Annotated in this window: 56 protein-coding genes (1 of these 56 running past the window's edge); 26 read left to right on the top strand and 30 right to left on the bottom strand. The window is 64.9% G+C overall.

The annotated features are described in order from the left end of the window. Positions 1–91: the start of a murein transglycosylase A gene (gene mltA / locus A7X65_RS13215; protein WP_063685377.1), read on the bottom strand. It extends 1,439 nt beyond the left edge of the window; the window shows 91 of its 1,530 coding nt (coding positions 1–91); its start codon is at positions 89–91; its stop codon lies beyond the left edge, outside the window. Then, on the bottom strand, positions 69–776 hold the full coding sequence (locus A7X65_RS13210) for a Tim44/TimA family putative adaptor protein (protein WP_063685375.1): 708 nt from the start codon (positions 774–776) through the stop codon (positions 69–71). Before A7X65_RS13210 ends, mltA begins: the two co-directional genes overlap by 23 nt. Positions 777–1,178: 402 nt before the next feature. On the opposite strand from A7X65_RS13210, the gene secB reads away from it, so the two are divergent. Continuing rightward, on the top strand, positions 1,179–1,667 hold the full coding sequence (secB, locus tag A7X65_RS13205) for a protein-export chaperone SecB (RefSeq protein WP_063685373.1): 489 nt from the start codon (positions 1,179–1,181) through the stop codon (positions 1,665–1,667). 23 nt (positions 1,668–1,690) lie between these two features. On the opposite strand, the gene dnaQ is transcribed toward secB, so the two are convergent. From dnaQ to A7X65_RS13185, 4 genes are read right to left on the bottom strand one after another with little or no spacing between them, the layout of a single operon-like run. Beyond that, entirely contained in the window at positions 1,691–2,407 is a 717-nt protein-coding gene (gene dnaQ / locus A7X65_RS13200; protein WP_063685371.1) for a DNA polymerase III subunit epsilon, read from the bottom strand. Positions 2,408–2,447: 40 nt separating this feature from the next. Next, positions 2,448–3,047: a dephospho-CoA kinase gene (coaE, locus tag A7X65_RS13195; protein WP_063685369.1), complete on the bottom strand. Its 600-nt coding sequence runs from the start codon at positions 3,045–3,047 to the stop codon at positions 2,448–2,450. A gap of 23 nt (positions 3,048–3,070) precedes the next feature. After that, complete coding sequence (locus A7X65_RS13190; RefSeq protein ID WP_063685367.1) at positions 3,071–3,679, bottom strand: Maf family nucleotide pyrophosphatase; 609 nt, start codon at positions 3,677–3,679, stop codon at positions 3,071–3,073. A gap of 8 nt (positions 3,680–3,687) precedes the next feature. After that, complete coding sequence (locus A7X65_RS13185) at positions 3,688–4,527, bottom strand: pyruvate, water dikinase regulatory protein (protein ID WP_063685365.1); 840 nt, start codon at positions 4,525–4,527, stop codon at positions 3,688–3,690. Positions 4,528–4,984: 457 nt separating this feature from the next. Between A7X65_RS13185 and hemJ the strand changes: the two genes are divergently transcribed. From hemJ to A7X65_RS13150, 7 genes are all read left to right on the top strand, one after another. Further along, positions 4,985–5,419: a protoporphyrinogen oxidase HemJ gene (hemJ, locus tag A7X65_RS13180; protein ID WP_063685363.1), complete on the top strand. Its 435-nt coding sequence runs from the start codon at positions 4,985–4,987 to the stop codon at positions 5,417–5,419. Between the two features lie 250 nt (positions 5,420–5,669). After that, entirely contained in the window at positions 5,670–6,935 is a 1,266-nt protein-coding gene (gene rho / locus A7X65_RS13175) for a transcription termination factor Rho (protein ID WP_011083462.1), read from the top strand. A gap of 317 nt (positions 6,936–7,252) precedes the next feature. Further along, positions 7,253–8,608, top strand: coding sequence for a tRNA uridine-5-carboxymethylaminomethyl(34) synthesis GTPase MnmE (mnmE, locus tag A7X65_RS13170; RefSeq protein WP_063685361.1), 1,356 nt, complete (start codon positions 7,253–7,255; stop codon positions 8,606–8,608). A gap of 577 nt (positions 8,609–9,185) precedes the next feature. Further along, positions 9,186–11,066 carry a tRNA uridine-5-carboxymethylaminomethyl(34) synthesis enzyme MnmG gene (gene mnmG, locus A7X65_RS13165; RefSeq protein ID WP_063685359.1) on the top strand — a complete coding sequence of 627 codons (1,881 nt, stop codon included), beginning with the start codon at positions 9,186–9,188 and terminating at the stop codon, positions 11,064–11,066. Between the two features lie 9 nt (positions 11,067–11,075). Next, the gene (rsmG, locus tag A7X65_RS13160) at positions 11,076–11,849 is read left to right on the top strand and encodes a 16S rRNA (guanine(527)-N(7))-methyltransferase RsmG (RefSeq protein ID WP_063685357.1); all 774 of its coding nucleotides are present in this window, start codon (positions 11,076–11,078) and stop codon (positions 11,847–11,849) included. A 29-nt stretch (positions 11,850–11,878) separates the two neighbouring features. Continuing rightward, positions 11,879–12,745, top strand: coding sequence for a ParA family protein (locus tag A7X65_RS13155; protein ID WP_063685355.1), 867 nt, complete (start codon positions 11,879–11,881; stop codon positions 12,743–12,745). A gap of 149 nt (positions 12,746–12,894) precedes the next feature. Beyond that, positions 12,895–13,782 (top strand): ParB/RepB/Spo0J family partition protein, encoded by an 888-nt coding sequence (locus tag A7X65_RS13150; protein ID WP_063685353.1) that lies wholly within the window; start codon positions 12,895–12,897, stop codon positions 13,780–13,782. A 309-nt stretch (positions 13,783–14,091) separates the two neighbouring features. Here the strand turns inward: A7X65_RS13150 and holA are convergent, their stop codons facing one another. The 3 genes from holA to leuS all read right to left on the bottom strand — a co-directional run bounded on the left by holA (position 14,092) and on the right by leuS (position 18,391). Continuing rightward, entirely contained in the window at positions 14,092–15,120 is a 1,029-nt protein-coding gene (gene holA, locus A7X65_RS13145; protein WP_063685351.1) for a DNA polymerase III subunit delta, read from the bottom strand. A 108-nt stretch (positions 15,121–15,228) separates the two neighbouring features. After that, complete coding sequence (gene lptE, locus A7X65_RS13140) at positions 15,229–15,780, bottom strand: LPS assembly lipoprotein LptE (protein ID WP_063685349.1); 552 nt, start codon at positions 15,778–15,780, stop codon at positions 15,229–15,231. Further along, positions 15,767–18,391 carry a leucine--tRNA ligase gene (gene leuS, locus A7X65_RS13135; protein ID WP_063685347.1) on the bottom strand — a complete coding sequence of 875 codons (2,625 nt, stop codon included), beginning with the start codon at positions 18,389–18,391 and terminating at the stop codon, positions 15,767–15,769. The genes lptE and leuS overlap by 14 nt, the downstream gene beginning before the upstream one ends. Before the next feature lie 266 nt (positions 18,392–18,657). Between leuS and A7X65_RS13130 the strand changes: the two genes are divergently transcribed. Then, the gene (locus tag A7X65_RS13130; protein WP_063687655.1) at positions 18,658–19,635 is read left to right on the top strand and encodes a GGDEF domain-containing protein; all 978 of its coding nucleotides are present in this window, start codon (positions 18,658–18,660) and stop codon (positions 19,633–19,635) included. Here A7X65_RS13130 and A7X65_RS13125 read toward each other — a convergent pair. Next, positions 19,632–21,335, bottom strand: coding sequence for a diguanylate cyclase domain-containing protein (locus tag A7X65_RS13125; RefSeq protein WP_063685345.1), 1,704 nt, complete (start codon positions 21,333–21,335; stop codon positions 19,632–19,634). The genes A7X65_RS13130 and A7X65_RS13125 overlap by 4 nt on opposite strands. A 109-nt stretch (positions 21,336–21,444) precedes the next feature. Here A7X65_RS13125 and A7X65_RS13120 point away from each other — a divergent pair, with 109 nt between their 5' ends. Further along, a complete protein-coding gene (locus A7X65_RS13120; protein WP_063685343.1) occupies positions 21,445–22,134 on the top strand; it encodes a YggS family pyridoxal phosphate-dependent enzyme in 690 nt (229 codons plus the stop codon). Between the two features lie 48 nt (positions 22,135–22,182). Here A7X65_RS13120 and A7X65_RS13115 read toward each other — a convergent pair whose 3' ends face one another. Then, positions 22,183–22,965, bottom strand: coding sequence for a 2-keto-4-pentenoate hydratase (locus tag A7X65_RS13115; RefSeq protein WP_063685341.1), 783 nt, complete (start codon positions 22,963–22,965; stop codon positions 22,183–22,185). A gap of 6 nt (positions 22,966–22,971) precedes the next feature. Then, positions 22,972–23,541, bottom strand: a complete 570-nt coding sequence (locus A7X65_RS13110) for a L,D-transpeptidase family protein (protein WP_063685339.1) — start codon at positions 23,539–23,541, stop codon at positions 22,972–22,974. A 202-nt stretch (positions 23,542–23,743) separates the two neighbouring features. Between A7X65_RS13110 and A7X65_RS13105 the strand changes: the two genes are divergently transcribed. Together A7X65_RS13105 and A7X65_RS13100 are read left to right on the top strand one after the other, a co-directional pair. Next, complete coding sequence (locus A7X65_RS13105; protein WP_008142830.1) at positions 23,744–24,430, top strand: response regulator transcription factor; 687 nt, start codon at positions 23,744–23,746, stop codon at positions 24,428–24,430. A gap of 58 nt (positions 24,431–24,488) precedes the next feature. After that, entirely contained in the window at positions 24,489–24,932 is a 444-nt protein-coding gene (locus A7X65_RS13100; RefSeq protein ID WP_063685338.1) for a cyclic nucleotide-binding domain-containing protein, read from the top strand. A 53-nt stretch (positions 24,933–24,985) separates the two neighbouring features. On the opposite strand, the gene xth is transcribed toward A7X65_RS13100, so the two are convergent. From xth to A7X65_RS13040, 12 genes are all read right to left on the bottom strand, one after another. Beyond that, positions 24,986–25,801, bottom strand: a complete 816-nt coding sequence (xth, locus tag A7X65_RS13095; RefSeq protein WP_063685336.1) for an exodeoxyribonuclease III — start codon at positions 25,799–25,801, stop codon at positions 24,986–24,988. 130 nt (positions 25,802–25,931) lie between these two features. Then, positions 25,932–26,654 (bottom strand): outer membrane lipoprotein carrier protein LolA, encoded by a 723-nt coding sequence (locus A7X65_RS13090; protein WP_063687653.1) that lies wholly within the window; start codon positions 26,652–26,654, stop codon positions 25,932–25,934. A gap of 181 nt (positions 26,655–26,835) precedes the next feature. Beyond that, entirely contained in the window at positions 26,836–29,319 is a 2,484-nt protein-coding gene (locus tag A7X65_RS13085; RefSeq protein ID WP_063685334.1) for a DNA translocase FtsK, read from the bottom strand. A 9-nt stretch (positions 29,320–29,328) separates the two neighbouring features. Then, positions 29,329–30,543, bottom strand: coding sequence for an aminotransferase class I/II-fold pyridoxal phosphate-dependent enzyme (locus tag A7X65_RS13080; RefSeq protein WP_063685332.1), 1,215 nt, complete (start codon positions 30,541–30,543; stop codon positions 29,329–29,331). 341 nt (positions 30,544–30,884) lie between these two features. Beyond that, positions 30,885–31,289, bottom strand: coding sequence for a GFA family protein (locus A7X65_RS13075; RefSeq protein ID WP_063687651.1), 405 nt, complete (start codon positions 31,287–31,289; stop codon positions 30,885–30,887). 204 nt (positions 31,290–31,493) lie between these two features. Continuing rightward, a complete protein-coding gene (locus A7X65_RS13070; RefSeq protein ID WP_063685330.1) occupies positions 31,494–32,942 on the bottom strand; it encodes an ammonium transporter in 1,449 nt (482 codons plus the stop codon). Positions 32,943–32,979: 37 nt separating this feature from the next. Beyond that, the gene (locus tag A7X65_RS13065; RefSeq protein ID WP_008142813.1) at positions 32,980–33,318 is read right to left on the bottom strand and encodes a P-II family nitrogen regulator; all 339 of its coding nucleotides are present in this window, start codon (positions 33,316–33,318) and stop codon (positions 32,980–32,982) included. Between the two features lie 448 nt (positions 33,319–33,766). Then, the gene (locus A7X65_RS13060; protein ID WP_063685328.1) at positions 33,767–34,369 is read right to left on the bottom strand and encodes an ATP-dependent Clp protease proteolytic subunit; all 603 of its coding nucleotides are present in this window, start codon (positions 34,367–34,369) and stop codon (positions 33,767–33,769) included. 41 nt (positions 34,370–34,410) lie between these two features. Continuing rightward, on the bottom strand, positions 34,411–34,761 hold the full coding sequence (locus A7X65_RS13055; RefSeq protein ID WP_063685326.1) for an SRPBCC family protein: 351 nt from the start codon (positions 34,759–34,761) through the stop codon (positions 34,411–34,413). Between the two features lie 12 nt (positions 34,762–34,773). Next, entirely contained in the window at positions 34,774–35,088 is a 315-nt protein-coding gene (locus A7X65_RS13050; protein WP_063685324.1) for an ArsR/SmtB family transcription factor, read from the bottom strand. A gap of 38 nt (positions 35,089–35,126) precedes the next feature. Next, positions 35,127–36,428, bottom strand: a complete 1,302-nt coding sequence (locus tag A7X65_RS13045) for an ammonium transporter (protein WP_063685322.1) — start codon at positions 36,426–36,428, stop codon at positions 35,127–35,129. A gap of 135 nt (positions 36,429–36,563) precedes the next feature. Beyond that, complete coding sequence (locus tag A7X65_RS13040) at positions 36,564–36,902, bottom strand: P-II family nitrogen regulator (RefSeq protein WP_008142802.1); 339 nt, start codon at positions 36,900–36,902, stop codon at positions 36,564–36,566. A 261-nt stretch (positions 36,903–37,163) separates the two neighbouring features. Here A7X65_RS13040 and A7X65_RS13035 point away from each other — a divergent pair, with 261 nt between their 5' ends. Next, complete coding sequence (locus A7X65_RS13035; RefSeq protein ID WP_063685319.1) at positions 37,164–38,057, top strand: DUF4339 domain-containing protein; 894 nt, start codon at positions 37,164–37,166, stop codon at positions 38,055–38,057. Positions 38,058–38,085: 28 nt separating this feature from the next. Then, positions 38,086–38,946, top strand: a complete 861-nt coding sequence (locus A7X65_RS13030) for a DUF4339 domain-containing protein (RefSeq protein ID WP_063685317.1) — start codon at positions 38,086–38,088, stop codon at positions 38,944–38,946. A gap of 23 nt (positions 38,947–38,969) precedes the next feature. On the opposite strand, the gene A7X65_RS13025 is transcribed toward A7X65_RS13030, so the two are convergent. Beyond that, on the bottom strand, positions 38,970–39,746 hold the full coding sequence (locus A7X65_RS13025) for an IclR family transcriptional regulator (protein WP_063685315.1): 777 nt from the start codon (positions 39,744–39,746) through the stop codon (positions 38,970–38,972). A 175-nt stretch (positions 39,747–39,921) separates the two neighbouring features. Between A7X65_RS13025 and A7X65_RS13020 the strand changes: the two genes are divergently transcribed. From A7X65_RS13020 to A7X65_RS13005, 4 genes are read left to right on the top strand one after another with little or no spacing between them, the layout of a single operon-like run. Beyond that, the gene (locus A7X65_RS13020; RefSeq protein ID WP_063685313.1) at positions 39,922–41,484 is read left to right on the top strand and encodes an acetate--CoA ligase; all 1,563 of its coding nucleotides are present in this window, start codon (positions 39,922–39,924) and stop codon (positions 41,482–41,484) included. 15 nt (positions 41,485–41,499) lie between these two features. Continuing rightward, positions 41,500–42,639: an FAS1-like dehydratase domain-containing protein gene (locus A7X65_RS13015; RefSeq protein ID WP_063685311.1), complete on the top strand. Its 1,140-nt coding sequence runs from the start codon at positions 41,500–41,502 to the stop codon at positions 42,637–42,639. A 24-nt stretch (positions 42,640–42,663) separates the two neighbouring features. Further along, the gene (locus A7X65_RS13010; RefSeq protein ID WP_063687649.1) at positions 42,664–43,917 is read left to right on the top strand and encodes a CaiB/BaiF CoA transferase family protein; all 1,254 of its coding nucleotides are present in this window, start codon (positions 42,664–42,666) and stop codon (positions 43,915–43,917) included. A gap of 15 nt (positions 43,918–43,932) precedes the next feature. After that, the gene (locus A7X65_RS13005) at positions 43,933–44,895 is read left to right on the top strand and encodes a Bug family tripartite tricarboxylate transporter substrate binding protein (protein WP_063685309.1); all 963 of its coding nucleotides are present in this window, start codon (positions 43,933–43,935) and stop codon (positions 44,893–44,895) included. A gap of 63 nt (positions 44,896–44,958) precedes the next feature. Here the strand turns inward: A7X65_RS13005 and tesB are convergent, their stop codons facing one another. After that, positions 44,959–45,822, bottom strand: a complete 864-nt coding sequence (gene tesB / locus A7X65_RS13000) for an acyl-CoA thioesterase II (protein ID WP_063685307.1) — start codon at positions 45,820–45,822, stop codon at positions 44,959–44,961. A gap of 138 nt (positions 45,823–45,960) precedes the next feature. Here tesB and A7X65_RS12995 point away from each other — a divergent pair, with 138 nt between their 5' ends. Then, on the top strand, positions 45,961–47,181 hold the full coding sequence (locus A7X65_RS12995; RefSeq protein WP_063685305.1) for a ubiquinone biosynthesis hydroxylase: 1,221 nt from the start codon (positions 45,961–45,963) through the stop codon (positions 47,179–47,181). A gap of 182 nt (positions 47,182–47,363) precedes the next feature. Here the strand turns inward: A7X65_RS12995 and A7X65_RS12990 are convergent, their stop codons facing one another. Beyond that, a complete protein-coding gene (locus tag A7X65_RS12990) occupies positions 47,364–47,561 on the bottom strand; it encodes a Trm112 family protein (protein WP_063685303.1) in 198 nt (65 codons plus the stop codon). A gap of 61 nt (positions 47,562–47,622) precedes the next feature. Continuing rightward, positions 47,623–48,153: a TetR/AcrR family transcriptional regulator gene (locus A7X65_RS12985; protein ID WP_063685301.1), complete on the bottom strand. Its 531-nt coding sequence runs from the start codon at positions 48,151–48,153 to the stop codon at positions 47,623–47,625. Between the two features lie 91 nt (positions 48,154–48,244). Between A7X65_RS12985 and A7X65_RS12980 the strand changes: the two genes are divergently transcribed. From A7X65_RS12980 to A7X65_RS12950, 7 genes are all read left to right on the top strand, one after another. Next, positions 48,245–48,595: a hypothetical protein gene (locus A7X65_RS12980; protein WP_063685299.1), complete on the top strand. Its 351-nt coding sequence runs from the start codon at positions 48,245–48,247 to the stop codon at positions 48,593–48,595. A 41-nt stretch (positions 48,596–48,636) separates the two neighbouring features. Then, a complete protein-coding gene (locus A7X65_RS12975) occupies positions 48,637–49,440 on the top strand; it encodes a crotonase/enoyl-CoA hydratase family protein (protein WP_063685297.1) in 804 nt (267 codons plus the stop codon). Beyond that, positions 49,437–49,880 (top strand): PaaI family thioesterase, encoded by a 444-nt coding sequence (locus tag A7X65_RS12970; protein WP_063685295.1) that lies wholly within the window; start codon positions 49,437–49,439, stop codon positions 49,878–49,880. Before A7X65_RS12975 ends, A7X65_RS12970 begins: the two co-directional genes overlap by 4 nt. 3 nt (positions 49,881–49,883) lie before the next feature. Next, on the top strand, positions 49,884–50,684 hold the full coding sequence (locus A7X65_RS12965; protein ID WP_063685293.1) for an SDR family oxidoreductase: 801 nt from the start codon (positions 49,884–49,886) through the stop codon (positions 50,682–50,684). A 228-nt stretch (positions 50,685–50,912) separates the two neighbouring features. Continuing rightward, positions 50,913–51,191, top strand: coding sequence for a PepSY domain-containing protein (locus A7X65_RS12960; protein ID WP_063687647.1), 279 nt, complete (start codon positions 50,913–50,915; stop codon positions 51,189–51,191). A 25-nt stretch (positions 51,192–51,216) separates the two neighbouring features. Then, positions 51,217–51,810 carry a cytochrome b/b6 domain-containing protein gene (locus A7X65_RS12955; RefSeq protein WP_063685291.1) on the top strand — a complete coding sequence of 198 codons (594 nt, stop codon included), beginning with the start codon at positions 51,217–51,219 and terminating at the stop codon, positions 51,808–51,810. Positions 51,811–51,989: 179 nt separating this feature from the next. Then, on the top strand, positions 51,990–54,491 hold the full coding sequence (locus tag A7X65_RS12950) for an EAL domain-containing protein (protein WP_063685289.1): 2,502 nt from the start codon (positions 51,990–51,992) through the stop codon (positions 54,489–54,491). Positions 54,492–54,503: 12 nt separating this feature from the next. Here the strand turns inward: A7X65_RS12950 and A7X65_RS12945 are convergent, their stop codons facing one another. Both A7X65_RS12945 and trxA read right to left on the bottom strand, forming a co-directional pair. Continuing rightward, on the bottom strand, positions 54,504–55,181 hold the full coding sequence (locus A7X65_RS12945) for an LON peptidase substrate-binding domain-containing protein (protein WP_063685287.1): 678 nt from the start codon (positions 55,179–55,181) through the stop codon (positions 54,504–54,506). 105 nt (positions 55,182–55,286) lie between these two features. Next, positions 55,287–56,210, bottom strand: a complete 924-nt coding sequence (trxA, locus tag A7X65_RS12940) for a thioredoxin (protein WP_063685285.1) — start codon at positions 56,208–56,210, stop codon at positions 55,287–55,289.

Raw genomic sequence — 56,210 nt, 5'->3', positions numbered from 1 at the left:
CGAGCGAAAACGATGACAGCGCGACGAGGCCCGCACAGAGCGCCGTCGCGCCGTTCTTCAGGAGTATCTTAATTCGCGCTTCCGGTGCCAACCAGCTTCCAGTTCGGATCGCGAGAGGTGGTGTCGCGGGCGAAAGTCCAGATATCGGTGATGTCGGCGACCGTGTCGGCGCTGCCGTCGACGATGTTGCCGGCCTTGTCGCGGGTGGCCGAGATCATCTGCGAAACGAAGCGGATCGTGAGCTGAGCCGTGCGGTCGCGCATCTCGGCGCCGACGAGCTCAGCCTTGTCGATCGAGACGAAACGCGTCTCGGTCTTCTGCTCGTTCTTCTCGCGCTCCTTGATCGCGGCGTCGAAGCTTTCATAGACCTCCGACGACAACAGGTCGCGCAGCGCGCGACGGTCGCCGTTGGCGAAGGCCAGCACGATCATCTCGTAGGCGCCGCGAGCGCCGGAGATGAAATGGCGGGGGTCGAAGGTGGAATCCTTTTCGACGATGGCATCGAGACCCTGCGCCAGCGCCGTGCCCGGCTCGGTCAGGCCCTTCCAGCGATCGGACGGCGGGGTCGGCTCGGCCGTCGGCGCCAGCGGAGCCTGATCGATCACCTTGCCCGGCATGGTCACGACGTTGTTGTCCTGGGCACCCCCCAGCGCATTGCGCGCGGCGGTGCGGTCGAACGGCGGCCGCTCGTTGCCGGTGCGCTGCCCCAGCACGCTGCGCAGCCTCAGAAAGATGAAGACCGCCAACGCCAGGAAGATGATGGTGTAGATGTCCACGTCGTATTCGCTTTCTGGTCTTCTCTAGAAGGGTCGTCGCCGGGAAAATCGTTCCGGCCAGTAGACCGTTCCATACGGGAACGGCAAGTCTACATCACCATTTTGGGTGCCGCGCGTCTGGTCCGTGGGATGTAGGCACGAAATCTTGCCCGGCCAATGGCGCCTTTTGGCACAGCGCCGAGTGTAGCGCGTTTTATGCTTAAGGGGAAACCCGATCCTGCCCGGAAATCGCGCATCTTCAATCGTTTACCGCGCGATTTGGCCGGAGGCCGGGGTGAACGTCACAGTTGTGGGCCCGGCCCGGATACCCGATCCGGGACCGTTCGTCCTTGTGGAATGAGGCAGCCCTATGTTAGCCAACCGCCGCGAAATTCAGCCCCAATCGGGTAAGGAGACACTTCGATGACCAACGGTAACGGCACCCCTCCCGAGGCGGCTCAGGCTCCCCAGCTCAACGTGCTGGCGCAGTATACCAAGGACCTCTCGTTCGAGAATCCGAACGCCCCGAGCTCGCTGCAGCAGCAGGGCCAGCCGCCCCAGATCAACATCCAGATCAATGTCGGCGCCAATAACCTCAGTGAGCAGGAATTCGAGGTGACGCTGTCGGTCGAGGGCAAGGCCGAGACCGCCGGTAAGGTGATGTTCTCGTTCGAGCTTGCCTATGCCGGCGTGTTCCGCATCGTCAACGTGCCGAAGGAGAACCTGCACCCGCTGGTCATGATCGAGTGCCCGCGCCTGCTGTTCCCGTTCGCCCGCGAGATCATCGCCACGGCCGTGCGTGACGGCGGGTTCCCGCCGCTGATGCTGGACCCGGTCGATTTCGTCGGTCTCTATCGCCAGAACATGGAGCGGCAAATGGCCGCTCAGGGTGGCCAGACCGGCCAGGCCTGATCTTCAAGCCCGACTTTACGGGCTTAACCAGCCGGAGGGGCGACTGGAGGCGGGAGATACTCGTTCCAGATCGCCTTTTCGCCCATCGTCGCGATGAAGGCCCGATGGGCCTCCCGCTCGGCATCTGATACCCGCGGCGCGAGTGGCACCGAACGCTGCCGCCGCGGCGCATCGCCGGCGGCATTGACGCGAATCTCTTCGCTGTCCGAAGCCAGCAGCAATTGCGACTGCCGCGCGCCCACCAGATCGACATAGACTTCCGCAAGCAGCTCGGCGTCGAGCAGCGCGCCGTGCTTGGTGCGGTGTGAATTGTCGATCGAATAGCGCGAGCAGAGATCGTCGAGCCGGTTCGACACGCCGGGATGCTTGCGGCGGGCCAGCAGCAGCGTATCGACCAGCCGCTCGCGCGGGATCGCCGCGCGCTTGATCTTGTCGAGCTCGGCATTGATGAAGCTGATGTCGAACGAGGCGTTGTGGATCACCAGCGGCGCATCGCCGATGAACCCCAGGAACGCGTCGACAACCTCGTGGAACAGCGGCTTGGTCGACAGGAACTCGGCCGACAGCCCGTGCACGGCGAAGGCTTCCGCCGGCATGTCCCGCTCGGGGTTGATATAGACGTGATAGGTCTGTCCCGTCGGCATGCGGTTGAAGATCTCGACGCAGCCGATTTCGACCAGACGATCGCCGCGGAGCGGATCGAGGCCGGTGGTTTCGGTGTCGAGAACGATTTCGCGCATGATCCCGGGGAGAAATGAGAGTCTCGTGTGAGACGGCGAATCAGGCTCGCCGCTGCGGCATCTTAACGACCTCGGCCAGGATGTCCTTGATTTGGGCGCGCACCGGCTCAAGTCCGTGTGAGGTATCCACCACGAAATCGGCCCGCTTGCGCTTCTCGGCATCGGGCGTCTGCTTGGCGATGATGGCATCGAGCTTGGCCTCGTCCATCGTGCCGCGCACCAGTACGCGCTCGCGCTGAAGTTCCGGCGAGGTCGAGACGACAACGACCGCATCGACCCGCTTCTCACCGCCGGTCTCGAACAGCAGCGGAATATCCAGGACCACGACCGGCGCCTTGGCGGCTTCCGCATCGGCAAAAAATTTCTGCCGGGAGGCACCGAGCATCGGATGCACGATCTGCTCGAGCTGCTTGATCGCGGCGGGATCGTGCACCACGCGCGCCGACAGCTTGGGACGATCGACCTTGCCGTTCTCGGTGGTACCGGGGAAGGCCGCCTCAATCGCCGGCGCCGCTTCGCCCTCGTAGAGCTGATGGACGGCGGCGTCGGCGTCGTAGACGGGCACGCCGGCCTCCGCGAACAATTTCGCGGTGGTGGATTTGCCCATTCCGATCGAGCCGGTCAGTCCGAGGATCCGCATCAAGCCACAGCCTTCTCTCGCATCTACACCGCAATTAGCTGTTCGCTGCGCAGGAACGCAAGCAGCGGCAGCAGCGGCAGGCCGAGAATGGTGAAATGGTCGCCCTCGATGCGCTCGAACAGATGGATGCCGAAGCCCTCGAGCTGATAGGCGCCGACGCTTTTGGTCACGGCGTCGCCGGCGGCGTCGAGATAGGCCGACAGCTCGGCCTCGCTCATCCGCCGCATGGTCATGCGCGCCACCGACACATCCTCGAAGACGATCTTGCCGTCCTTCGCCACGGCGACCGCGGAATTCAGCTCGTGGCTGTTGCCGGCGAGATCGCGCAGTTGCGCCAGCGCCTGCGCACGGCCGGACGGCTTGTTGAAGAGACGGGTCCCGAGCGCCAGCGTCTGGTCGGCGCCGATCACATAACTTCCAGGATGAAGGGCCGAGACTGCCTTGGCCTTTTCGCGCGCCAGCAGCAGGCCGATCTCGCGCGGGTCCGACAGTTTTGACGCGGCCTGAATGCCGCGCTCGTCGATATCGGCGGTGACGGCTTCGAATTCCAGTCCCGCATTGGCGAGCAGCATTTTGCGCGCGCTGCTCTGCGAGGCCAGGATCAGCGGAGTTTTGCCGCGCCACAAACCCATCGCAGCTTCTAGTCCAACGGCCGGTTGCGCTGACGGTCGCTATAGAGCTTCATGATCGCCGCTGCGGTTTCCTCGATCGAGCGCCGCGTGACGTCGAGCAGCGGCCAGTCGTGCTTGGCGCTGAGCTTGCGCGCGAACGCGACCTCCTCGGTCACCGATTGCTTGTCGGTATAGGTGTCGCTGCCGGATTCGGCGCCCATCGAGAGCAGGCGGTTCTGGCGGATCTGGATCAGGCGTTCCGGCGTCGCATGCAGGCTCACCACCAGCGGCCGCGTCAGCGTCTCCAGCTGCGCCGGCACGGGAATGCCGGGCACCAGCGGCACGTTGGCGGTGCGGATGCCGCGATTGGCGAGATAGATCGACGTCGGCGTCTTCGAGGTGCGGGACACCCCGACCAGGACCACGTCGGCCTCGTCGAGACCTTCGACATGCTGACCGTCGTCATGGATCATCGTGTAGTTCAAGGCGTCGATGCGCTTGAAATATTCCGCGTTGAGCACGTGCTGGGCGCCGACGCGGCCGGTGGTCGCTGCGCCCAGATAGGCTTCGAACAGCTGCATCACCGGCCCGATGATCGACAGGCTCGGAACATTGATCTGCTTGCACTTGTCCTCGAGCCTGGCGACCAGATCCTTCTCGAGCAGCGTGAACAGCACGATTCCGGGCGCTTCCTCGATCTCGTCGAGCACGCGGTCGAGCTGCTTCTGGCTCCGCACCAGCGGATAGACATGCTCGACCGGCGTCACGTTGGCGTATTGCGCGGCAACGGCCCGCGCGACGGTGATCAGCGTCTCACCGGTGGAGTCGGAGACCAGGTGCAGATGGAAATAATTGTTCGAGGTCGGCACAAAAACTCTTGGGATGAGGGCGGGGCAGTTTGTGGATTTCTGTGGAGCTTAACCCCTCGGAAAGGGATGTGCGACACCAGGGACGGGACAAGTGCCAATTTTCTTCACACCGCTGCCCCTCAGAACAAGTCCGGCGCCTCTCCGGGCGGGAAGCGGGATTGTCCGGATAACCCCTTTGACAAGCTGAAGACAGGCGCACGCAAGCCGTTGAGTCCAGACGACATATCGGAACGGACCGGACCGGCTCGGGACATGTTGACGGATGTGAACAAGCGCGCGCGAACTCGCGGACGGAATTGCGTGAGTCCAATCCACGGTCACTCAGACTCAAACCTTAAGAATCTAAGATTCTAGATTTGAGGAAGGCGCTACGGACGGATATGTGTGCAGTGTGAGACCTTAACGAGTTCTTACTATCCCCAGTTCCTTTCGCTGGGCAGCAAGCCGGGCCGCGAAAATGTTCGAAGACGTCTACCTCTGGATCAAGGCGCTGCATGTGATCGCCGTCATCTCCTGGATGGCCGGCATGCTCTATCTGCCCAGGCTGTTCGTCTATCACTGCGAAGCCGAGATCGGCTCGAAGCAGTCCGAGACGTTCAAGGTGATGGAGCGCCGGCTGCTCAAGGCGATCATCAATCCGGCGATGATCGTGACCTGGCTCGCCGGGCTGTTTCTCGCCTGGTCAGGCCATTGGTTCACGTTTGGCTGGCTGCACGTAAAACTGGCACTGGTCCTGGCGCTGTCTGCGGTCCACGGCTTTTTTTCCCGCTGGCTGAAGGATTTCGCCGCCGACCGGCGTCCGCGGAGCCAGAAATTCTATCGGATTATCAACGAGGTGCCGACCGTCCTGATGATTCTCATCGTCATCATGGTGATCGTGAAGCCGTTCTAGGCAGGCCGCGCGACGATTAGCTCAGCGCTTCGGCTTGCGGAGGGGGAAGCGATTTTCTATATTATCGATATCCCACCCAACGCAGGCGGATGTGGTTGTGTCTGAGCTTCTTTGAAGGCCGGACACCGCATCAGGTTTGAAGCCCCCACCGGCACTTAACCTTGCCAGACCTGCGGACCTTATCTTCTCACGTCCGCATTTCAGAGCCTCCTCACACCCCCCTCTCTCGGTACCCCACAGGACCACCCCAATGCGGGAAATTAAACTCCAGGACCTCAAGTCGAAAACCCCGGCCGAGCTCGTCTCGTTCGCGGAAGAGAATGGGGTCGAGAATGCCAGCACCATGCGCAAGCAAGAGCTGCTGTTCGCCATCCTCAAGCAGCTGTCGCTGGCCGAGACCGACATCGTCGGCGAAGGCGTCGTCGAGGTGCTCTCCGACGGCTTCGGCTTCCTCCGCTCGCCCGATGCGAATTACCTGCCCGGTCCGGACGACATCTACGTTTCGCCTTCGCAGATCCGCCGTTTCGGCCTGCGCACCGGCGACACCATCGAAGGCCACATCCGCAGCCCGAAAGAGGGCGAGCGCTATTTCGCGCTGCTGAAGGTCAACACGCTCAATTTCGAGGACCCGGAAAAGGCCAAGCACAAGGTCAATTTCGACAACCTCACGCCGCTGTTTCCGAACCAGCGTTTCCGCATGGAAATCGACGATCCGACGCGGAAAGACCTGTCTGCACGCGTGATCGATATCGTCGCGCCGATCGGCAAGGGCCAGCGCGCGCTGATCGTCGCGCCGCCGCGCACCGGTAAGACGGTGCTGATGCAGAACATCGCGCACTCGATCACCCACAATCATCCCGAATGCTACCTGATCGTTCTGCTGATCGACGAGCGTCCGGAAGAAGTCACGGACATGCAGCGCTCGGTGAAGGGCGAGGTCGTGTCCTCGACCTTCGACGAGCCGGCGGTGCGCCACGTCCAGGTCGCCGAGATGGTGATCGAGAAGGCCAAGCGCCTGGTCGAGCACGGCCGCGACGTCGTGATCCTGCTCGATTCGATCACCCGCCTCGGCCGCGCCTACAACACCGTGGTGCCGTCATCCGGTAAGGTGCTGACCGGCGGTGTCGACGCCAACGCGCTGCAGCGCCCGAAGCGCTTCTTCGGTGCCGCCCGCAACATCGAGGAGGGCGGCTCGCTGACCATCATCGCGACCGCGCTGGTCGATACCGGCAGCCGCATGGACGAAGTCATTTTCGAAGAGTTCAAGGGCACCGGTAACTCGGAACTCATCCTGGATCGCAAGGTCTCGGACAAGCGCACCTTCCCGGCGATCGACATCTCGCGCTCCGGTACCCGCAAGGAGGAGCTCATCACCGATCCGCAGGTGCTCAAGAAGATGTACGTCCTCCGTCGCATCCTCAATCCGATGGGCACGATGGACGCGATCGACTTCCTGCTCGACAAGCTGCGTTCGACCAAGAGCAATTCGGAGTTCTTCGACTCCATGAATACCTGAGTGCAGTGCAATATGAATTTAAGGGGCGCCGTCGGGCGCCCTTTTTGTTTGTGCGGCTTTGCTGCGGGGAATGTGCAGCATGGAGAGCATCCTGTACGTAAGCTCAATCCCCCTCGGAAGATGTTGATATATTTATGTAATACTTGACTTTAGCTGACGTTTGTTATGGGGCAGGAGCGGGTTTTGCAGCAATATGCTGCGTGATTTATTGCATCGCAATATAGATTTTGCTGCGCCCGGAACCGCAGCAAAACGGGCGCCTGAGGCCATTCGGAAAGCCGCATTTGCGTTTTCCCTGCCAGCCGGACAAATAGGCCATGCATCCGCGAGACCAGACCATCTTTGCGCTGTCGTCCGGCCGAGCGCCGAGTGCGATCGCCGTCGTACGCGTTTCGGGTTCGCAAGCGGGCCTGGTGCTGACGACCCTCGCGGGAAAGCTGCCGGCGCCGAGGCAGGCGAGCCGCCGGCTGCTGCATGACGGCGCGGGTCAGCCGATCGACGATGCCGTCGTGCTCTGGTTTCCGGGGCCGGGCAGCGCGACCGGCGAGGACGTCGCCGAATTTCACGTCCATGGCGGCCGCGCGGTGCTGGCGGCACTCTTCGCGGCTATTTCGCTAATTCCGAATATACGCGCGGCCGAGCCCGGCGAGTTCACGCGGCGCAGCTTCGAGAACGGCAAGCTCGATCTCACCGAAGCCGAGGGCCTCGACGATCTCATCCACGCCGACACCGACCGCCAGCGCCGCCAGGCGCTGCGCCAGTTGCAGGGCCTGCTCGGCGACCGCGCCCGCGACTGGCGCGAACGCATCATCGAAGCGTCGGCGCTGATCGAGGCCGGCATCGATTTTTCCGATGAAGGCGACGTGCCCGCCGAATTGCGGGCGCCGGCGATCAAGGCGATCAGAGCGCTGCACGACGAAATCACAAAAGTCCTTGCGGCACAGGGACATTCTGAACGCCTGCGCGACGGCCTCGTGGTCGCGATCGCCGGCAAGCCGAACGTCGGCAAATCGACGCTGATGAACCAGCTCGCGCGCCGCGAGGTCGCGATCGTCTCGCCGCATGCCGGCACCACGCGCGACGTGATCGAGGTGCAGCTCGACCTCGACGGCTATCCCGTCACCGTCATCGACACCGCCGGCATTCGCGAGACCGACGATCCGGTCGAGCAGGAGGGTGTGCGTCGGGCCAGGGCGCGCGCCGAAGATGCGGACCTGGTCCTGTGGCTGGTCGAGGGCGGCCGGTCGGTCGATCCGGAGGCAATCCGGTCGCTTCGGAAAACCGGAGGCGGCGATCGGTCGGACGGGTCGATCTGGATCGTCCGGAACAAGATCGATCTCGGCGGGGCCGGGCCGGGTGAGCCTCGCGGCGAGTTTGGAATCTCGGCGAGCCAGGGTGACGGGATCCCGGAGCTGGTCGAAGCGCTCGTGACATTCGCGGCCGATTTTTTTGGAGCGAGCGAGGGCGGGGTGATCACCCGGGTCCGTCAACGGGATCTGTTGGTCCGGGCGTCCGACAGCTTGCGCCGGAGTCTGGACCTTGTAGAAGAGGGCGAAGAGCTCGCCGCCGAAGAGCTGCGTGCCGCGGCCTACGCCCTGGGCCGACTGCTCGGCCGGGTGGACGTCGAGGACGTCCTTGGGGCCATCTTTCAGAAATTCTGCATCGGAAAGTAGGGCTAGTTCTTCAATATAGAACTAGCGCTTGTTCCATTTCTTGTGTTTCACGTTAAACATCCGGCGGTTACCCATGTCGTGCCCGGACGAAGCGAAGCGTGATCCAGGGTCGCTCGCGCCGGACCTATAGGGTCCCCGGATTAAGCTTCGCTCCATCCGGGCTACATTCTTGTTTCACGTGAAACACTACTGCCCGATCGATCCTGGCCTTCGAGGTTCCACCGCTGCCCGGCCCAGGGCGGCAACCGGGTAAGCACTGACGGGCTCGGGCGCTTAATCCCGTCATTGCGAGGAGCCCTTGCGACGAAGCAATCCAGACTGCCTCACGGGGGGATTCTGGATTGCTTCGCTACGCTCGCAATGACGGTCGCGGCGGGCCTTCTCGCTTCTGCTGATAGCTCTTCCGCCGGCGGAGTCTGTTTCACGTGAAACAGCAGCCCGTTCAACACTCGGTCTACTGTGCATGGGGTTGTTTTCGCAAAACTGCCCCCGGCCTCCTCCATTCCGTTTCACGTGAAACACCCGCCTCCCCAGTTTCCACTTCCGGCTTTCCCGCCTCTGGGATAGAAGTCCGCGCATGCGAACAGAGCGAGAGAGTTTCGACGTCATCGTGATTGGCGGCGGCCACGCCGGCTGTGAAGCCGCGGCTGCGTCTGCCCGGATGGGCGCGGCGACGGCTCTGGTGACGCACCGTTTCTCGACCGTCGGCGCGATGTCCTGCAATCCCGCGATCGGTGGTCTCGGCAAGGGTCATCTGGTCCGCGAAGTGGACGCTCTCGATGGTCTGATGGGCCGGGTCGGCGATGCCGGCGGCATCCAGTTCCGCGTCCTCAATCGTCGCAAAGGTCCCGCTGTCCGTGGTCCCCGAGCCCAGGCGGACCGGAAGCTCTATGCGGCCGCGATGCAGGCCGCGATCCGGGAGACCGAGGGTCTTTCGGTCATCGAGGGTGAGGCCGACGAACTGATCGTGACCGATGGCCGGGCGACCGGACTGCGCCTGGCCGATGGCCGGGAGCTCCGTGCAGGGGCTGTTGTCGTCACCACCGGCACCTTTCTCCGTGGTCTGATCCATCTCGGTGAGAAGAATTGGCCGGCCGGGCGGGTCGGCGAGGCGCCCGCGATGGGTCTGTCGGCCTCCTTCGAGCGTGCGGGCTTCACCCTGGGACGGCTCAAGACCGGCACTCCACCGCGTCTGGACGGCACCACGATCGACTGGTCCGCGGTTGAAATGCAGCCCGGAGACGAGCCGCCGGAGCCGTTCTCTGTGATGACCGAGCGGATCACGATCCCGCAGATCCAGTGCGGGATCACCCGGACCACGTCCGCGACCCATGAGGTGATCCGGGCCAACGTCCATCGCTCTCCGATGTACTCCGGCCAGATCAAGAGCTCTGGTCCCCGCTATTGCCCCTCGATTGAGGACAAGATCGTCCGCTTTGGCGACCGCGACGGCCACCAGATCTTTCTGGAGCCGGAAGGGCTCGACGACAGCACGGTCTATCCCAACGGCATCTCGACCTCGCTGCCCGAGGAGGTCCAGCTCGCGATCCTCGCCAGCATTCCCGGCCTCGAGCAGGTGAAGATGGTCCGTCCGGGCTATGCCATCGAATACGACCACATCGATCCCCGGGAGCTCGATCCGACCCTGCAGACCAAGCGTCTGCGCGGTCTCTTCCTGGCTGGGCAGATCAACGGCACCACCGGATATGAGGAAGCCGCCGGGCAGGGCATCGTGGCCGGCTTGAACGCCGCGCTTTCCGCCAGCGGTGCCGCGTTGACGGTGTTCGACCGTGCGGACGGCTATCTCGGCGTGATGATCGACGACCTCGTCACCCGCGGGATCAGCGAGCCCTATCGGATGTTCACCTCGCGCGCCGAATACCGGCTGACGCTGCGGGCGGACAATGCCGATCAGCGCCTGACCGAGAAGGGCATCGCTCTGGGCTGCGTCGGAAGTGCCCGGACCCGGCACCACCGTATCAAGATGGACGCCTTGAACGCGGCTCGTACGCTCTCGAAGTCGCTGACCATCACGCCGAACGAAGCGATCAAGCACGGGCTGTCGCTGAACCGGGACGGCCAGCGCCGGTCGGCGTTCGAACTGATGGCTTATCCTGAGATCGGCTGGAGCCAGGTTCGTGCGATCTGGCCGGAGCTGTCCGCCATCGATCCCGTCATCGCCACCCACCTCGAGATCGACGCCAAGTACGATGTCTATCTGGAGCGCCAGAGTGCCGACGTCGAAGCCTTCCGTCGCGACGAGGGCATGGTGCTCTCAGAGGTCGATTACAGCCTGGTCCCCGGTCTCTCCAACGAGGTCCGCGCCAAGCTTGAGAAGGCGAGGCCGTTCACCGTCGGCCAGGCCGGCCGGATCGACGGCATGACGCCGGCGGCGCTCGGCATCCTCGCGGCCTATCTCCGCCGTGAGGCACGGAAGACTTCCAAAGCAATCGCATAGGCGTTTCACGTGAAACAGCGCGGACCGGGCGGGGACAGACCGCTATCCCGAAAAGCCGGAGCAGGTGAGGGAGCCGCTCGCCGATCCGATCCGGCCCCGGCCAAACCGAAGATCGACAAGGCCAGCGCCAACGATCAGTCGCTCGATGCAGTCATCGCCGCCGACAAGATCGCGGCGCTCAAGCTCGCTCCCGTTTCACGTGAAACCGAAGCCCGGCTCGATCGCTACATCGCGCTGCTGCGGGAGTGGCAGGCCAAGACCAATCTTGTCGCGCCCTCGACCCTGCCCACCCTCTGGACCCGGCACATCGCCGATTCGCTCCAGCTCGTCGCTCTCGCGCCCGGTGCAAAACGCTGGGCCGACCTCGGCAGCGGCGGCGGCTTTCCCGGCGTCGTGCTGGCCTGCGTCATGGCCGAGGTCCCCGGCGCGCGCGTCCACCTCGTCGAGCGAATCGCCAAGAAGGCCGCGTTTTTGCGTGAGGCGATCCGCGTCACCACATCTCCGGGAGTCGTACATCTCGCTGAGATCGGGGATAATGTGGATAGAATCACCGGCCCCGTCGATTGCGTCACCGCGCGCGCACTGGCTCCGCTACATCACCTCATCGGCTTTGCGGAGCCGCTGATGCGCCAGGGCGCCAAGGCGTTGTTTCTCAAGGGTCAAGATGTAGAGGCTGAATTGACCGAAGCCGCTAAATATTGGAATATTCAGCCGCAGCTCCATGAAAGCCGTACAGGGGACGGCTGGATCGTGGAGCTCAATGCCGCCGAACGGCGCAGCTGAAGCGTTCAGGGGTGAGTGGGGAAATTTCGATGAGCGCGATTGACGAACCGCAGCAAGACCAGACGGCCCAAGAGACCAACGACGTCCCGCACGGCCACCCGCGCATCCTGGCGCTGGCGAATCAGAAGGGCGGCGTGGGAAAAACAACCACAGCGATCAATCTCGGAACGGCACTCGCTGCGATCGGCGAGCGCGTCCTGATCGTCGATCTCGATCCGCAGGGCAACGCCTCGACGGGTCTCGGCATCGATCGCCGCAACCGTTCCTGCTCGACCTATGACGTGCTGATCGGCGAAGCGCCGCTGCGTGAAGCGGTGGTCTCGACCGCGGTGCCGCGGCTGCACATCGCGCCGTCGACCATGGATCTCTCCGGCCTCGAGCTCGAGCTCGGCACCACGCCCGGCCGTGCGTTCAAGCTGCGCGATGCAATCGGCGCACTCAACAACAACGTCTCGCCGGACGCCGACTACACCTATGTGCTGATCGACTGCCCGCCCTCGCTCAACCTGCTCACGGTCAACGCGATGGCAGCCTCTGACGCGATCCTGGTGCCGCTGCAGTGCGAGTTCTTCGCGCTCGAAGGTCTGTCGCAATTGCTGCAGACGGTGGAGCAGGTGCGCTCGACGCTCAACCCGAACCTGTCGATCCACGGCATCGTGCTGACCATGTTCGACTCGCGCAACAACCTCTCGAACCAGGTCGTCGCCGACGTCCGCCAGTTCATGGGCGAGAAGGTCTACAAGACCATGATCCCGCGCAACGTGCGCATCTCGGAGGCGCCGTCCTACGGCAAGCCGGTGCTGGTCTACGATCTCAAATGTGTCGGCAGCGAAGCGTATCTGCGCCTCGCCACCGAAGTGATCCAGCGCGAGCGCGAGCTGCGCGTCACGCATTGAAGCGACGTTGATTCGTAGGATGGGTAGAGCGAAGCGAAACCCATCATCACACGTACGAACAGCGATGGGTTTCGCTTCGCTCTACCCATCCTACAAGTTACGACAATTCAGTTCTGGAGTGCTGCCAAGTGAATCCAAGGGAGCTGGCAATGGCCGACGAAGCGCGTTCGCGACTGGGCCGGGGTCTTGCAAGTCTGATCGGTGACGTCGGCGGCGAGGCTCAGCACGTCGATCGTCCGCGCGCGCAGCGCAAGGTGCCGATCGAATTCATCAAGGCCAATCCGCGCAATCCGCGCCGCACGTTTTCGGACACGGAGCTGAAGGAGCTCTCCGAGTCCATCAAGCAGCACGGCGTGATCCAGCCGATCGTGGTGCGCCCCGTGAAGGGCACGCAGGATCGCTTCGAGATCATCGCCGGCGAGCGGCGCTGGCGTGCCTCGCAGATGGCCGGTCTGCACGAGGTGCCGATCGTCCCCGTGGACATCAGCGACAGCGATGCGCTCGAGTTCGCGATCGTCGAGAACGTGCAGCGCGAAGATCTCAACCCGATGGAAGAGGCGCTCGGCTATCACGCGCTCGCCAACGAGTTCAAGCGCAGCCAGGACGACATCGCAAAGGTCGTGGGCAAGAGCCGCAGTCATGTCGCCAACATGATGCGGCTGACCAAGTTGCCGGTCGAGGTGCAGGCGCTGATCACCAGCGGCGATCTCTCCGCGGGCCATGCCCGTGCGCTGATCGGCGTTCCCGATCCGCTCGCGGCCGCCAGGCGGATCGTCGAGGAAGGCCTCAACGTCCGCCAGACCGAGGCGCTCGCGCACGAAGAGGGCGTGCCGGAACGCAAGCCGCAGAAGGCGCGCAGCACCGGCGCCAAGGAAAAAGACCCCGACACGATCGATCTCGAGAAGCGCGTCAGCGACGCGCTCGGTCTCAAGGTGACCGTCAACCACCGCGACCCCGGCGGTTCGGTCCAGATCAACTACCGTAACCTCGATCAGCTCGACGAGGTGATGAAGCGGCTGGCGAAGGGCGCGCTGTAACTCTCTACCTGCCCCCACGTTGTGCGCCGGGCAATTGGCTGTACCCTCGGTGTCGTCCCGGCATAGGCCGGGACCCATACCGCGTGATGGTTCGATTGCAAGTTGATAGCAGTCCCGGACGACGAATCTTCGCCAAACTCCTTCCCGTGGTTATGGGTCCCGGCCTGCGCCGGGACGACGGCTGAGTGTTTGGCGCGCATTTTTCTCCACATCGTCATTGTGAGCGAGGTGAAGCAATCCAGAATCTCTCCGCGGAGGGACTCTGGATTGCTTCGTCGCTTGCGCTCCTCGCAATGACGTGGGGAGCGCTCAGCCCCGCCGCCTCGCATTCGCGGCGATTGCCATCAGCGTGCGCTGGGCGATGGCGGCGGCGAGGGTCGATTGCTTGCGGGTGTCGAGCGCGGCGGTCGCGAGCTGCTCGATCACGGCGGCGAGGCGCGCGACGCTGAAATTGCGCAGTGCAGTCTCGACCATTGGCTTTCGTGAAAAATGCAGCCGCGGATAGCCGCCGTCGAGAACGGCGGAGGCAGGCTGGCCGTCGGCGATCGCAAGCGCGGATTTGTGTAGCCACGCGGCCTGGCGCTGCGCGGCCGAGATGATCACGCCGGGATAGGTGCCGGCGATCATGGCTTTGGCGAACTCAGTCTCGACGATGTCGGGCCGGCCGGCGAAGGCGCCGTCGACGATCGGATCGAGCTTCAGCTCGGACGCATCCGCAACCACCGACATCACGTCGTCGAGCGTGATCTCGCCCTTGCCGTGAGCGTAGAGCGTCAGCTTGCGCAGCTCGTTGCGCGAGGCCTGGCGGTCGCCGCCGAGGAACGACATCAGCGCGGCGCGGGCATCCTGCGCGATGCGCAGATTCGCGATGCGGAGCTCGTCCTCCATCAGCTTGGCAAGGTCGCGCTCGGTGTCGGGATAGCAGCCGATCGCCACGGCCGTTTTCGCCTTTTCGCAGGCCTTGCGCAGCGGCGATTCCGGGCGCAGCTCGCCGGCCTCGATCACGATGCGGCAATCCCTGACGTTCATCTCGGCCAGCGTGTCCACCCCGCTGGCAAAGCTGCGCGAGCCGGCGCGGATGCGGATGGCGCGGCGGCCGCCGAACAGCGGGACCGTCATGGCTTCGTCGACGAGCCGCGATGGCTCGGCGGACAGCTCGTCGCCGTCGAGCTTCACCATTGCAAAGGGATCGTTGGGATCGTCGACGGCGGAGGCGATCAGCGCATCGGCGCGCTCGCGCACGAGGCCCGCGTCAGGACCGTAGAGCAGGATGATCGGCCGGCCCGCATCGGGGCGGGCGAGAAAGGCGTCGATCTCTTTTCCGCGCAGCGCGACCATCGGGCTCGATTGTCGTTCCGGGGCGCGCGCAGCGTGCACCCGGAATCCAGAGGTTGGGGATCGAGATTCCGGGTTCATGCTTCGCATGCCCCGGAATGACGGAAGTGGCTACGTGCCCGCGGTGAAGAACGAGGCGAGCCGGGTATTGATGTTCTCGGCGATCTCGTTGGCGGCGCGATCCTCGGCGTCGCGCACCGCGCGGTTGCGCGAGAAGCGCTGGTAGGAGCCGGGCATGTCGTAGGACACGCGCGAGAACGTGGTGCCGCTCATGACCGACTTGCCGCTGACGACCTCGACCAGATTGTACTGGCAGTCGATGCCGTAATTCTCGCTGCTCGGCAGACCCGTGTTGGGATCGACGATCAGGGACGAACGGCTGGAGCTGAAGCGGATGTCCAGGCGGTGCGTCGGCGGCATACCCGTGGCGGTGCCGTAAAGCTTGAAGGCGAGGGCGTTGCGGACCTCGACGCCGACCCGGGCCTCACGGGAGGCATTGGGCTTGGCGATCGGGGGCAGCTCGACCCCCATCAGCTTCTCGCGCAGGCCGGGGGTGCCGTCGGTACGCTCGGCATACATCGGCTGGAAGCAGCCGGCCGTCAGCGCCGCCAATGCGGCCACCGCCAGCAAGCGGGCTGCGATACGGAACCTAGCCGACAACATTCACGATCCTCTTGGGGACGATGATCACCTTGCGGACGGGCTTGCCGTCCAGGGCCAGTTTTACCGCATCGAGGGCCAAAACGGCAGCCTCGATTTCCGGATTCTGGGCCGCTGTTGCAACTGTGACCTCGCCCCGCTTCTTGCCGTTGACCTGGACCACCAGGGTCACGCTGTCTTCAACCAGCAAATCGCGTTCGATTTGGGGCCAATCGGCTTCCGAAACCAGCCCGGAGTGCCCCAGCACCTGCCAGCACTCCTCGGCCAGATGCGGCATCATCGGCGAGAACAGCTGGACCAGGATCTGGCTGGCCTCCCGGATTGCCCAGGCGAGATCGGCCGACGGCTGGCCGGGACGCTGCAGCACTTCCGAGAAGGCGTTGGCGAATTCGCGGATATGGGCGAGGCAGACGTTGAAATGCAGCCGCTCGATCCCGGTCGTGACCTTGTCCAGCGCGCCATGGGCCGCCTTGCGCAGGGCGGTGGCGTCCGGGCCAAAGCTGGCCGGCCGGACCGCCGGTGCGGCCTTACCGAGTTCCGCGGAATCGTTCACCAGCCGCCACAGCCGCTGCACGAAGCGCGAGGCGCCCTGGACGCGCTCGTCGCTCCAGATCACGTCGCGGTCGGGCGGAGAGTCCGACAGCATGAACCAGCGGGCGACGTCGGCGCCGTAGGTCTCGATGATGTCGTCGGGGTCGACCGTGTTCTTCTTCGACTTCGACATCTTCTCGATCGGGCCGATCGTGACCGCCTCGCCGGTGCTGAGCAGCGTGGCGCGGCGGTCGTTTCCGGCGCCCTCGACCTTCACCTCGGCTGGCTGCGCCCAGCTGCCGTCGGCCTTCTGGTAGGTCTCGTGCACCACCATGCCCTGCGTGAACATGCCGGCGAACGGCTCGTCCAGCGCGATGTGCCCGGTGGCCTTCATCGCGCGGGTGAAGAAGCGGCTGTAGAGCAGATGCAGGATCGCGTGCTCGACGCCGCCGATATACTGGTCGACCGGCAGCATCCGGTTGGCGACCTTGGGCGTCGTCGGCGCGGTCTCGTTCCAGGGATCGGTGAAGCGCGCAAAGTACCAGGACGAATCCACGAAGGTGTCCATGGTGTCGGTTTCACGCTGGGCCTTGCCGCCGCATTTCGGGCAGGTGACGTGCTTCCAGGTCGGGTGATGGTCGAGCGCATTGCCCGGCTTGTCGAAGCTCACATCCTCCGGCAGCACCACCGGCAGGTCGGCGTCCGGCACCGGCACCACGTCGCACTTCGGACAGTGGATGACCGGAATCGGGCAGCCCCAATAGCGCTGGCGCGAAATGCCCCAGTCGCGCAGGCGGAAATTGACCTGACGCTCGCCGACCGGCGCGTTGCCGCGCAGCTCGGCCTCGAGGCGCTTCGCCACCTCTTCCTTGGCCTGATCGATCGTCATGCCGTCGAGGAAGCGCGAATTGATCATGTGGCCGTCACCGTCATAGGCGGTATCGGTGATCACGAACGTCTTCGGGTCCTGCCCGTCCGGGCACACGACTGGCGTGTTGCCGAGATTGTACTTGTTGACGAAGTCGAGGTCGCGCTGGTCGTGCGCGGGGCAGCCGAAGATCGCGCCGGTGCCGTATTCCATCAGCACGAAATTGGCGACGTAGACGGGCAGCTTCCAGCTCGGGTCGAACGGGTGCACCGCGCGGATGCCGGTGTCGAAGCCCTGCTTCTCCGCGGTGTCGATGATCGACTGCGCGGTGCCGATCTTCTTGATGTCGGCGATGAACTCCGCAAGCTTCGGGTTCTTCGCCGCGGCCGCCTGCGCCAGCGGATGATCCGCCGAGATCGCCATGAACTTCGCGCCGAACAGCGTGTCCGGCCGCGTCGTGAAAATCTTCAGCTCGCTCTCGCCAGCGGGCGTCGTCGCCGCGTCCAGCGCGAAGCGGACCAGCAGGCCCTCCGACCGGCCGATCCAGTTGCGCTGCATCAGCCTGACCTTGTCGGGCCAGCGGTCCAGACCGTCCAGCGCCGACAGCAGCTCCTGCGAGTACTTCGTGATCTTGAAGACCCACTGGCTCATCTCGCGCTGCTCGACAATCGCGCCGGAACGCCAGCCACGGCCGTCGATCACCTGCTCGTTGGCGAGCACGGTCATGTCGACCGGATCCCAGTTGAGCTTGCGCTTCTCGCGTTCGGCGAGGCCGGCCGCCAGCATGTCCAGGAACATCTTCTGCTGATGCTTGTAGTAGGTGGGATCGCAGGTCGCGAATTCGCGGCTCCAGTCCAGCGACAGCCCGATCGAGCGGAGCTGCTTCTTCATCGCGGCGATGTTGTCGTAGGTCCAGGCCTTCGGCGCCACCTTGCGCTCGATGGCGGCGTTCTCGGCCGGCAGACCGAAAGCGTCCCAGCCCATCGGGTGCAGCACGTTGAACCCCTTGGCGCGCATGAAGCGGGCCAGCACGTCGCCAAGCGTATAATTCCGGACATGGCCGATATGGATGCGCCCCGACGGGTAGGGGAACATCTCGAGCACATAGTATTTCGGCCGCGGGTCGTCGTTCTTCGAGACGAAGATCGCCTGCTGGTCCCAGGCAGCCTGCCAGCGGGGTTCGGAATCCCTAGCGTTGTAGCGTTCGGAGGTCATGGAATCGTTGGGTTTTCGTGGGTTCGGCCGTCCTAAAGAGGCCGGACTAGGCCATAGAAGTCCGTAAGGGGTCAATGGGTTGCCGCACCTCGGAGACCCTCCCCGGGCGGCTCCGCATAACTACCGAGGCCGCCGTTGGGATGTGATTAAGGGGTAGATGCGAATTTGCGGTCGGCAAGGACCCCAAAATACTTCCAATGGACGCCTGTTGCGACGATCCCGACTACGACTATGCCGCCTCGATCGCCGGACGGGCGATGCGGAGCATGGCCGAGCAGGGGATTCCGCCGACGCCGACCAATTTTGCGATCTGGTTCCAGTACTTCGCGGGCGGCCAGGACGATCTGCGTAATGCCATCGATCTGCTGATCGACCACAACCGTCCCTTCGACAGCAAAACCAATCAGAACCTGTTCGAGACCTACATCGCTCCCAAGGTGAGTGCCGTCGTCACCAGCACGTCGGAGCGCCTGCACGGCCTGATGGGAGCGGCAAAGGAGTTTCTGACCACCGCGATCGCCGACAACCATTCGCAGATGCAGGCGATCAGCGAGGTCGCCGACCAGGGTAAGTCCGGCGTCGATCCGAAGGCGCTGGTCGCCCAGCTCATGAACGAGCTGGCGCGCGCCGCCACGAGGGCGACCCGCCTCGAGGCGGGCTTTGCCGAAAAGGCCCGCGAGCTCGACGTGATCCGCGACTCGCTCTCCAAATCCGAGGAACGGGCGCGGACCGACACGCTGACGGGCCTTGCCAACCGACGGGCGCTCGACGAATTCCTGCGCAAGGCGCAGGCGACGGCTGATTGGGGCGAGCCGCTCAGCGTGCTTCTGATCGACATCGACCACTTCAAGACCTTCAACGACAGCTTTGGCCATGGCGTCGGCGACCAGGTGCTGCGTCTGATGGCGAGGGTACTGCGCGAGAAGGTCGGCGCGCAGGACCTGCCGGCGCGCTATGGCGGCGAGGAGTTGATCGCCGTGCTGCCGGGCGCCGATCTTGCCGCCTGTACCGAAACCGCCGAGCGCATCAGGCGCGCGATCGCGGAATCCAAGATCACGCGCCGCTCGACCGGAGAGGTCCTGCCCAACATCACGATTTCGATCGGCGTGGCGCAATATCGTTCCGGCGAAGCCATCGCCGACTTCATCGAGCGCTGCGATCGCGCGCTCTATCTCGCCAAGGGCGGCGGCCGTAATCGCGTGGTGACGGAGATCGAGCTCGATCGCGCCGACGCGGCAAGTTAAGCGCTGGCTGCCATCATCATGGCAGCGGTGCCGGTCTCGATCATCTGCACGCCATGTTCGACGACGTTGTTGCGGCCGCGATGCTTCGCCGCATAGAGCGCGGCGTCGGCAGCTTCGATGAGATCGCCGGGGCGCAAGGCCTCGTTCGGCCTCGTCGCGGCGACGCCGATCGAGACGGTGACGATCATGTGGGCGGAGGTGATGTGCGGCAGGCACAGCTTCAGCACGGCCGCACGCACCTGCTCGCCGATCTCGACGGCGCGGTTCACGTCCGTATTCGGCAGCAGCAAACAGAATTCCTCGCCGCCATAGCGCGCGGCAAAACCCATCGTGTCGGCGGCGATGCCGGACAGCGACTCGCCGAGCCGGGTCAGGCAGGAATCGCCTTCGAGATGTCCGTAGGTGTCGTTGAACAGCTTGAAATGGTCGACGTCGATCATCAGCAGCGCGAGGTCGCTGCCATATTGCTGCGCGCGCATCCATTCGAAGTCGAGCCGGCTCTGGAAGCCGCGGCGGTTGGCGAGGCCCGAGAGCATGTCGATCGAGGCCATCACAGTCAGGCGGTCGTTGCTCGCGATCAGCTCGCGCTCGCGCTGGCTGAGCTGCGCGGCCATCGCGTTGAAGGCGCGGGCCAGCGGCACGAACTCGGCGGGCAGGCGATTGCGCGCCGCGCGCGCCGAGAGATCGCCTTCGCCGAGGCGCTTGGCCATGTCGGCCAGCATCTCGATCGGCTTGATCACGAGCTTCTCGGCCGCGATCAGCGCGCCGAGCAGGACGAACACGACGACGAAGGCAAGCTGGAGATAGGCGGTGCGGATGTCGCGGCTCACCGCCGCGGACACCTTGTCTTCGTCGATGCTGGCGATCAGGCGGGCATTGGTGCCGGCGATGCGGATGTAGCTGACCGCGCGGCGCGAGCCGTCGGCGGCGAGGAAGGAGAGCGAACCTTCGTCCTGGTCCGAGCGCAGCGCCTTGTCGGCGATCGCGGACATCAGCGGCATGTTGTCGAGCGGACGACCGACCGCGCTGTGCTGGTCGGCGGGGGCGGCCAGCACGGTGCCGGCGCTGTCGACCAGCACGGCGGTGATGCCGGCGCGGCCGCCGAGATTGTTCATGACCTTCGACATCCAGTCGAGGTTGACGGTGGCGAGCACGACGGCATCGGCAACGCCGCTGAACGCGGACACCGGATATACCGCCATCACGGTCGGCGTCGGCACCGGCCGCGACAGGATGAAGTCGCTCAGCACGAAGCGTCCGGTTTCCTGTGCCTGCTGGAAGTAGGGCCGGTCGCTGAGGTCGAGGCCGACATACATGTTGTTGGTGGCGCACTGGATGCGTCCGTCCTGGCCGGCGATCAGAAGTGTGCGGATCCAGGGCAGGTTCGACGGCAGGCTCGCGCGCAGCACGTCACAGCTCTTGGTGATACCGCCGGCGGAGGCGCGGATGAAAGCTTCCGATTTCAGGATGGTCTCGACCGACGAGATCACCTCGCGCTGCGCATCGGCGCTGTGTCTTGCGATGGTGGTGAATTCGGCGGCTGCCTGGGCGATCTGGCGCGTGCGCGCATCTTCGAGCGAGCGAATGCGCTCGAGCATCAAGGGCGCAACCAGAATCACCGCGAGCAAAGCAAGCCGCGCCCGGATCCCGAGAACCTGCTTGAGTTTCGCTCGTTTGCGGTTGAAACTGACGTTTGCCATCTTCGCTGCCCACCCCGCGGGCTAAGGTAAAGCGAAGGGTTCAAAAACTCTTTCTTGAACTCGGTAAAATTGGACTTACCTCCGTTACGATCACGGACAATCCGACATCATGACAGAAGACAGCGCCGCGCCGGTAACCGGCCATTCACCAAATGCACTCGCTTCGGTCGAGGCTGAAATTGCACGCGCCTGCAGGGAAGCGCGCCGCGATCGCGCCTCCGTCACGCTGATCGCGGTGTCCAAGACTTTCGACGCTGACGCAATTACCCCGGTCATCGCTGCCGGACAGCGCGTATTCGGCGAGAATCGGGTGCAGGAGGCCAAAGGCAAGTGGCCGGCCTTAACGTCTGTTTACCCTGATGTCGCGCTGCATCTGATCGGGCCGCTGCAATCCAACAAGGCGAAAGAGGCCGTCGCGCTGTTCGACGCCATCCATTCGGTCGACCGCCCCAGCATTTGCCAAGCGTTAGCCAAGGAAATTGAATCCCAGAAAAAGAGTCCGCAGCTGTTCGTCCAGATCAACACCGGCGAGGAGCCGCAGAAGGCCGGCATCGCTCCCGGCGAGGCCGATGCCTTCCTCGCCAGCTGCCGCGACACCTATGGGCTGACGATCTCCGGCTTGATGTGCATCCCGCCCGTGGACGAGCCGCCGGCGGCGCATTTCGCGCTCACCGCCAAGATCGCCGCGCGCAACGGATTGAAGAATCTTTCGATGGGCATGAGCGCCGATTTCGCCACCGCCATCATGCTGGGCGCCACGCATGTGCGCGTGGGCAGCGCGATCTTCGGGCATCGGTAGTCGTTGTCGTCCCGGCCTGCGCCGGGACGACGGCGGTATGTGCCGCGCCTATTTGAACCCCACCGACACCTTGCCCAGCGTACCAAAATCCACCGCAAGATGATCGCCGGCCTGGATCGGCAGCGGCGGATGGCATGTGCCCGTGGTCACCACCTGCCCTGCCCGCAAGGTGATGCCGAGCCCGCGCAGCTCGTTGGCAAGCCAGGCCAGCGCAACGCGGGGATCGCCGAGCACGTTTCTGCCGTGGCCGATATAGCGCTCGCCGCGCAGCGTGATCTGCGGCCGCTCCTCGACCAGATCCATCGCGCGCCAATCCGCCGATGTCGCCGCGCCCAGCACGAACAGATGCGCGCAGGCATTGTCGGCGATGAGCTGCGCCTCGCCGGCGCCGGCGAAATCGGTGAAGCGCGAATCGGGAATCTCGATCGCAGGATGGAAGCTGCCGACCGCGGCGAGCACTTCGTCGACGGTGTATGGCGTCGCGCGCGGCGGCAGGTCGCGGTCCATGCGGAAGGCGAATTCAGGTTCGCCGACGCGCATCGCGTTGCCCTTCATCGACGCGGTGCCGCCGTCGGCGATCACGGTGTCGTTCATGATGCGGCCGGCCAGCGGTCCCGAGACATTGATGTGCTTCTGGCCGGACTCGCTCGTTGCCGCGATCTTCCAGCCGAACAGTCCAGGCGACTGCGTTTCAAGCACGGCCTGGATGGCGTAACCGTCAGCGCGGCTCTGTGGCCGCAGCTTTGTCTCGAGCGCCTCGAGCTTGCTGCCATCGCGCCAATGCTGAACGAGGACGCGCGATGCCGCGGCGATGTGATCCTTCTCGAGCATGTGCCCTCACCCGATGATGATTCTTGTTCTTGGTCCTATCCGTCGCAGCAATTGTAGCATCGCCGCCTCGGTCATCGAAACGCAGCCCGCGGTCGGGCCGAAATTGTCGCGGGCCAGATGCAGGAACACGGCGCTGCCGCGGCCGGCGATGCGCGGCCTGGTGTTGTGGTCGATCTCGATGATGAAGTCATAGAGATGGTCGGCCCGCTTGAGCCGGTCACCGCCCTGCCCCTCGCCGCGCCGGATCGCCTGATTGTAGTGGCGGTCGTTGGGATCCTCGCACCAGGCGTCCGCGCCGGTGATGATCCGCGCCGGCAGGAAGGTCTGCGGGCGGCTGTGGCGGTCGCCGCGCCACCACAGGCGCTTGGGCCGGAAGCTGCCCCGCGGGGTCCCGCCGTCGCCCTCGCGCTTGTTGGCGAGGACGCCGCCGCGCCCCAGCGCCACCGGAATGGTCAGGTGTCCGGCCGTCAGCCAGCCCCGGCGCGGATTCCCGGCGGCAGGCTTAACGCGGATCGCCGACAGCGGTCCGGAGCGTCGATTTCTGGCGTAAGTACCTGAAGCAGCGTTGTTTTTCATGTGAACGTGCAATGTCGAATTCATTACAGGACATTCATCAAAACGGCCTGCTATTCTGAGTTAGAGTGGTTCTGGCTTGAGAATCGGTAACAGCCCACTACTTCAACACGAACAACAATAATAACGGCGACCCCTAAACTTCCCCTCGCGGCTGGGTGCGGCATGCATGCGCGCCGAGCCGGCCCCAAAAGGATGATACCCTATGGCCAATGCCCGCAAGATCCTGATCGTGGATGACGATACCGATCTGCGCGATACGTTGGTGGAGCAATTATCGCTGCACGAAGAATTTGAAGCCTCCGCCGTCGATACCGGCGCCAAGGGCGCGAGCGCCGCAAAGGCCAATTCCCCCGATCTGGTTCTGATGGATGTCGGCCTGCCCGACACCGACGGCCGCGAAGTCGTCCGTTCCCTGCGCAAGGGCGGCTTCAAGGCCCCGATCATCATGCTGACCGGGCACGACACCGACTCCGACACGATTTTGGGCCTGGAATCCGGCGCCAACGACTACGTCGCAAAACCCTTCCGCTTCGCCGTGCTGCTCGCCCGCATCCGCGCCCAGCTTCGCCAGCACGAGGCCAGCGAGGACGCTGTGTTCTCGGTCGGCCCTTACTCCTTCCGTCCGGGCTCGAAGATGCTGACCGCGGCCAATGCCCGCAAGGTCCGCCTCACCGAGAAGGAAACGGCGATCCTCCGCTTCCTCTATCGCGCCGGCCAGATGCCGGTCTCGCGCGAGACCCTGCTCCAGGAGGTCTGGGGCTACAATTCCGGCGTCACCACCCACACGCTGGAAACCCACATCTACCGCCTCCGCCAGAAGATCGAGAAGGATGCCGCCAATCCGGAGATCCTGGTCACGGAAGCCGGTGGCTACAAGCTGGTGCCGTGATACGCTTTGGGGGCGTGCGAATCGTTTTAGATGGCGCGCCCTTGAGCCTCGGATCTGAATGTCAATCGACGATGACGTAGCGCTTCTCGAGCGTGTCCCGACACTGCGCCTGTTGGGAGACGCCTCGTTGCGCATGCTGGCGATCGGCTCCGAGCAGCGTGACTTCGTCCGCGGCGACGTCCTGTTCAATCTTGGCGACGATGCCGATGCCGGCTTCGTGGTCCAGCGCGGTGCCTTCCGGGTCGACGACGGCGCGGGCGCCGAGATGATTGCAGGTCCCGGCGCGCTGATTGGCGAGCTCGCGCTGGTGGTGCCGATGAAGCGGCCGTCGAGCGCGACCGCGCTGGAGCATTCCTCCGTCATCCGCGTCGCGCGCAGCCTGTTCCAGCGCGTGCTCGAAAGCGACCCCGCCGCCGCCGTGCGCCTGCGCGATGAGTTCGCGGTGCGATCAAGTCAGATCGCGAGCGATATATTGATGGCGGGCGCGAAGCTGACGAGTTGAGAGGTGTAGTGCCGTAGCCCGGATGGAGCGCAGCGCAATCCGGGCTACTGATCTCAAACGTCCAGCGTCACCGTCACTGGCACATGGTCCGACGGACGCTCCCAGCTCCGCGCATCGCGCAGAATCCTGAAATCGCTGACCGCGTCCTTTAGCGCGCGCGAGACCCAGATGTGATCGAGACGGCGGCCGCGATCGCCGACGGTCCAGTCGGCGGAGCGGTAGCTCCACCACGTATAGACCTTCTCCGACATGGGAATGCGGTCGCGCGCGACGTCGACCCATTCGCCGGCTTCGAGCGCCGCCTTCAGCTTCTCGGTTTCGACAGGCGTGTGCGAGACGACCTTCAAGAGCTGCTTGTGCGACCACACGTCGTTCTCGTGCGGGGCGACGTTGAGATCGCCGACCAGGATGTGACGATCCTCGCCGCGCGGATGCAGCGGCTCGCAAGCTTTCATCTCGTCGAGGAAGCGAAGCTTGTGATCGAACTTCTCGTTCAGCGCGGGATCGGGAATGTCGCCGCCCGCGGGCACGTAGAAATTATGCAGCACCAGCGGCTTTGCGATGCCCGCCTTCTCGCCGAACGACACCGAGATGTGCCGCGAATCCACCTTGTCGCAGAAGGTGCGGATGTCCTTCGACTCAAACGGAATCTTCGAGACGATGGCGACGCCGTGATAGCCCTTCTGCCCGTTCAGCGCGACATGCTCATAGCCGAGCCGCTTGAAGCGCTTCAGCGGAAAGGCGTCGTCGATGCACTTGGTTTCCTGCAGGCACAGCACTTCGGGCCGCGCGCTCTTGAGGAATTTCGCGACCAGATCGATGCGCAGCCGCACCGAGTTGATGTTCCAGGTTGTCAGGGAAAGACGCATGGGACGATCTAACAAACTCCATCCGTCATGGCCGGGCTTGACCCGGCCATCCACGCCTTTTTCTGGGCCCAGAAACGTGGATGCCCGGGACAAGCCCGGGCATGACGATCATCGGAGCCGCCGTCGGGCCTCAACCCGGCGACGGTCCGTAGTTGGTGAAATCGATCTTGAACATGCTGGGGTCGAGCTTCTTGCTCGAATCCAGATTGTAGACCGCGATGGTGGTGTCGTAGCCCTGCGGGTCGGTGACGGTCCACTGCTTGAGCTGGCCGTCCTTGGCGCCGAACATCAGCAGCAGGCGGCTGGTGCCGACGAGCGCCTGCTTCTCCTCGATGGTGACGCTGACGAAGACGTCGTCGGCCGAGACGTTGACGACATTGGTGTCCTTCATCAGATCGATGCGGTCGGACAACAGGAAGCGCAGCGGCGTCTGCGACAGCGGATAGACGTCCTGGGTCGCGAGCTTGCGGTCGCGCACCACAAGCGAGGACCCGTCGGCGACGATGTCGATCGGGCTCGGCGCGTCATATTCGAAGCGCACCTTGCCCGGCTTCTGGATGTAGAAATCGCCCTGCGTCTTGCTGCCGTCGGGGCCGACCTGGACGAAATTCCCGACCAGGGTCTGGAGCGACGACAGGTACGCACTGACCTTGGCCGCCTGCGCCTTCTGGTTGGCATCGAAGGTCTGGAAGATGCTGCTGGGCACGTTGCGGCGCGGATCCGGGATCACCGGATTCGGCGGGGTCTGCATCGCGCCGGTGACGGCCGGCCCGCCGGCGGAGGCGCCATCGCGGCCCTTCGGCGCGGGCTTCGGCACGGGCACGTTCTGCGCAAAGGACGACGCAGTCACCATCGCGGCGGTGACGAGAAGCACGCCCGCGACCCGCGCGCTGCGCGCTGCGATGGTGGCGGCGAATCGAATGTCCTTGTGTCTGATCAACGCGTCGTCCTGTGTGGCTAGGCGCCTTTTAGCGTGATTTTGGGCAAAAGCAGATATCGATTCTACGTGAAATTATGTTTAGAGGCCCCTCGCCTCACATATGGCTGTCTTCTTCCTCGACCAGAATCTCACGCTTTCCGGCGTGGTTGGCGGGTCCGACGATACCTTCCAGTTCCATCCGCTCCATCAGTGAGGCGGCGCGGTTATAGCCGATTTGCAGGCGGCGCTGGATGTAGCTGGTCGAGGCCTTGCGGTCGCGTTTGACGATCGCCACGGCCTGCGCGAACAGGTCGCCGCCGCCATCGGCACCCATGCCGGTCGCGTCGAACACCGCGCCGTCCTCGTCCTCGGTCGGCTCTTCGGCGGTAACGGCTTCGAGATATTCCGGCTGGCCCTGCGTCTTGAGGTGACGCACCACCTTCTCGACTTCCTCGTCGGAGGCAAACGGTCCGTGCACGCGGCTGATGCGGCCGCCGCCGGCCATGTAGAGCATGTCGCCCTGGCCGAGCAGCTGCTCGGCGCCCATCTCGCCGAGAATGGTGCGGCTGTCGATCTTGGACGTCACCTGGAAGGCGATGCGGGTCGGGAAGTTGGCCTTGATGGTGCCGGTGATGACGTCGACCGACGGACGCTGCGTCGCCAGGATCACGTGCAGGCCGGCGGCGCGCGCCATCTGCGCGAGACGCTGCACCGCGCCTTCGATGTCCTTGCCGGCGACCATCATCAGGTCGGCCATTTCGTCGACGATGATGACGATGTAGGGCAGCGGATCGAGCGAGAGCTTCTCTTCCTCGTAGATCGCCTTGCCGGTCTCCTTGTCGAAGCCGGTATGCACCGTGCGCGTCGGCTCCTCGCCCTTGGCCTTCAGTTCGAGCAGGCGCGTGTTGTAGCCGTCGATGTTGCGCACACCGAGCTTGGCCATGTTCTTGTAGCGCTCTTCCATCTCGCGCACTGCCCATTTCAGCGCGACCACCGCCTTCTTCGGGTCGGTCACGACGGGCGTGAGCAGATGGGGAATGCCGTCATAGACGGAGAGTTCGAGCATCTTCGGATCGACCATGATCAGGCGGCACTGATCCGGGCGCAACCGGTAGACCAGGCTGAGGATCATGGTGTTGATCGCGACCGACTTGCCCGAGCCGGTGGTACCGGCGATCAGCATGTGCGGCGTGCGCGCGAGGTCGATGATGACGGGATCGCCGCCGATGGTCTTGCCAAGGCAGAGCGGAAGCTTCGCGACCGTGTCAGTGGCTTCCTTCGCGATGAGCAGCTCACGCAGATAGACTTTCTCGCGATGCGCGTTCGGCAGCTCGATGCCGATGGCATTGCGGCCGGGCACGACGGCGACGCGCGCGGATAGCGCGCTCATCGATCGCGCGATGTCGTCGGCAAGGCCGATCACGCGCGACGACTTGATGCCGGGCGCCGGCTCCAGTTCGTACAGCGTGACCACGGGACCCGGATTGGCCTTCACGATCTCGCCGCGCACGCCGAAATCCTGCAGCACGCCTTCGAGCGAGCGCGAATTGGCTTCCAGCTCGGCCTTGCTGAGCGGCTGGCGATCGCCGGCCTTCGGCGCGGCCAGCACGGAGACGGACGGAAGCTCGAACTTGTCGGAGCCCTTCTTGGACGCGGCCTTCGGCGCAGCCTTCTTCTTCGGCGCGCGCGCGGCGGGCTCCTCTTCTTCCTCTTCCTCTTCGTCTTCTTCTGCTTCCTCGTGCTCGTCCTCGTAGTCCTCGTCCTCGGCCTGCGGCGAGATCGAGGGCGCGGCGCGACCGCCGCCGAGATTGGGCTCCTGGCGGCTGAAGCCGACCGCCTTGGTCTTCGGACCGCTCGACACCAGCGAACGGTAGGCGGCACCACACAGCCAGATCAGGCGCGCCTTCGTGCTCATCAGCGCATGGAACAGCCAGCCCAGCGATACCGAGCCGCGATCGCTCTCCTCGTCCTCGTCGAGCGGCTTGTCGTCATCCTCGATATCGGCGAGCTCGTCATCGTGCTCGCGCGCGCCGAGGCCGCAGGCGATCAGGAAGGTCGCCGCCATCGCGGCGAACAGGATCGTGCCGAGGATGATGCGATAGATCGTGCCCGGCGGCCCGAAGATCACCGCGGGCGCGCGCACCAGGGCATCGCCGACCACGCCGCCGAGGCCGGTCGGCAGCGGCCAGGCGCCGCCATGCGGCCAGCAGCTGACGAAGCCTGCCGCGATCACGGTGCAGAGAATCCAGGAGCCGAGCCGCAGCGCCTCGCGGTCGAACGGGCGATGCGTCATCATGCGCCAGCCCCAGACCGCGACGGTCAGGACCAGCATGATCGCGCCGAGCCCGAGGATCTGCATCGCAAGATCGGCGCCGATCGCGCCGGCATAGCCGAGGATGTTGCGGATCGGCCGCGAGGTGGCGTGGCTGAGGCTGGGATCCTGCACCGACCAGGTCATCAGCGCTGCCGATGCGACGCCCGACAGGCCAATCAGGCCAAGGCCAGTGAGCTCGCGCATGCGCCGCGCCAGCCCCTCGCGGATCGAGGGCGGCAGATGGCCGACCAGAGGAATGACGCGTTCGATTGCCGACATGCTCACGGGCCCCGCCTAACCCAGAGTCTCGACCAGGCGGTGCAGCGCCTGCGCCGTGGTCTCGCCATCCTGCACCAGCGCGAGGCGGATGTAGCCTGCGCCGGGATTGAATCCGTCGGGCTGCTGCCGCGCCAGGAAGCTGCCGGGTACCACGCGCACGCCGGCCTCCTTGAAGAGCTTGAGCGTCACCGACACGTCGTCGCCGATCTCGGACGTATTGAGCCAGACGCAGAAGCCGGCATCGGGCCGGCGATAGCCGTAGCGATTGCCGATGATCTGGTCGGCGAGATCGAACTTGATCCGGTACAGCCTGCGGTTCTCCTCGACATGCGCTTCGTCGCCATAGGCGAAGGTCGCAACGTGCTGGAGCGGCACCGGCACCTGCGGCGCTGCGATGTTGCGCAGCTCCAGGAACATGCCGATGAACTTCTTGTCGCCGGCGGCGAAGCCGACGCGCAGGCCCGGAAGGTTCGAGCGCTTCGACAGCGACTGGAACGCGGCCACGCGGGTGAAATCGGGACCGGCGCATTCGAGCGCGCTGCCCGGCGCTTCGCGGGTGTAGATTTCCGAATAGCACTCGTCGCTGAGGATCATGAAGCCGTAGCGATCGGCGAGGCCCTTCAGGCGCGTGAAGTAATCGCGCGAGGCGACAGAGCCCTGCGGATTGGCGGGCGAGGCCAGATAGAACGCCACCGTGCGCGCCAGCGTTGCTTCGTCGATGGCATCGAGATCGGGCAGAAAGCCGTTCTCGACCGTGGTCGGCAGATAGACCTGTTCGCAGGCCGCTGCATCGGCACCGGCGCCATAGACCGGATAGAACGGGTTCGGCATCAGGACGGCGGGCTTGCCGGGCTTCGGGCCGACATAGCGGGCGGCCGCGATCGCGGCGAGGAACAGCCCTTCGCGGCTGCCATTGAGGACGAGAATCTCGCTCTTGGGGTCGAGCTGTCGCGGCAGCTTGAAGCGCGAGGACAGCCAGGTGCTCGCGGCCTGACGGAACGGGTCGGTGCCCTGGTTCATCGGGTAGCGGCCGAAATCGGCGATGTGCTTGGCCAGCACCGGGCCGACGAAATCCGGCACCGGATGCTGCGGCTCGCCGACGGCGAGCGAAATCAAGGGCTTGCCGGGCTGATGCGGCGCCAGCAGCTCGTTCAGCCGGACGAAGGGCGAGCGTGCGTTGTTGGAGCTTCCACCGTCCAGCGGCGCACGGGTTGAAGCGGTCATGACCATTCTGGGCGCCAGTACTCTTGGAACGGCCGGTCGCACCAAGGCGCCGGCGGGAAGCGGGTCAGTTCACCATAGATAGGGCGAGGTTAAGACGCGATTAACCATCGGCCGGCGGTCCCGTCCAGAGCGGGAAAAATGGGGCCGGATAACAACGGGATGCATGGCGGCTGATCAAGGCCGCGGCTTTTCGTCGAAAGCGACGTTTGCTGGCGCTGTGGGGCGAGGATATTTCGGCAACGTCATGGCCGGGCTTGTCCCGGCCATCCACGACCTTTCCTGGTGCGCTCAAGAACGTGGATGCCCGGGACAAGCCCGGGCATGACGAAATTCGCGCTATCGCGCCCCTAATGCCCCGGCAGCTTCTCGAACGTTTTCATGCCCGCGGGGATCGCGTGGAACTCCTGCATATCGCAGGTGTAGATCGCCATCTGCGGCTGGAATTGCTTCGGCTCGTCCAGCGTGCCGACCTTGAGGATGGCGGCGGGCAGGCCCGGGACCTTGGTCACCAGATGCGTGCCGCATTCGGCGCAGAATTCGCGCGTCACCGCGCGCTCGAGGTCCTTGCGCGTGAACTGCTTGGGCTGGCCGCTGACGTAGCTGAAGCCGGCCGCCGGCATCGCGATGAAGGTGTTGGGCGCGCCGCCCGAGATGTACTGGCATTCGCGGCAGTGACACTGCGCCTGCATCATCGGATCGCCCTCGGCCTTGTAGCGCACCGCGCCGCAATAGCATCCGCCTTCCAAACGCATGACGACCTCCCGGTTGTTGTTCTTGAGGTCGATATTTCTGCGCCGGCGATCCGGAATGGCAATCTTTTTCTTCGGCGACTGGTCAAAAAGAAAGGGGCTCCAACTTGCGCTGGAGCCCCTCAACGGTCGGGGCATTGCCGGGTATGTGCCCAAACCGTAGGAGTGGACGCGGCCCCCGAGGAGACCGCGCCCGGGAGGAGAGCGTTACATGTTGTAGGCGCGCTCGGTGTGCTCGGTGATGTCGAGGCCTTCACGCTCGCTCTCGACATTGGCGCGGAGGCCAACGATCACATCGACGACCTTGTAGAGGATCGCCGAACCGACGCCCGACCACACCAGCGTGGTGCCGACGCCCCACATCTGCGAGATCATCTGCGCCGCGAAGTCGTAATCGGCAACCTTCGGCGGGATCGCGGTGTAGTCGATGATGCCCGCGCCGCCGAGGGCCGGGTTCACCAGGATGCCGGTGCCGAGAGCGCCGACGATGCCGCCGACGCAGTGGACGCCGAACACGTCGAGGCTGTCATCGTAGCCGAGCGCGTTCTTCACGACGGTGCAGAAGAACAGGCAGACCACGCCGACCACCAGGCCGAGGACGATCGCACCCATGACACCGGCGAAGCCGGCGGCGGGCGTGACGGCGACGAGACCCGCGACAGCGCCGGAGATGACGCCGAGCACCGACGGGTGACCCTTCACGATCCACTCCGCGAACATCCACGACAGCGCGGCGGCTGCGGTGGCGACGAAGGAGTTGGTCATGGCGAGCGCAGCGCCGCCGTTGGCTTCGAGGTTGGAGCCGGCGTTGAAGCCGAACCAGCCGACCCAGAGCAGCGAGGCGCCGATCATCGACATGGTCAGCGAGTGCGGAGCCATCAGCTCCTTGCCGTAACCGACGCGCTTGCCGATCAGGAGAGCGCCGACGAGACCTGCGATGCCGGCGTTGATGTGCACCACGGTGCCGCCAGCGAAGTCGATCGCGCCCTTCTTGAAGATCCAGCCGGCGTCGGCGTTGATCTCGTCGAGCTTGGCCTGAGCCGCGGTCTTCGCCGCCGCATCACCCGCCGCAGCCAGAGCCTTGGCCGCATCCTGGATCGCGTCCGGGCCGGGCCAGTACCAGACCATGTGCGCGATCGGGAAGTAGATCAGCGTGACCCAGAGCGGGATGAACAGCGCGATCGCCGAGAACTTCATGCGCTCGGCGAAGGCGCCGACGATGAGGGCGGGCGTGATCGCCGCGAAGGTCATCTGGAAGCACATGTAGATGAGCTCCGAGATGTTGGCGTCGACCGAGAAGGTCGCAGCCTTCGAGTCGGTGGTGACGCCCATCATGAAGGCCTTGGAGAAGCCGCCGATGAAGTCGGAACCGCCAGTGAAGGCGAGGCTGTAGCCGTACACGGCCCAGATCACGGTGACGACGCAGACGGTGTAGAACACCTGCATCAGGACGGAGAGCATGTTCTTGGAACGGACGAGGCCGCCGTAGAACAGCGCGAGGCCGGGGATCGTCATCAACAGCACCAGCACTGTCGATGTCAGCATCCAGGCGTTGTCTCCCTTGTTGACCGTTGGCTCGGCGTAGGCTGCGGTCGCAGCGAACAGGCCGACTGCGAGAGCCGCCAATCCCGCGCCATAGGGACGCTTGAACGTCATATTATTCACTCCTGATTGGATAAGGTTGAGCGCGAAATCAGAGGGCCGCAGCATCGGCCTCGCCGGTGCGGATACGGACCGCGTGGTCGAGGTTGATGACGAAGATCTTGCCGTCGCCGATCTGTCCGGTTTTCGCCGCGGACGTGATGGCGTCGATGGTCTTGTCGACCTGATCGGAGGCGACAGCGACCTCGATCTTGATCTTGGGCAGGAAGCTCACGGCGTATTCGGCGCCGCGATAGATTTCCGTATGGCCTTTCTGACGGCCATATCCCTTGACTTCCGTCACCGTGAGACCGTGAACGCCAATGGCGGTCAGGGCGTCACGGACTTCTTCCAGCTTGAATGGCTTGATAATCGCCATAACAATTTTCATGGGTCCTATCCCCGCTTGGGCCCGGTCCGGACGTGGCCGGGCGTGTCTCGACTGGTTCGCCACGAGGGAGAAGTTTCACTACGCGGGCACAGCCGGGACCCCTAGAATCAAATGCCGTGCCAGATCGGGTGCATTGCCTAACGGACTATGAAAACGGGTGTTTTCGCGCCGGACGGGTATTGCGGTGCAGTGCGCTATTACGTCGCGCTCAAAACCTGACCACATCTGCTCAAAATGCAGGCATGACAGGCGGCCGACACAATGTTGCTCACGCGCCGGGCAGCTCGACGGTATCTAATTACGCCAAAAGCCCATGAACGGGCGTGTCCGTGCCGCGAAATACCGGATAGCCCGCCGTCCTGCTCATGGGATGCGCGCTAACCGGCCGGCCAGCCCGCGCCGCCCTGGACTCCCCAAGCGGTATCCGGCTGGAGCCGCCGACAGTCCGTCAGGCGGCCTCCCGCTCCGCAAAGACCCGGTCGATCAATCCCCATTCGACGCCTTGCTGCGCGGTCATGAAGTGGTCGCGGTCGAGCGTCCGTTCCACCTCCTCCTCGGAGCGCCCGCAATGCTGCGCATAGAGGCGGATGAGGCGCCGCTTGGTTTCCTGCATTTCGTTGGCGTGGATCAGGATGTCGGACGCCTGGCCCTGGAAGCCGCCGAGCGGCTGATGCACGTGAAGGCTGGCATTGGGCAGCGCGGCGCGGTGACCGGGCTCGCCGGCCATCAGCAGGAACGAGCCCATGGAGCGCGCGGTGCCCATGCACAGCGTATGAACCGGCGCCTTGATGAACTGCATGGTGTCGTACATCGCAAGGCCGGAGGTGACCACGCCGCCGTAGGAGTTGATGTAGAGATTGATCGGCCGGTTGGGATTCTCCGCTTCCAGGAACAGCAGCTGCGCGCAGACGAGGCCCGACATCGCATCATTGACCTCGCCGTTGAGGAAGATGATGCGCTCGCGCAGCAGCCGCGAGTAGATGTCGAAGGATCGTTCGCCGCGCGCGGATTGTTCGACGACCATAGGGACGAGCTGAAGCATGTCGCGCATCGGCGACCTCCATGTCTGCAGGTGATGAAGTCTTGTGGGTGTTAGGCGGCTGCGCGCATCAGGCAGCAATTGCTGTTGGCTGCTTGCGGCAGTTTTACGCTGATTGCCTGCTGGATGATGCGAAAGCGTGTGCCGCCGTCTTCGTTCGGCTCGACCTTGAAGATGACGTGGCTCTCGCGAAACGGCGGTTCGGAATCGCGCAGCCGATAACGTACCTCTTCGCCCGGAATCGATGTCTCCGGCTCGGCGCCGGCAAGATCGCAATCCGGCAGCCAGCGCTCGCGCAATTCAGGAATGGTCACCGCGCGCCAGACCTTTGCCGGCGGTGCATCGAACTCATATTCAAGCACCAGCTTTGTGTCCGGGCGATCGGATTCGACTGCATCGCTCATTGATCCAGATCCTTATTGATCCATGTCCTTCAGGAGGTCAGCGAGGGCTTCCATGCGCTTCGGCCAATAGGCGCGATAACGCGCGAGCCATGCCCCGATGGCGGCGATGCCGTCCGGGTCGACTTCGTAATTCACAAAACGGCCCTGCCGCTCTTCGCGCACGAGGCCTGCCGCGCGCAGCACCGAGAGATGCTGCGACATCGCCGGCTGGCTGATCTCCAAACCGTCGCGTAAGGCGCTGGCATTGAGGCTTCCGCCAGCGAGCTTTTCAAAGACCTTTCGGCGCGTCGGGTCGGCCAGCGCCTTGAAGATGTCGGCTTTGATCATGCCAACACATAAGCACTTACTTATGTGTCGTGCAAGCCCTACTGTAGAGCTTCGCCGTGCTGCGAGATATCGAGTCCCTCGAGCTCGTGCTCACGGGAGACGCGCAAGGGTACGAACAGGCCGACCAGCTTGAGCAGGATGAAGCTGACGCCCCCCGCCCAGACAAAGGTGACCGCGACGCCGTAGAGCTGGATCAGCAACTGCCGCGGATGGCCCTCGAGCAGGCCGGCGGTGCCGCCGATCGCGCTGGTGGCGAACACGCCGGCGAGCAGGGTCCCGGTCAGGCCGCCGATGCCGTGGACGCCGAACACGTCGAGGGAGTCGTCATAGTTGAAGCGGTGCTTCAACCAGGTGCAGGCCCAGTAGCAGACCGCGCCGGCGACGATGCCGATCACGATGCCATGCCACGGCGCGACGAAGCCCGAGGCCGGCGTGATGGTGCCGAGGCCGGCGACCGCGCCCGAGATCATGCCGAGCACCGAGGGCTTGCGCCGGGTCGACCATTCGATCGCGCCCCAGGTCAGCGCGCCGGAGCAGGCCGCAAGATGCGTCGCGATGATCGCCAGCACCGCGCGCGAATTGGCCGCGCCCGCCGAGCCGCCGTTGAAGCCGAACCAGCCGACCCACAACAGGCCGGTGCCCATCACCGCGAGCGAGAGATCGAAGGGCGAGAGATTTTCGGTGCCGTAGCCATGACGGCGTCCCATCACCTTCGCGGCGACGAGGCCGGCGGTGCCGGCCGACAGATGCACCACGAGCCCGCCCGCAAAGTCGAGCACGCCCATGCTGTTGAGGAAGCCGCCACCCCACACCCAATGCGCCAGCGGAATGTAGACGAAGATGAACCACGCGACGGAGAACAGCAGATAGGCCGAGAACCGCATGCGGTCGGCGACCGAGCCCGCGACCAGCGCGACCGTGATGATCGCGAACGTCATCTGGTAGAGCATGAACAGCGCTTCCGGGATCGTCTTCGCCGCCGGGTTGACGCTGTCGAGGGTCATGCCCGCCAGGAACCACCGGTCGAGCGTGCCGATCCACGGGCCGTCGCCGACGAGGCAGAGCGAATAGCCGAACGCGACCCAGAGGATCGAGATGATCGTCACCGCGGCGAGGCTTTGCGCCATGGTGGCGAGCACGTTCTTCTTGCGCACCATGCCGGAGTAGAACAACGCGAGCCCCGGGATCGTCATCATCAGCACCAGCGCGGTGGCGACGATCATCCAGGCGGTGTCGGCGGTGTTGATCTCGGAATCCGCGGCGTATGCGGGCGCGGCAATAACCGACACAAATCCAATTCCCGCAGCCATAGCAGCTGCGCGGCGCAACAATCCCGCCATATCGTTCCCCCCGGCATCAATTGGCGTCGCACGCTGTGGCGTCGTTGCCCCGGTGCGATCGAAGATTACTTTTCAAAGCGTTTTCGAGCGAAGTGGATACCGGTTCGCGTGAAGAAAACGCGTCAAAACCAAAGTCTACAGTGCGTCGCTGTCGGTCTCGCCGGTGCGGATGCGCAGGGCGTGGTCGATCGGCGTGACGAAGATCTTGCCGTCGCCGATCTGGCCGGTGCGCGCCGTCGCGGTGATCACGGCGACCGCCTTGTCGGCGACGTCGGAGGCGACCGCGATCTCGATGCGCAGCTTCGGCAGGAAATTCACGACATATTCGGCGCCGCGATAGATCTCGGTGTGACCCTTCTGGCGGCCATAGCCCTTCACCTCGGTCACGGTCATGCCGTGGACGCCGATCGCCGTCAGGGCCTGGCGGACCTCATCGAGCTTGAAGGGTTTGATGATCGCGACGACAAGTTTCATGGTCAGGCCTATTCCCCGGGATGCGCCGCGCCGTATGTCCCCGGCGCAGCGTCAATCTGGCATCTTTCGGGGCAAATGGCATAAAAAAGTTGCAGATTGAAGCGGAAAAACGTTTGGCCAAGGACGGCCATGTGAATGGCCGCCTCTGTACAGGGCAGCCGTTCATCCTTCACAATGCATTTTTGGCATGGATGCGGTGAGCCGAAGCGGTGAACCTAAGCGCCTTGGCCGGTACATAAGTAAGTTCAAGGGGGACGTTTCATGGCGAGCTGGTTCTACGCATCCGAGGGCAAGCAGCAGGGGCCCTTTCCCGAAGGGCAATTCCGCGACCTGGTCGCCCAGGGCGTCGTCCGTCCGGACACGCTGGTCTGGACCGAGGGCATGGCCGGCTGGCAGAAGGCCGCCGAGATTCCCGGCCTCCTTGGAGGCGGTGGCGCACCGCCGATGATCCCGGCCGGTGGCCCGCCCATGATGGGCGGGGGCGGTTACGGCGGCGCCGTCAGCGGCGGAGCGCTCTCGGTCGATTTCGGCATCCTCGAGTTCACCTGGCGAACCATCGTCCTGCTGATCGGAATGATCTTCGTCATCCCGGCCCCGTGGGCGTTCGTCTGGTACACGAACTGGATCGTCCCCTGCGTCAAGGTTCCCGGACGCCCCAACCTCAGCTTCACCGGCAGTGCGATGACGCTGGTGCCGTGGTATTTCGGCTTCATCGTGCTGGCGATCGTGATCGGCTTCATCGGCAGCCAGTTGCTGAGCAATCTGCTGTTTATCGCCCAGATCGTTCTGTACTGGCTGCTGATCAAATGGATGGTCGCGAACCTCGCGTCCAACGGGCAGCCGCTCGGTCTCAGCTTCACGGGCTCGGTCTGGGCCTATATCGGCTGGAACCTGCTGTTCGCGATCTCGATCATCACCATCATCGGCTGGGCCTGGGTCGCCGCGGCCCAGATGCGCTGGTTCTGCCGCAGCATTGAAGGCACGCGGCGCGAGATCGTGTTCCAGGGCAGCGGCCTCGACATTCTCTGGCGCGGCATCGTGGCGGCCATCCTGTGCAGCCTCATCATTCCGATCCCGTGGGTCTATCGCTGGATCATGAACTGGTTCGCCTCGCAGACCGAGCTCGCACCGCGCGGATCGCAGGCGCGCATGTAAGATTCGGCTGGCCCCGGGTCACAACGAGATGTCGAACCGAATCTGGTTTTACGCATCCGGCGGCCAGCAGAAGGGGCCCTTCCCCGAGGCGCAATTCCGCGATCTCATCGCCCGGGGCGCCGTGGCTCCCGACACGCTGGTCTGGGCGGAGGGGATGGCGGGCTGGCAGAAGGCCCGCGAGGTGCCGGGCCTCCTGCCCGGCGCATCCGCGCCGCCGTCCTTGCCGGTCGATGGCAGCCCGGGCGGAGGTCCGCTCTCCGTGGACCTGCCGCTCTGGTCGTTCCTGGGATGGTGCGTCCTCTTGATCATCGGCAATGCGCTGGTGATCCCCGCGCCCTGGACCGCGACAGGCTATTATCGCTGGCTCTTCCCGCGCATTCACGTTCCGCAGCGGCCGAACCTCGCCTTCACCGGGCAGGTCGGAGACATCTGGTACGTCTTCGTTGCGATGGGACTGGTGGGCTACGCCGGCTATATCGACAGCATCCTTCAGGTTTTGTCGATGCCGGTTCAGGCGGTCTTGTCCTGGATCGTCATGCGCTGGGTCGTCGCCAATCTGAGCTCGAATGGTCAGCCGATCCCGATGACGTTCACCGGCAGCGTCTGGGGTTTCATCGGCTGGCAGATCGTGATGTTTCTGTCCGTGTTCACGATCATCGGCTGGGCCTGGGTGATGGCCGCGTGGATGCGCTGGATTTGCCGCGGCGTCAGCGGCACGCGCCGCGAGATGATCTTCGTCGGCACCGGTCTTCAACTGCTCTGGCGCACCGTCGCCTTCAGCCTCGGATGTCTCGTCATCATTCCGATCCCGTGGCTGCTGCGCTGGTACTTCGCCTGGAGCATGGCGCAGTTCGTCCTCGTCGAGCGCGGCACGGCGAAAGCCGATTGAGGCTTCCGGCCGCGCGCGCTGTGTCAGGCGTGTATCGACAGTTGCGGAGCGATGGTTTCCGCAACGGTGCGCATGTCGCGCGCGAGCGCCAGCGAGGTCGCGCGCTCGAGCTGGCTGCCGAGGCCGACGGCCGCGATCGTGTGTGAGATCGTTCCCCTCGCGTTCAGGACCGGAACGGCGACGATGGTCACGCCGGCAATGTAGTTGCCGCGGTCGATGCTGAAACCCTGCTTGCGCACCTGGTCGACTTCCTTGCGCCAGGCCTCATAGGTCGGTGCGTTGTGCCAACGCAGCAGGCGGAAGCGTTTCTCGATCTCCTTCTCCGGCTGGCCGCTGAAGGCGGCGACGCAGCGTCCCGTGGCGCTGATCAGCGCCGGAAAACGGCTGCCGATATCGACATGCAGCCGCACCGGCGCCTGGCTGCGGGCCAGCGCGACGACGATCATGTTGTCGAGATCCGGCACCTCGACGCCGATCGCGGTGACGCCGTAGCGACTTGAAAGCTCCTCGAGCTTCGGCCGCATCAGGCTGGGAAAATCGGCATTCTCCAATACCGCGCGCGCCAGCGGCAGCATGCCGACGCCGAGGCTGTAGCGCTTGGTCTGCGGATCGACCTGCAGCAGATCCTCCGCAAGCAGCGCGCGCACGATGTGCAGCGCGGTGCTCGGCACCAGGTCGAGACTTTCCGCGATCGCCTTGAGGCTCTGTGGCGCAGGACTGCGGCTGAGCAGGCGAAGGATGGCAACGGCGCGCGTGACCGCGGGGACGGCACGAACACGAGGTGATTTGGCATTYGGCATGATCGTATCGGTACAACAGGGTGCGGAGTGCAACAACACCGTCTCGTCACGGCGGAGCTTCGATGGGGCCTGTCGAGGAGCGCCGCAAGCAGGTGGGTCTCGCTTCGTCATAATTGTACATATACAATTGATAACGCTATTTGACAATTAGCGCGTCGTCGGTATCTTGCCGGTCATGACCAGGCTGACCGACTACACGAGCTACGCTGCCGCGCAGACGATCTTCTCCCCGGAGAAGCTCTGGGAGTTGTTCGACGGCAATCGCGCCCAGCTCAACATCGCGCACGAGTGCATCGACCGGCACGCCGGTCGTTCCAATCCGGCCGTGATCGTCGTTCGCGCCGACGGCCCGGACGAGGTGCTGGGCTTTGCCGAACTCGCGGATGCGTCCTCGCGCTTTGCGCACGATCTGGTGAGCCGCGGGGTCAAGCCCGGCGATCGCGTCGCGGTCATGCTCGAGCCGTCGCGCGCCTTCTACGTGGCGGTGTTCGGCACCATGAAGGCCGGCGCCATCGCGGTGCCGCTGTTCACGCTGTTCGGACCGGACGGCGTCAAGCTGCGCGTCGACGATTGCAAGCCGCGGCTGATCGTGACGAATGCGGAGAAGGCATCGCCGCTCGCAGGCATCGGCACCGAGGTCGTCGTCGCCGACGACGCGTTCTTGAACGGCCTGCTGCGCTTCGCGCCGCACTTCACGCCTGACACCGCCGCCGACGCCATGGCTCTGTATCAATATACGTCGGGCACGACGCGCGAGCTGCCCGAAGCGGTCAAGCACACCCATCGCTCGATCGTGACGCTGATGGTGGCGGCGCTGTACGGCACGGGCCTGCGTCCCGGCGACCGCTTCATCTGTCCGTCGTCGCCGGCCTGGGGGCATGGGCTCTGGCACGGCACGCTGGCGCCGCTGGCCCTCGGTATCACCATTGGAGCCTATGCCGGCAAGTTCAATCCGGAGCGGCTGCTGGCCGCACTGGAGCAGCATCGCTTCACCAACATCTCCGCGGCTGCCACGCATTACCGCATGATGCGCAATTCGGGCGCCGCGCCGCGCTACCGCTATGTGCTCGAGAAGATGTCGTTCACCGGCGAGCCGATCGACAGCGAGACGGCCAGCTTCATCAGCGAGACCTTTGGCCATCAGGTCTGCAGCATGTACGGCACCACCGAGATCGGCGTGATCCTGGTGAGCTATCCCGGCGCGCGCGACTTCGTGGTCAAGCCGGGATCGCTGGGCAAGCCGATCCCCGGCGGACGCGTCGAGGTGCAGGACGCCGAGGGCAAGCCCTGTGCGACCGGCGTGACAGGCGAGTTGAAGGTCTGGCGCCGCGGCGAGTGGATCGCGACCAAGGATCTCGGGCGCATCGACGAGGACGGCTATTTCTATCACGGCGGCCGGGCCGACGACGTCATCATCTCCGCCGGCTGGACCATGAGCGCCGTCGAGATCGAGGACGCGATCCTCAAGCACCCGGAGGTGCGCGAGGCCGCGGCCATCGGTGTGCCCGATCCCCTGCGTGGGCAGGTGGTCAAGGCCTTCGTCGTCACGGAGCGGCCGGGCGATGCGTCGTTCGAGCACGAGATCCAGGACGTCGTGCGCCAGCGCCTCAGCCATCACGAATATCCGCGTCTCGTCAGCTTCGTCGCGGAGTTGCCGAAGACGCCGGCCGGCAAGGTCAACCGCAAGGTGCTGCGCGACCGCGAGCAGGCCGCCCGACAATCAGAAGCAACGAGTTAAGGAGAGGAACGTCACATGCTGGACAAGATCGAAACCAGGTTTCCAAAGATCACCGAAGAGGGTCTCGACGATCTGCGCAAGCGCATCGGCGTCTCCATCGGTGTGACCGCCGAGCCCTGGTGCTACGAGGCGACGCGCGACAACATTCGTCACTACGCGCACGGCATCGGCGACGACAATCCGCTCTGGTGCGATCCCGATTACGCGGCGAAGTCCGCTTACGGCGGCATCGTCGCGCTGCCGAGCTTCCTGTTTTCGACCAGCCGTATCGTGTCGGGCTATGTCGGCGGGCTGCCCGGTGTCCACGCCATGTGGTCGGGTGCGGACTGGACCTGGCACAAGGCGGTCCGTCGCAACGACGTGATTTCGACCGAGGCCAAGCTGAAGGACCTCGTCGAGCATCAGACCCGCTTCGCCGGCCGCGCCATCCAGCAGACCTATCACGTCGACTTCTTCAATCAGCAGGGCGACCTCGTCGCCGAAGCCGACAGCTGGTGCTTCCGCACCGAGCGCGACCACGCGCGCGACCAGGGCACCAAGTACAAGGAAGTGAAGGCCCGCGCGCCGCGCCGCTACAGCGACGAGGAATTGGCCGCCGCCTATAAGCACTACGCCGAGGAGCGCATCCAGGGTTCGCGTCCGCGCTACTGGCAGGACGTCACCGAAGGCGAGGCGCTGCCGGTGATGCTGAAGGGCCCGATGACGGTCACCGGCTTCATCGCCTATGCGCAAGGCTGGGGCGGTCTCTACATCCGCGCCAACAAGCTTGCCTGGAAGCTCGCCGACGCCCATCGCGGCCTCGGCATCCCGAACCGCTTCAATATCCCCGACTGCCCCGAGCGGGTGCATTGGGAAGAGGAGTTCGCGCTCGAGGTCGGCGCGCCCGGCGCCTATGATTACGGTCCGGAGCGCTGCTCCTGGCTGACCCATCACCTCACCAACTGGATGGGCGATGACGGCTTCCTGCGGCGCGCGACCTGCAAGATCCGCCGGCACAATCCGGAGGGCGACATCCTGTTCATCAAGGGCAAGGTGAAGCGCAAATTCGTCGAGAACGGCCGTCACCTCGTCGAGATCGAGCAGGAGGCGCGCAACCAGGACGACGAGCTCTCAGTGCTCGGAACCGGTATCGTCGAACTGCCAAGCCGCAGCTGACAGCAACCAACTGGGCGCATGAGCATGCCCGCATCAGATCTCACGCGCGGAGCGGTGACCGGCCTCAAGGTCGTCGATCTCTCGCGCGTGCTGGCGGGACCGCTGTGCACGCAGATGCTGGCCGATCACGGCGCCGACGTCGTCAAGATCGAGCCGCCGGCGGGCGACGAGACGCGCGGTCTCGGCCCGCCCTTCGACGCGGCTGGACAGGCGGCGTATTTCGGCGCCGTCAATCGCGGCAAGCGCGGCATGGCGCTCGACCTGTCGCGCGCCAATGGACGCGCGGTGCTCGAAGCCCTGCTGGAAGGCGCCGACGTGCTGGTGGAGAATTTCCTGCCCGGCACGATGGAGCGCTGGGGGCTCGGATACGAGGCGCATTTGTCGGAGCGCTTCCCGCGCCTGATCTACTGCGCCATCTCGGGCTTCGGCGCCGACGGGCCGCTCGGCGGCCTGCCGGGCTATGACGCGGTGCTGCAGGCCATGTGCGGCCTGATGAGCATTAACGGCGCGCAGGAGTCCGGCGCGACGCGCGTCGGCGTGCCCATCGTCGACTACGTCACCGGCTACAACGCGCTCACCGGCGTCCTGCTGGCGCTGGCGGCGCGCGAGCGGACCGGACGGGGACAGCGCGTCGAGGTGACGCTGTTCGACACCGCGCTCGGTCTGCTGGTGCCGCATGCGGCGAACTGGCTTTGCTCGGGCAATACGCCCGGTCGTCTCGGCAGCGCCCATCCCAACATCGCGCCCTACGACAAGTTCGCGGCGGCCGATGGCGAGATCTTCCTCGGCATCCTCAATGACGGCCAGTTCCGCCGCTTCTGCCAGAAGGTTGCGCGCGACGACCTGCTCGACGACCCCCGCTTCAGGACCAACGCCGACCGGCTTGCTCACGTCGCCGCGTTGCGCACCGAGCTGGAACGCACGCTGGCAAAATTCACATCGGAGGCGCTCTGCCGCGACCTGATGCAGGCCGGCGTTCCCGCGGGCGCCGTCAACACCGTGCCGCAGGCGTTCGCGCAAGCCCATGTCGCGCACCGCGACATGCTGGTCGAGAGCGAGGGCCATCGCGCGCCCGGCGTTCCCGTCAAGCTCGCCCGGACCCCCGGCGGCGCCGGACGGCGCCCGCCCCGCTTCGGCGAGCATGCCCGTGACATTCTGGCGGATGCCGGTTTCGATGAGCGTACGATCAACGGCCTGATCGAGACCGGAATCGTGTCGCCGCAACGGAAGGACACCGCCCTAAGACGGCCAACAAGAACACGACCAAAACAATCATAACGAGAGGAAACGAGCATGCTGAGATCCGCGAGATGGGCCGTGGGATGGCTGGCCCTGCTATGGAGCTGCGCGAGCCTCGCGCAGACCTATCCGACCAGGCCCGTCAAGATCATCGTTCCCTATCAGGCCGGACAGGGCACCGACGTCGTCGCGCGATATCTCGCCGACCATCTGTCGCGCACGCTGGGCCAGCGCTTCTATGTCGAGAACAAGCCCGGTGCCGGCGGCAATATCGGCGCCGAGCAGGCCGCGCATTCGGAGCCCGACGGCTACACGCTGCTGATGGGCACCAACGCCACCCAGACCATGAACGAGTTCATGTATCCGTCGATGGGATTCGCGCCGGACAAGGATTTCGCCCCGATCATCCTGGTCGGCAAGCTGCCGCTGGTGATCACGGCCAGTCCGTCATTCGCCGGAAACAGCGTCGCCGACCTGATCAGTGCTGCGAAGGCAAAGCCTGACAGGATCGACATCGCCCTGCCGAGCACGACGGCGCGCGTCATCTTCGAGTTCCTCAAGGACGTCACAGGCGCGCCGATGTTCGGCGTTCCCTACAAGGGATCGGCGACGGCGATGACCGACGTGCTCGGCGGGCAGGTGCCGCTGATCATCGATACGGTCACGGCGGTACGCACCCAGATCGACGACGGCAAGCTGAAGGCACTCGGCATCACCGTGCTGAAGCCGAGCGAGCTCCTGCCCGGCGTGAAGCCCGTCGCCGAGCAGGGCGTGCCTGATTTCGAGATGGCCGGATGGAATGCCTTCTACGCGCCGCGCGATACGCCGCAGGCCATCATCGAGCTTCTGAACGGTGAGTTCGCCAAGGCGCTGGCCCTGCCCGAGACCAGGAAGCGGCTGCACGAGCTGGGGCTCGATCCGGCCGGCGGGACACCGGCGGACCTTGCCCGGTTCGAAACGCGGGAGCGGCGCAAATGGGGCCCGGTGATCAAGGCGACGGGGCTGCAGGGCGGCTGACGCCGCTCAAGCTCTTTTTTCAAGCATGATCTCGTCCGAGAACCGGTTCCCACTTCTCGGGAATCATGCCTTGCGCTCGCGCACCGAGCCTTCCTGTGCGACGGACGCCACCAGCGTTCCGTCGGGCTTGAAGATCAGGCCGCGCGACAGGCCACGGCCGCCGCGCGCGTTCGGCGAATCCTGGGCATAAAGCAGCCATTCGTCGGCGCGGAACGAGCGGTGAAACCACATCGCGTGATCGAGGCTCGCCGGCATCATGGCCTTGTCGAACAGCGTGCGGCCATAGCGCGCCATGATCGCGTCGAGCAGCGAGAAGTCCGAGGCATAGGCCAGCGCGCACAGATGCAGGGCGGGATCGTCGGGCAGCTTCGCCGCCGTGCGGATCCAGATGTTGATGCGCCCGTCGTCGACCTTCTGGCCGAAATAGCGGCCGATCTCGACGGGACGCAATTCGATCGGACGATCCATCTCGTAATAGCGGCGGATGAACTCCGGCATTTCCTTGAAGATCGGCTGCTTGGCCACCTCCTCGGCGGTCAGTTTTTCCGGCGGCGGCACGTCAGGCATCTTGTCCTGGTGATCGAAGGCGCTTTCCTCCTCGGCATGGAACGAGACCATGATCGAGAAGATGGCGTTGCCGTGCTGGATCGCGGTGACGCGGCGCGTCGAGTAGCTCTTGCCGTCGCGCAGGCGCTCGACCTGGTAGATGATCGGGACCTTCGGGTCGCCCGGCAGAATGAAATAGCAATGCAGCGAATGCGGCAGCCGGCCCTCGACGGTGCGGCAGGCCGCGACCATCGCCTGCCCGATCACCTGGCCGCCGAACACCCGCTGCCAGTCCGTCTTCGGGCTGTTGCCGCGGAACAGGTTCACCTCGAGCTGCTCAAGGTCGAGGATCGAAATGAGGTCGAACAGGCTTTTGGACATGGAATGAACTTTCTTGCCGTCCTTCCGGGCCGGATGCTCCGGAATGACACATTCGGGCCGTTCCGCCCTTGTTTCACCGCACTGTTTCGCCCAGCTCAAGTCTGCTAGCAAGACCAGGATTTGACCGGGAATTTGGGTATGTCGGTACAGGGTAGCATTGTCATTGGCGGCGGCGCGTTTGCCGGCCTCGCGCTGGCTCTGGCGTTGCGCCAGGGGCTGGGGCCGGAGATTCCCGTCATCGTGGCCGATCCCGCGCTCAGCACGCGGCCGAGCCGCGATCCCCGCGCGACCGCGATCGTGGCTGCCTGCCGCCGCCTGTTCGAGGTGATCGGCGCCTGGGACGACGTCAGGGGCGAGGCGCAGCCGATCCTCGACATGGTCGTCACCGATTCCAGGCTCGAGGACGCCACGCGGCCCGTATTCCTGAATTTTGCCGGCGACGTCGCGCCGGGCGAGCCCTTCGCCCACATGGTTGAGAACCGCCGGCTGATCGATGCGCTGGTGGTGCGCGCCGAGGCCGCGGGCATCGATCTTCGCGCCACCACGGTGGCGTCTTACGACGCGCGCGCGGAAGGCATCGACGTGACGCTCGGCGATGGCAGCGTGATCGCCGCCAGCCTCCTGGTCGCCGCCGACGGCGCGCGGTCGAAGCTGCGCGACCGCGCCGGCATCGCCACCCATGGCTGGGAGTATGACCAGTCCGGCATCGTCGTCACCGTCGGGCACGAGCGCGATCACGAGGGCCGCGCCGAGGAGCACTTTTTGCCTGCGGGCCCCTTCGCGATCCTGCCGCTCACGGGAAAGCGCTCGTCGCTGGTCTGGACCGAGCGTCGCGCCGAGGCCGCGCGCATCGTCGCGCTCGGCGACGAGGAGTTCCACGGCGAGCTCGAGCAGCGCTTCGGCCTGCATCTCGGCGAGGTGAAGGCGCTCGACAAGCCGCGCGCGTTTCCGCTGTCCTATTTCGTCGCGCGTTCCTTCATTGCCGACCGTCTCGCGCTGGTCGGCGATTCCGCCCACGTCATTCACCCCATCGCGGGCCAGGGTCTCAATATGGGGCTGAAGGATGTGGCCGCGCTGGCCGAGGTCGTCGTCGACGCCGCGCGGCTCGGCATGGATCTCGGCGGCGCCGACGTGCTCGAGCGCTATCAGCGCTGGCGCCGTTTCGACACCATGGCGATGGGCGTTGCCACCAACTCGCTGAACTTCCTGTTCTCCAACCAGTCGACCCTGCTGCGCACGGTGCGCGACATCGGCCTCGGCCTCGTCGATCGCGCCCCGCCGCTGAAGAACCTTTTTATTCGGCAGGCCGCAGGGCTGACGGGCGAGGTGCCCAGGCTGTTGAAGGGCGAGGCGCTGTAGGAAGGCGTCCGCGCAGCACTCCCCGCTGTCGTCCCGGCGAAGGCCGGGACCCGTACGCCGCAGCAAGAGTTTTGCGAAGATTCGGAGTGACCAGCCCGCGCCAAACCACCGCCTGTGGTTATGGGTCCCGGCCTTCGCCGGGACGACACCGAGGGTATAGCTCCATCCCGGCCCCAAAACCCTCAATCGATCTTGCGCGCCTCTTCCGGCAGCATGATCGGGATGCCGTCGCGGATCGGATAGGCGAGCTTGGCGCTGCGCGAGATCAGCTCCTGCTTTGCGGAGTCGAATTCCAGCGGACCCTTGGTCAGCGGGCAGACCAGGATCTCCAGCAATTTGGGATCGACGCTGGCTTCGGGGCGTTCGGTCGACGTGTTCATTTTGGTCTCCGGCGTTCGACTGCCTCTAGCACAGAAATCCGCCACCGCCCATCGGGTCGCCTCAAGCGGACACCATGCGCAGAATCTCGTCGATCATGCCCTGGAGCCGCGCCGCCGGCACCGGCGCTGCCGACAGGGCGAAGCCGAGGAACGTCCAGTAGAGGATCTGCGCGCGGGCCTGTGCGGTCGCCCGGTCCAGCCCGCGCAGCGCGAGCTGCTCCTCGATATAGTCCAGCCTGCGGCGGTCGATCGCGCGCACCGCGCCTTGCGCGCCCGCATCGAACGCGGCCCAGTTGCGCACCGCGCGCTCGAGATCGAGCCGCGCGCCGAACGAGCTGCGCAGCAGCGCCTTCAACGGCTCGTCGCCGGCGGCTTCGACGTCGGCGATGATCTGCTCCGCCGCGATCTCGCGCCAGCGCTTCAGCACCGCGCCATGGAACGCGCCGAGATCGGCAAAATGCCAGTAGAAACTGCCGCGCGAAACCCCCATGGCTCTCGCCAGCGGATCGGCCTTCAGCGCCGTGAAGCCGCTCTTGGCGAGCGCCTTCAGCCCCTCTTTGATCCAGTCGTCCGCGGAGAGCTGTTCGGTCATGTCGGTTCCCGGAAATGACGCCATACACTAGTGTATTGACAGGCGGCAGGCCAGCCGCTATCTCACCATACATAACTGTATGGAGAAGTCGATGCGTGATCTCCTGCTCCAATGTGCCGGCGTGTTGACCATCGTCGTCGCGCTGATCCATGGCTATCTCGGCGAGGCCAAGGTCTTTGCACGCGCCAGCATCGAGCCGGAACGGCTCCGCACCCTGATCCGGCTGGTCTGGCAGGCCTCGACCGTCGCCTGGATCGGCGGCGGTGTGCTCCTGATCGCGGCGCCCTTGATGGGCTCGGAGCCGGCCCGCCACTGGATCGTCGCCACCCTCGCCTGTGTGTTTGGCGTCTCGGCGCTGGCCAACGCCTGGGCCACGCGCGGCCGGCACTTCGGCTGGATGATGCTCAGCGTCGTCGTGGTTCTGGCTGTCGCCGGCTATTGAACCTCCAGCCGAGCAGCCACGCAGTGAAGCGGAGCGGCATCATGGACAATCGCGTTCGACTGACCATCGAGAACGGCGTGGCCCATCTCCGGCTGAACCGCCCGGACAAGATGAATGCACTCGATCCCGCAATGTTCGAAGCGATCATCGTTGCAGGCTCGCGGCTCGGCACGTGCAAGGACGTCCGCGCCGTCGTTCTCTCGGGCGAGGGCCGCGCTTTCTGCGCGGGCCTCGATCTCGACCGCCTTCTCGCCACCACGAATGGCGATCCGTTGCTCCCGTCCATCGATCTGACACGCCGGACCCACGGCGTTGCGAACTACGCCCAGCATCTCGTCTGGCTCTGGCGCGAGCTGCCGGTGCCGGTGATTGCAGCGGTGCACGGTGTTGCCTTCGGCGGCGGCTTCCAGCTCGCGCTGGGAGCCGACCTGCGCTATCTCGCGCCGGGAACAAAGCTCGCGATCATCGAGGCCAAATGGGGTCTCGTGCCCGACATGTGCGGCACGCAGCTGATGCGCCATCTCGCGCGCGACGATGTCGTGCGTGAGCTGACCTATTCCGGCCGCGTCTTTTCCGCGGAGCAAGCGCTCGCCTACGGCTTTGCAACGCGCCTCACCGACGATCCCGTGGCGGCGGCGCTCGCCATGGCGCAGGAGATCGCGAGCCGCAGCCCCGATGCCGTCCGCGCGGCCAAGCGCCTGTTGAACCTGGCCGCGACCTCCGACGCCGCGACCGGTCTTGCCGCAGAAACTGCCGAACAGGCGGCGCTGCTTGGCGCGCCCAATCACATCGAGGCCGTCAGAAGCAGCCTCGAGAACCGCGCCCCGCGATGGAGCCCTGCATGAGCGAGCCCGGCGCATTCGACCTGCAGGCACTCAACGCGGTCAACGCCTCCGCCGCGTTCAACCGCGCCATGGGCTTTGACGTGATTGCGGCCGGCAAGGGTGAGGTGACCATCCGCATGAATTGGCGGGACGACCTCACCCAGTATTCCGGTCATCTGCACGCCGGTCTGATCGCGGCCCTGCTCGACACCGCCTGCGGCTTTGCGGCGGCAACGCTCGTAGGCGCGGTCACGGCGTCGCATTTCTCGATGAATTGCCTGAGGCCGGCGGTCGGCCGCTATTTCGTCGCCAGCGGAACGACGCTTCGCGCCGGGCGCAGACAGGTGTTCGCGCGCGCCGAGCTGTTCGCGGCCGATGAGCGGGACGATCTGACTCTCGTTGCGACCGGTGAAACCGTGCTGGTTCCCACCGGCGAGCCGCGCAAGGCCGACGGGAGCTGAGCCATGGCGCTGACACTCGTCACCGGAGGCACGGGACATCTTGGCCGCGATATCGTCGATCGTCTCGTTCGCGCCGGATCTCGCGTCCGCGTTCTTGCGCGCACGCCGGGCGTGCGATCGGATGTCGAATGGGCCCCAGGTGATCTCGCTGCCGGCGCAGGCCTGCAGGATGCGCTGCATGACGTCGACACGGTCATTCATGCGGCGACCTTCTCGCCGATCGCACGGCGCGGCGGCATCCGCCCGATCGACTTCTTCAGATCGCCTTCGGCGGTCGACGTCGAAGGAACGGAGCGGCTGCTGGCATGCGGCGAGAAAGCCGGGGTGCGGCACTTTCTCCATGTCTCGATCGTCGGCCTCGACGAGGCGACCTTGCCCTACGCGCGGGCCAAGCTCGCCGGCGAGCGGCTGGTGCGCGCATCCGCCCTGCCCTGGTCGATCGTTCGCGCGATGCCGTTCTATTATCTGCTCGACAGGCTGCTTGCAGGTCTCTCGTGGCTTCCGGTGTGGCCGGTGCCGACGACGCGGTTCGATCCGGTCGATACGTCCGATGTTGCCGACCACGTCGTGACTTGCGCGTTCGACGGGCAGCGCGGCGTGCGCACGGAGATCGGCGGGCCGGAAGCTCTCGATCTCGTCGCCTTTGCCCGCCAGTATCAGGATGCGAGACGCCTGCATCGAAGGATCCTGCCGATCGATCTTTCGGAGACGAAGGCGCGCGGCATGGGTTTTGTCGTAAGCCAGGGCGTGCGCGGGCATCTCACCTGGACGGATTGGCTGCGGCGCAACTCTCCGGCGGCGTGAAGCGCGGGCTGGCGCAACTGCCAAAGGCTCCCTTCGGCATCCCCTGATCCCGTGAGGCGTAAGGCCGCAGCGGGCGCGTCGCGCACCAAGAGCACTCAGCTTTTGGCTGCGGTTAGAACTTATCTAAACCGCTTCATGCCCGAACGGATTGACTTCATTCCCCCCTTTGCTTCCTTCGGTGCCGCTTCGCGGCTTCGCGCCGCGCTCACGACAGAGGAGGAGACGTTCGTGAAGGTCATTCGTGTTGTTGCCGTTGCACTGACGATCGGGATTGGCATGGGATCGGCGGCCATGGCCGACGGTTTCAAGGACTGCACCAAGCTCGACAAGGCGTCGTGGAAGCCGGCCAGCGAAGCCGAAGCCAAGGCCAAGGCGCTTGGTTACGAAGTGCGCCGTTCGAAGATCGAAGGTTCGTGCTATGAGGTCTACGGCGTCAAGGAAGGCAAGCTGTACGAGCTGTTCTACAGCCCGGAAGATCTCAGCCTGAAGCACACGATCGCCAAGTAAGATCAGGGGTAAGGATCATCCTGGCTTGATCGACGAAGCGGGGACAGCAGCGCGCGGGGCGTCCGACAGGACCCCCGCGGAACGAGCCGTTTCGCGGACGGTCGCGGTCTGGGATCTTCCGCTCCGTCTCTGGCACTGGGCGTTTGCGGCCGGCATTCTCGCTGCCTGGTTCACACCCACGGTCTACGATCGGCTTCACCGCATCGTCGGCTATACGGTGCTTGGGCTGCTCGCCTTCCGCCTGATCTGGGGCTTCTGGGGAAGCCGCTACTCGCGCTTCCGCATGGTCGGCGTCAGGCTGCGGGCCGCGCCACGCTATCTCTGGAATCTGCGCCGCGGCATCACCGGCCGCTATATCGGACTCAATCCCGCCGGCACCTTGATGCTGGTGGCGCTGCTGCTCGCCATCGCCGTCTCCGCGATCACGGGCGCGATGTCGGTCACCGTGACCTTCTTCGGCGTGTGGTGGGTCGAGGATACCCACCATTATTCATCGGACGCGGTCATCGTGCTGGTCGTGCTGCACGTCGTGGGCGTGCTGCTGATGGGGCTTCTCCAGCGCGAGAATCTGATCCGGGCGATGATCACCGGCCGCAAGCGCATCCGCGGTCACCACTAGCCTTTCGTTGTTCCGTTCTCCGCACAGCTCGGGCGCGGTCTTCCGCGCATGCCGGCAAATTGTATTAAGCTGGAGTCGTTAACGGCCTGGTAAGTATGCAATCGGGCGTTGCACAAAATTAACGCGATCAACGTTTAGCGCATCCACCATCGGCACCATTGGCGATGGAGCTATATTGCATGTTCCGCGTTTTCTCCTGTCTTACGGCCGAGCACGATTGGCGGCTGGTTGTGCTCGCAGGTCTGGTCTGCTTCGCCGCAAGCATCGTCGCGGCCAGTATCTTTCACCGTGCGATTGCGACGCGGGCGAGAACGCGGTGGATCTGGATCGCGATCGCCGGCGCGGCCATCGGATACGGAATCTGGGCGACGCATTTCGTCGCGATGCTCGCCTATGAGCCCGGTGTCACGACCGGCTATGGCCTTGTGCTGACCGCGTTCTCGCTTGCGGCAGCCATGCTCCTGACCTCGGTCGGTTTCGGTGTCGCGGTCGGCATGCCTCCCCGGTGGGGCGCGGTGGCCGGCGGCGTCATCATCGGCGGCGGCATCGCCAGCATGCACTATCTGGGGATGTGGGCCCTCGAAGTGCCTGGCCGGGTCACCTGGTCATTGGACCTCGTCATCGTCTCGATCGTTCTCGGCATGTGTCTCGGCTACGCGGCGCTGGCGGTTGCCCTCACCCGGCAGGATTATCGGGGCATGCTGGCGGCGGCAGTCCTGCTCACGCTCGCCACCGTATCGCATCACTTCACCGCCATGGGTGCCGTGCAGATTGTGCCGGATCCGACCCTCGCGACGGATACGATTTCGCTGTCTCCGGCCTTCCTCGCGCTGGCCATCGCCGGCGTCGCGCTGTCCGTGCTGGGGATGAGCCTGATCGGCGTGCTGGCCGATCGCCGTCTGGCAAGCAGAACCGAAAGGTTCGAGGGCATCATCAGCGAGCTTTCGGTCGCCCGGCAGCAGCTCGAAGACTCCCAGCAGGAGCTGCGGGACCAGACGCTCCGGCTGGACACCGCGATCAATCACATGGTCGAAGGCCTTTGCATGTTCGATGCCGAGAAGCGGCTCGTCGTCTGCAACGAGCGCTATGCCCGGCTCTATCGGCTGCCGCCGGAGCTGCTGCGGACGGGAACGTCGCACGCCGACATCATCCGGCATCGTATCGTGGAAGGCATTCTCAAGGGCGATCCCAGCGAGGGCGCCGCCGAGCAGTTCATCTCGAGACTGGCGGCTCTGCCGTTCGACGCGGTCTCGAGCAGGATCGACGAGTTTGCGGACGGCCGGCTGATCTGCGTGACGCGACAGCCGATGGCCGACGGCGGATGGGTGGCCACGCATCTCGATGTCACCGAGCAGCGCCGGTCCGAGGCCAAGATCACCCATATGGCGCAGCATGACGCGCTGACCGATCTGCCGAATCGCGTGCTGCTCAGGGAACGGATGGAGCATGCGATCGCGGTGACGCGCAACGGCGGCCTCGATCTGGCCGTGCTCATGCTCGACCTCGATCGCTTCAAGGAAGTCAACGATACGCTCGGACATCCGTCGGGCGATGCGCTGCTGCGCGCCGTCGCCGAGCGTTTGCGCGGATGCGTCACGGAAACCGCGTTGATCGCGCGACTGGGTGGTGACGAGTTCGCGGTGATCGATTACGTGACCAACCCGGCCGTGGAGGCCGCCGCCCTTGCCGAGGCCATCAGGAAGGCGCTCTGCGAACCCTTCGATCTCGGCGATCACCGGGTCACCGTGGGCACCAGCATCGGCATCGCCATCGCGCCGCGCGACGGCAACGATTCCGACGTGATCCTGAAATGCGCGGATCTCGCCCTCTACTCGGCCAAGAGCGGCGGACGCGGTGCATTCCGCTTCTTCGAGCCCGAGCTCGACGAACTCATGCATGCGCGGCGCAATTTGGAGCGCGACATGCGGGCTGCGCTGGCCGGCCGTCAGTTCGAGCTTCACTACCAGCCTTTCGTCAACGCCGCGACCGGCAAGACCAGCGGCTTCGAGGCTCTGCTGCGCTGGCATCACCCCAAGCGCGGCCTGGTCCTGCCGGGCGAATTCATTCCGCTCGCGGAAGAGACCGGCTTGATCGTGCCGCTGGGAGAATGGGTCCTGCGAACCGCCTGCGCGGAAGCCGCCAAATGGCCCGCCGATGTCAGGATCGCGATCAACCTGTCTCCCGCGCAGTTCAGGAGCAAGGAACTCGTTCCGGTGATCGTCGGCGCGCTGGCGAGTTCAGGGCTTGCGCCGCACAGGCTCGAGCTCGAGGTCACCGAGACGGTGATCATGCACGACAGCGAAGCCGTCTTTGCGGTGCTCGCCCAGCTGCGCGAGCTCGGCGTGCGGATTGCCCTCGACGATTTCGGCACCGGCTATTCATCGCTGAGCTTCTTGCAGAGATTCCCGTTCGACAAGGTCAAGATCGACCGCAGCTTCGTCCACGAATTGTCCTGCGCGTGCCTGGAGGCACGCCATCTCGCGCGAGCCGTGGTCCGTTTCGCAGTCAGCCTCGGCAAGACCACGACCGCCGAAGGCGTCGAATCGAAGGAGCAGCTCGACATCCTCCGCGAAGAGGGCTGTGGGGAAACGCAGGGCTATTATTTCAGCCGGCCGATGCCCGCATCCGACGTCGCCAAACTGCTGCGGCGAGGTTTTGGCGCATCCACCCGCGCGGCGTGAGCCGCCGGATCCTCACTGCAGCGGCGGATCGCCGCTGGTGCGCTTCTTGGCGAGGTCCATCTCGGTGACCGCGATCAAAATCTCCGCGCGCGTCTTCAGGTCGGGCGCCTCAAGCATGGCCTGCTTCTCGGCAGGGCCGTAAGGCGACATCATCGCCAGTGCGTTGACCAGCGCCTCGTTGGGCGCGCTCTCGACGCCTTCCCAGTCCACCTTGAGATTGTTGGCCTTCAGGAAGTCCGCGAGCACCGACAGCAGCGCCTCGCGATCGACCTCGTCCTCGCCCATGCGCGCGGTGAAATCGTCGACGAAGGCGAAGAAATCCACCTTGCATTGCCGGTAGGCGGTGAGCACCTCGAGCTCCTCGACCACCTTGAAGCGGGCGACGCCGGTGAGCTCGAGGATGTAGCGGCCGTCGCCGGATTCGGCGAGCTGGGTGATACGACCGACGCAGCCGACGCGGAACAGCGCCGGCTTGTCGGAATTCTTCGGCGAGTGCGCCACGTCGGGCTGGATCATGCCGATCAGGCGATGGCCGTCGCGCAAGGAATCGTCGACCATGGCGAGGTAGCGCGGCTCGAAGATGTTGAGCGGCATCTGGCCGCGCGGCAGCAGCAGCGCGCCCGGCAGCGGAAACACCGGAATGATCTCGGGGAGGTCGGCGGGTCCGCGATATTCGATGTTGATCGGCATCTGGTCCCCGCTGACTGGCTAGAGCATGATCCGGACCCGAAGGGCCGCGTTAGCGCAAAGAGTGCTGCGGTTTTCCGCCAAGATCATGCTCCAGCAACAAAACGCCTACGAAAACAGGATCGTCGACAGGCGCTTGCGTCCCTCGACCGTTGCATCATCCATGCCGCCCCAGGCCTCGAAGAACTGCACGAGCTGCTTGCGGGCGCCGTCGTCGTTCCACTTGCGGTCGCGCCTGATGATCTCGAGCAGCTGGTCGGTGGCAGCGGCACGGTTGCCCTGCGCGTTGAGCGCGGTGGCAAGGTCGAACCGCGCCTGATGATCGAGCGGGTTTGCGGCGACTTTCTGTTCCAGCTCGGCCACCGGCCCGAGCTGCTGCGCCTGCTCGGCGAGATCGATCGCGGTCTGCACCGCCTTCACCGCGGGATCGTTGCGCTTGGATTCCGGCACCATCGCCAGCGTCTGCTTGGCCTGCTCCATCGCGCCGGAGACGGCGTAGCACTTCGCGAGCCCTGCAAGGGCCGCGATGTTGGTCGAATCATACTGCAGCACTTCCGCGTAGATCTGGGCAGCCGCAGCGGCATCGCCCTCGGCGAGCACCGCCTCGGCCTCTTGCAGGATCTCGGCGATATTCGGCTCGCCCGGCGCAGTCATGCCCTTGGTCAGCTTTTCGATGAAGGCATTGACCTGGCTCTCGGGCACCGCGCCCATGAAGCCGTCGGCCGGCTGGCCGTTGACGAAGGCGATCACGGCCGGGATCGACTGGATGCCCATCTGGCCCGGGATCGCCGGGTGCTGGTCGATGTTCATCTTGACCAGCTTGACCTTGCCCTTGGCGGCCTTGACCGCCTTTTCCAGCACGGGGGTGAGCTGCTTGCAGGGGCCGCACCACTCCGCCCAGAAGTCGATCAGAACCGGCTGGCGCTTCGATTCCTCGATCACGTCCTTCACGAAGGCCTGGGTGGTGGTGTCCTTGATCAGATCGGCCGCAGCCGGGCCCGCCGCTCCGTTACCCTGGTCGATGATCGTCAC

The organism is Bradyrhizobium stylosanthis (assembly GCF_001641335.1).
GTDB classification, from domain to species: Bacteria; Pseudomonadota; Alphaproteobacteria; order Rhizobiales; family Xanthobacteraceae; genus Bradyrhizobium; species Bradyrhizobium stylosanthis.
Note: the sequence above shows the minus strand (reverse complement) of the source record. Positions and strands in the feature narration are given on the sequence as shown.

Bases quoted from the DNA above. Each gene is read 5' to 3' on its own strand.
- A7X65_RS13080 (WP_063685332.1), bottom strand. From the start codon at position 30,543: ATGGTCATGACCGCTTCAACCCGTGCGCCGCTGGACGGTGGAAGCTCC.
- A7X65_RS13050 (WP_063685324.1), bottom strand. From the start codon at position 35,088: ATGATCAAAGCCGACATCTTCAAGGCGCTGGCCGACCCGACGCGCCGA.
- A7X65_RS13115 (WP_063685341.1), bottom strand. From the start codon at position 22,965: ATGCTCGAGAAGGATCACATCGCCGCGGCATCGCGCGTCCTCGTTCAG.
- A7X65_RS13075 (WP_063687651.1), bottom strand. From the start codon at position 31,289: ATGCGTTTGGAAGGCGGATGCTATTGCGGCGCGGTGCGCTACAAGGCC.
- A7X65_RS12990 (WP_063685303.1), bottom strand. From the start codon at position 47,561: ATGAACACGTCGACCGAACGCCCCGAAGCCAGCGTCGATCCCAAATTG.
- A7X65_RS13190 (WP_063685367.1), bottom strand. From the start codon at position 3,679: ATGGGTTTGTGGCGCGGCAAAACTCCGCTGATCCTGGCCTCGCAGAGC.
- A7X65_RS12975 (WP_063685297.1), top strand. From the start codon at position 48,637: ATGGACAATCGCGTTCGACTGACCATCGAGAACGGCGTGGCCCATCTC.
- secB (WP_063685373.1), top strand. From the start codon at position 1,179: ATGACCAACGGTAACGGCACCCCTCCCGAGGCGGCTCAGGCTCCCCAG.
- A7X65_RS12995 (WP_063685305.1), top strand. From the start codon at position 45,961: ATGTCGGTACAGGGTAGCATTGTCATTGGCGGCGGCGCGTTTGCCGGC.
- A7X65_RS13005 (WP_063685309.1), top strand. From the start codon at position 43,933: ATGCTGAGATCCGCGAGATGGGCCGTGGGATGGCTGGCCCTGCTATGG.
- leuS (WP_063685347.1), bottom strand. From the start codon at position 18,391: ATGACCTCCGAACGCTACAACGCTAGGGATTCCGAACCCCGCTGGCAG.
- A7X65_RS13020 (WP_063685313.1), top strand. From the start codon at position 39,922: ATGACCAGGCTGACCGACTACACGAGCTACGCTGCCGCGCAGACGATC.
- A7X65_RS13010 (WP_063687649.1), top strand. From the start codon at position 42,664: ATGCCCGCATCAGATCTCACGCGCGGAGCGGTGACCGGCCTCAAGGTC.
- A7X65_RS13105 (WP_008142830.1), top strand. From the start codon at position 23,744: ATGGCCAATGCCCGCAAGATCCTGATCGTGGATGACGATACCGATCTG.
- A7X65_RS13150 (WP_063685353.1), top strand. From the start codon at position 12,895: ATGGCCGACGAAGCGCGTTCGCGACTGGGCCGGGGTCTTGCAAGTCTG.
- A7X65_RS12950 (WP_063685289.1), top strand. From the start codon at position 51,990: ATGTTCCGCGTTTTCTCCTGTCTTACGGCCGAGCACGATTGGCGGCTG.
- mnmE (WP_063685361.1), top strand. From the start codon at position 7,253: ATGCATCCGCGAGACCAGACCATCTTTGCGCTGTCGTCCGGCCGAGCG.
- A7X65_RS12945 (WP_063685287.1), bottom strand. From the start codon at position 55,181: ATGCCGATCAACATCGAATATCGCGGACCCGCCGACCTCCCCGAGATC.
- A7X65_RS13130 (WP_063687655.1), top strand. From the start codon at position 18,658: ATGGCCGAGCAGGGGATTCCGCCGACGCCGACCAATTTTGCGATCTGG.
- A7X65_RS13155 (WP_063685355.1), top strand. From the start codon at position 11,879: ATGAGCGCGATTGACGAACCGCAGCAAGACCAGACGGCCCAAGAGACC.
- A7X65_RS13015 (WP_063685311.1), top strand. From the start codon at position 41,500: ATGCTGGACAAGATCGAAACCAGGTTTCCAAAGATCACCGAAGAGGGT.
- A7X65_RS13100 (WP_063685338.1), top strand. From the start codon at position 24,489: ATGTCAATCGACGATGACGTAGCGCTTCTCGAGCGTGTCCCGACACTG.
- mnmG (WP_063685359.1), top strand. From the start codon at position 9,186: ATGCGAACAGAGCGAGAGAGTTTCGACGTCATCGTGATTGGCGGCGGC.
- A7X65_RS12980 (WP_063685299.1), top strand. From the start codon at position 48,245: ATGCGTGATCTCCTGCTCCAATGTGCCGGCGTGTTGACCATCGTCGTC.
- tesB (WP_063685307.1), bottom strand. From the start codon at position 45,822: ATGTCCAAAAGCCTGTTCGACCTCATTTCGATCCTCGACCTTGAGCAG.
- A7X65_RS13120 (WP_063685343.1), top strand. From the start codon at position 21,445: ATGACAGAAGACAGCGCCGCGCCGGTAACCGGCCATTCACCAAATGCA.
- lptE (WP_063685349.1), bottom strand. From the start codon at position 15,780: ATGTTGTCGGCTAGGTTCCGTATCGCAGCCCGCTTGCTGGCGGTGGCC.
- A7X65_RS13060 (WP_063685328.1), bottom strand. From the start codon at position 34,369: ATGCGCGACATGCTTCAGCTCGTCCCTATGGTCGTCGAACAATCCGCG.
- hemJ (WP_063685363.1), top strand. From the start codon at position 4,985: ATGTTCGAAGACGTCTACCTCTGGATCAAGGCGCTGCATGTGATCGCC.
- A7X65_RS13055 (WP_063685326.1), bottom strand. From the start codon at position 34,761: ATGAGCGATGCAGTCGAATCCGATCGCCCGGACACAAAGCTGGTGCTT.
- A7X65_RS13035 (WP_063685319.1), top strand. From the start codon at position 37,164: ATGGCGAGCTGGTTCTACGCATCCGAGGGCAAGCAGCAGGGGCCCTTT.
- A7X65_RS13045 (WP_063685322.1), bottom strand. From the start codon at position 36,428: ATGGCGGGATTGTTGCGCCGCGCAGCTGCTATGGCTGCGGGAATTGGA.
- A7X65_RS13090 (WP_063687653.1), bottom strand. From the start codon at position 26,654: ATGGTGACTGCGTCGTCCTTTGCGCAGAACGTGCCCGTGCCGAAGCCC.
- holA (WP_063685351.1), bottom strand. From the start codon at position 15,120: ATGGTCGCGCTGCGCGGAAAAGAGATCGACGCCTTTCTCGCCCGCCCC.
- A7X65_RS13070 (WP_063685330.1), bottom strand. From the start codon at position 32,942: ATGACGTTCAAGCGTCCCTATGGCGCGGGATTGGCGGCTCTCGCAGTC.
- A7X65_RS13125 (WP_063685345.1), bottom strand. From the start codon at position 21,335: ATGGCAAACGTCAGTTTCAACCGCAAACGAGCGAAACTCAAGCAGGTT.
- A7X65_RS13030 (WP_063685317.1), top strand. From the start codon at position 38,086: ATGTCGAACCGAATCTGGTTTTACGCATCCGGCGGCCAGCAGAAGGGG.
- A7X65_RS12970 (WP_063685295.1), top strand. From the start codon at position 49,437: ATGAGCGAGCCCGGCGCATTCGACCTGCAGGCACTCAACGCGGTCAAC.
- A7X65_RS12965 (WP_063685293.1), top strand. From the start codon at position 49,884: ATGGCGCTGACACTCGTCACCGGAGGCACGGGACATCTTGGCCGCGAT.
- A7X65_RS13040 (WP_008142802.1), bottom strand. From the start codon at position 36,902: ATGAAACTTGTCGTCGCGATCATCAAACCCTTCAAGCTCGATGAGGTC.
- xth (WP_063685336.1), bottom strand. From the start codon at position 25,801: ATGCGTCTTTCCCTGACAACCTGGAACATCAACTCGGTGCGGCTGCGC.
- coaE (WP_063685369.1), bottom strand. From the start codon at position 3,047: ATGCGGATCCTCGGACTGACCGGCTCGATCGGAATGGGCAAATCCACC.
- A7X65_RS13065 (WP_008142813.1), bottom strand. From the start codon at position 33,318: ATGAAAATTGTTATGGCGATTATCAAGCCATTCAAGCTGGAAGAAGTC.
- dnaQ (WP_063685371.1), bottom strand. From the start codon at position 2,407: ATGCGCGAAATCGTTCTCGACACCGAAACCACCGGCCTCGATCCGCTC.
- A7X65_RS12985 (WP_063685301.1), bottom strand. From the start codon at position 48,153: ATGACCGAACAGCTCTCCGCGGACGACTGGATCAAAGAGGGGCTGAAG.
- rho (WP_011083462.1), top strand. From the start codon at position 5,670: ATGCGGGAAATTAAACTCCAGGACCTCAAGTCGAAAACCCCGGCCGAG.
- A7X65_RS13110 (WP_063685339.1), bottom strand. From the start codon at position 23,541: ATGAAAAACAACGCTGCTTCAGGTACTTACGCCAGAAATCGACGCTCC.